Below are 56,039 nucleotides of genomic sequence, written 5' to 3'. Positions count from 1 at the left end.
GGGCGTCAGGTCTATGTGTTCAGTCAGGATTTTACGGTCATGGGCGGGTCGGTCAGTGAAACCCACGCGCAAAAAATCTGCAAAATCATGGATATGGCCATCCAGAACGGCGCGCCTGTCATTGGCCTGAATGATTCCGGTGGCGCGCGCATTCAAGAAGGTGTGGCCAGCCTTGCCGCTTACGGTGAAGTGTTCCAGCGCAATATCATGGCGTCAGGCGTGGTGCCACAGATCAGCGTCATCATGGGGCCATGTGCGGGCGGCGCGGTCTACAGCCCCGCGATGACTGATTTCATCTTCATGGTGAAAGACACCAGTTATATGTTCGTAACGGGTCCTGATGTCGTCAAGACAGTGACCAATGAAATTGTCACAGCCGAAGAACTGGGCGGGGCCAGCACGCATACGCGCAAGTCATCCGTGGCGGATGGTGCGTTTGAAAATGACGTGGAAGCATTGATCGAAGTGCGCCGCCTTGTGGATTTTCTGCCCAAGAACAACCTTGAAAAACCACCCGTGCGCCCGTTCTTTGACGACCCCGCACGTCTGGAACACAGTCTGGACACGCTGATTCCCGACAATGCCAACACGCCCTATGACATGAAGGAATTGATCCGCAAAGTTGCCGATGAAGGGGATTTCTTCGAAATTCAGGCGGATTTCGCAAAAAACATCCTGACCGGGTTCATTCGCCTTGAAGGGCGCAGCGTGGGCGTGGTGGCCAACCAGCCCATGGTTCTGGCCGGCTGTCTGGATATTGATTCCAGCCGCAAGGCCGCGCGCTTCGTGCGGTTTTGCGATGCGTTTGAAATTCCCATTCTGACCTTCGTGGATGTGCCCGGTTTTCTGCCCGGCACCGGGCAGGAATATGGCGGTATCATCAAACACGGGGCGAAATTGCTGTTCGCCTATGGCGAAGCCACAGTGCCGAAGGTGACCGTGATTACCCGCAAGGCCTATGGCGGGGCCTATGATGTGATGTCGTCCAAGCACCTGCGGGGGGATTTCAATTATGCCTGGCCCACGGCGGAAATTGCCGTGATGGGGGCAAAAGGGGCAGTGGAAATCCTGTATCGGTCCGAATTGGGCAATGCCGACAAAATTGCCGAACGCACCAAGGATTATGAAACGCGCTTTGCCAACCCGTTTGTTGCTGCTGAAAAAGGGTTCATCGACGAAGTGATCATGCCCCATTCAACGCGCAAGCGCGTGGCCCGCGCATTTGCCGCCCTGCGCAACAAGAAAGTCAAGAACCCGTGGAAAAAACACGATAATATTCCACTATAGGGGGCAGGGCAGGTGGGGGCACGCATAATCGCTTTGTGCACAGCCTTGGGGGGCGCGCTTGCGCAATACGCCAGTGCGCAGGGTGACAACCCGCTTGTCATGCCCTCGGGCGAGGTGGCCTATCCGCTGGATGAGATTTGGGACGAGGATCTGGCAGTGATTCGCCTGCGCTATATTGTGCCCAAACTGGCCGAACCGCCAAGCCTGTATGCCGGGGATGCGCTGCGCGTTTTTGACGACATGCTATGGCTGTGCAGCACCCAGTTGCGCAAATTGGCCGATCTGGGTGAATTCCCGCAAGATCAGGGTTGGAACGGGGCGGTGATTACCATGCTGGAGCGTGACCTGCCATTTGGAACGCGCGATGCGGATGTGGTGCAGTTTTTCGAAGGGTTCCAGTTCGGAATGGATGGATGCGAGTTGGAAGATGATCTCTATCATGACTGAAACCTGCACATTTTACGGGTATGGTGCACAACCGCCACAGCGCCACAACGGCGTTGAATTTCAGTGGTCAGGATTCCGCAGGCGGGATATTATGCACGGGCATGTCTGGTGGCATGCGACCACAACCCCGCCGGTGCGAAAAAACAAAATAACGCAACCGGGTTTCATGAGCAGGAGAAATTCATGTCCAAAGTCGCCCTTCTTGCCGCAGTGTCGGCCGTTCTCGTGCTGGGTGCATGTGAAAAGCACAAGCGCCCCGCCCCGATGGAGCCGATCGCAGCCCCCATCTATGTTGAGCCGGTTTCGAGCAAGTCCAAATACTAAGCCTTGCCGGGAACAGGGGCGCAACCCTGTTCCCGCTGGCCCGGTGCGGGCCAGAATGTCAGGGCGCAGGCTGGAAATATCCGTTTTCCGCCTGCATCGCCTGCCAGAAAACCTGTGGTCAAGTTCCTGCGCATGCGCTAGTATTTGGTGCAAGCGCAAGGCGTTGTCTTGCGTTGCCGGTATGGTTGGGGTCACAACCCCTGCGCATATCTTCACGAACAGTGACAACAGGAGATACGCATGTCCAAGTTCACCCTTCTCGCAGTTTTCGGCGCAACCCTTGCATTGGGGGCCTGTGCAAAGCACCATGCCGCACCAGAACCGGTTCCCGCGCCGATCATGGTTGAACCCGTTTCGCCCAAGGGCCGCTAACCTACCAGCCGGGCAGGCGCTGCCCGCGCCTGCCCGTGCCCCATGCTTTGGCGCGGGTCGTCACCTTTTTGGAGGACAGCCATGCTAAAGCATCGCGGCTTTCCTGGGCGTTTGCCCAGCACTGATTTTCAATTCACCATCAGACGCGGCAACCCCAAAGGGGTGACACCGCTGATCGCGCGCAAGCGTTTCGCGGACCGGCGCGCAGCCGACCGGCGCGCGGATGAGGCGTTTCTTGGCGCATTGATCGCGCATTTTGGCGAAGACCCTTTTGAACGCGGCAATCTGGACGCAGGGCGCCTTTCCTGGCTGTTCGGGCGCGAAGTGGTCGCGGCAGATGCCGATTTTGATCCTGCCAGCTATGACGCGCTGCTGCGTGTCGACATGCGCGCAGCACAGGCCAGTTTCCCGCAATTATTCGACGGGTCGTCCGAATTCGCCTTCGACACATGGGAAGAGTGATGCCGCAGCGCCACGCTTTCATTTACCTGATCCGCGCCGCCAAGGCGCTTGTTTTCAAGGAGTCCGCATGTTCCGCAAGATCCTGATTGCCAATCGTGGTGAAATTGCCTGCCGCGTCATCAAGACTGCCCGCAAGATGGGTATTGCGACAGTGGCCGTGTATTCCGATGCGGACCGCAATGCGCTGCATGTGCGCATGGCCGATGAAGCCATCCATATTGGCCCGGCCCCTGCGAACCAGTCCTATATCGTGATTGACAAGATCATGGACGCCATCCGCCAAAGCGGCGCGGAAGCGGTGCATCCGGGCTATGGCTTCTTGTCAGAAAACATGAAATTCGCGGAAGCGCTGGCTGCAGAAGGCGTTGCCTTCATTGGCCCACCTGCAAACGCGATTGAAGCGATGGGCGACAAGATCACGTCCAAAAAACTGGCGCAGGAAGCGGGCGTCAGCACAGTTCCCGGCTATATGGGCCTGATCAGCGATGCCGAGGATGCTGTGAAAATCAGCAATCAGGTCGGCTATCCCGTGATGATCAAGGCCAGCGCGGGCGGCGGTGGAAAGGGCATGCGCATCGCCTGGAATGATGACGAGGCGCGCGAGGGGTTCCAGTCCTCCAAGAATGAAGCGGCGTCCAGTTTCGGCGATGACCGTATCTTCATTGAAAAATTCGTCACCCAGCCGCGCCATATCGAAATTCAGGTTCTGGCCGACAGCCACGGGAACACTGTGTATCTGCATGAACGCGAATGTTCAATCCAGCGCCGCAACCAGAAAGTGATTGAAGAAGCGCCATCCCCGTTTCTGGACGAAGCGACCCGCCGCGCCATGGGCGAACAGGCCTGCGCGCTGGCGGCGGCGGTGGGCTATACTTCTGCGGGCACGGTGGAATTCATTGTCGATGGGGACAGGAATTTCTATTTCCTTGAAATGAATACCCGCCTTCAGGTGGAACACCCGGTCACCGAATTGATTACAGGCGTGGATCTGGTGGAACAGATGATCCGTGTTGCGGCGGGTGAAAAGCTGCCGTTTGCGCAATCTGACCTGAAGATCAACGGCTGGGCGATTGAATCGCGCCTGTATGCCGAAGACCCGTATCGGAATTTCCTGCCGTCCATCGGGCGCTTGACGCGCTACCGCCCCCCCACCGAACTGGTTGAGCCGTCGCGCGCGGTGCGTAATGACACGGGCGTGTTTGAAGGGGGGGAAATCAGCATGTATTATGACCCCATGATTGCGAAGCTCTGCACATGGGCGCCCACACGCGGGCAGGCGATTGATGAAATGCGGCTGGCGCTGGATGAGTTTGAGCTGGAAGGCATTGGCCATAACCTGCCGTTCCTGTCGGCGGTGATGGACCACCCGCGGTTCGTTTCCGGTGACATTACAACGGCGTTTATTGCCGAAGAATACCCCGACGGGTTCGAGGGGGCCACCCTTGCGCCTGATCTGCTGCGCCGCGTGGCCGCCAGTGCCTGCGCCATGAACCGCGTGGCCGAGATTCGCCGCGCGCGCATTTCCGGACGCATGGATAACCATGAACGGGTGGTGGGCAGCGATTGGGTTGTCACTATCCAAGGCGAACGCCTGCAGGCCAGTATTGATGCAGACCGCGACGGGGCCACGGTTACACTGGACGGGCAGGCGTATCGCATCGCATCTGACTGGTTGCCCGGCCAACCGCTGGCGCGGTTGACTGTGAATGGCACGCCGTTGGTTATGAAGATCGACAAGATTCCCGGCGGCTTTCGCGCACGTTTGCGCGGCGCGGACCTGAAGGTGCATGTCTTCTCGCCCCGACAGGCCGCACTGGCGGAGCTGATGCCCGAAAAACTGCCGCCCGACACATCCAAGCTGCTGCTATGCCCCATGCCCGGCATGGTCGTATCCATCGCTGTGGAAGAAGGACAGGAAGTTTACGAAGGTCAGGCGCTGGCCACGGTCGAAGCCATGAAAATGGAAAACATCCTGCGCGCCGAACGCAAGGGCACTGTGTCACGCATCAGCGTTCAGGCGGGCGCATCGCTGGCGGTTGATGATATTATAATGGAGTTTGAATGATGCTGCAAAAGCGCACGCCACTGCGTCTTTTTCTGTGTTATTTCATATCCTTCATCGCGGCACTTGCGCTGGGATGGTTGATCCTGACGCGCATTTCCGAAGGCGTGCGCGAGGGGTATTATTTCCTTCTGTTGATGCCCCCATTAGGCGGTATGGCGGTGTTTCACGGGCTTTTCCCGTTGCTTAGCCGTATTCGCCTTGGGTTGGAATTCATCGCTGTCGGGGGCGGGCTGGTCTATGGGACGGGCGCGGTGGTGGCGGTGCTGTTGTGGCTGGGCATGCTGGACCCCGGCAGTGCCGTCGTGCTGTGGCTGGTCGGTGTTTTCGGGCCGGGATGGTGGCTTCTGTCCCAGCGCGCCGAAAAAATTGGCTACTATACATGATGGCGCTGCCCCCATATGCCGTGTGCAACGCGGTGGGCGCGTATGCCTGTCCGCCTGAACACGGGCCTGTGGGGGGTCACCGCCCGGATGGCAAGCGTTCCAGCATTTCCTGCCGGCGCGACGGGAACCTGTCGATAATGGCCATGAATTCGCGCCCTGTGCGCACTGCGGGGCGGCGGGCCTTCACCTCTCCGTCCTTGTCAATAATCGCGGTCATGAACCCGCTTGGTCGCAGCACCTGCCGCAAGGGGCTGCGGTCGCGCGGATGGGCGTCAAAAATCACCACCGCATCGCGGGCCACGAATTCATCGGCCCGTTCGCGCAATTCGTCCAACTGGCGTTCAAATTGCGGGTCGTTGGGTGTGTCTGCCATGACGACGATCATACGGTTCACCCAAATGAAATCGCGCGCGTCAATCTGGCGGGCGTCCAGAAATTGCAGCGTTTGCGCTGCGTCATTCCCTGCCACAGTGTCAGCGGCCAGGCTGGGTATGTCCTGCCCGGTATCGGGCGTGTCGGGACCATTCGTAGCAAATGCCGCAAGCGGGAAATGCAACGCAAAAACAAGCGTGAAGATCGGTTTCATAATGCCTCCTGCATGCACTGCATATAGTCGTAATTGTCAGGAAAACACCATAGCGCATGCGTTTTTCCCCGCGCATGACGACAGAAAGGACCAGCCATGAGCACGCCAAAGGACCGTTGGGCCGAAATCGCCGGAAAGGAATTGAAAAACCGCCCCGTCGAAAGCCTGACATGGAACACATTGGAAGGCATCCCGGTTCAGCCGCTGTATACGGCGGAAGATCTGGAAGGGCTGGCGCATCTGGGCACCATCCCCGGCGAGGCCCCCTATACCCGCGGGGTGCGGGCCACCATGTATACCGGCCGCCCCTGGACAATTCGCCAATATGCCGGTTTTTCAACCGCCGAGGAGTCGAACGCCTTTTACCGCAAGGCACTGGCGGCAGGCCAGCAAGGCGTTTCCGTGGCCTTTGATCTGGCCACCCATCGCGGCTATGACAGCGACCATCCGCGCGTGATGGGCGATGTCGGCAAGGCTGGTGTGGCCATTGATTCCGTTGAGGATATGAAAATCCTGTTCAGCGGGATACCTTTGGAAAAAGTCAGCGTTTCCATGACGATGAACGGCGCCGTTATTCCCATTCTGGCCAATTTCATTGTCACCGGCGAAGAACAGGGTGTGGACCGCAAGCTGTTGTCAGGCACAATTCAGAATGACATTCTGAAGGAATTCATGGTGCGCAACACCTATGTTTACCCGCCCGAACCCAGCATGCGCATTATTGCCGACATCATCGAATATACCAGCGCGGAAATGCCCAAATTCAACAGCATTTCGATTTCGGGCTATCACATGCAGGAAGCAGGCGCCAATCTGGTGCAGGAGCTGGGCTTCACCCTTGCGGATGGGCGCGAATATGTGCGCGCAGCTATTCACCGTGGCATGGATGTGGACCATTTCGCAGGGCGGTTGTCGTTCTTCTTTGCCATAGGCACAAATTTCTTCATGGAAATCGCCAAATTGCGCGCCGCACGGCTGCTGTGGTCGCGCGTGATGGAAGAATTCAACCCCAAAGACCCGAAATCCAGTATGTTGCGCACGCATTGCCAGACATCGGGCGTGTCCTTGCAGGAACAAGACCCGTATAACAATGTCATCCGCACCGCCTATGAAGCCATGAGTGCGGTTCTGGGTGGCACGCAATCACTGCACACCAACGCGCTGGACGAAGCGATTGCCCTGCCTACCGAATTCAGTGCACGCATTGCGCGCAATACCCAGTTGGTTTTGCAAGAAGAAACCGGTGTTACCAAAGTGGTCGATCCTTTGGCGGGCAGCTATTACATTGAAAAACTGACCCATGATCTGGCCGAAGCCGCGTGGGGCCTGATGCAGGAAGTCGAGGAAATGGGCGGCATGACCAAGGCCGTGGCGTCCGGCATGCCCAAACTGCGGATCGAGGAAACCGCCGCGCGCAGGCAGGCCATGATCGATCGTGGCGAGGAAGTGATCGTGGGCGTCAACAAATACCGCAAGGATGTTGAAGACCCCATTGATATTCTGGACATCGACAATGTGAAAGTGCGCGACAGCCAGATTGCCCGTCTGGAACAGATACGCGCCACCCGCGATCAGGCCGCATGCGATGCGGCGCTGGATGAACTGACCCGCCGCGCCAGCGACGGGGGCAACCTTCTGGAAGCGGCCGTGGACGCGGCGCGCGCGCGCGCGACTGTGGGGGAAATCAGCATGGCAATGGAAAAGATATTTGGCCGCCACCGCGCCGAGGTAAAAACCCTCGCGGGGGTGTATGGCGCGGCCTATGAAGGGGATGACGGGTTCGCCGCCATACAGGCCGATGTGGAAGCGTTCGCCGAGGCCGAGGGGCGCCGCCCGCGCATGCTGGTCGTCAAGATGGGGCAAGATGGCCATGATCGTGGCGCGAAAGTCATTGCCACGGCCTTTGCCGATATCGGGTTTGACGTGGATGTGGGGCCATTGTTCCAGACCCCGGACGAAGCCGCGCAGGATGCCATCGACAATGACGTGCATATCATTGGCATTTCAAGTCAGGCGGCTGGTCATAAAACACTGGCCCCGCAACTGATCAAGGCGCTGCGCGACGCGGGCGCGGAGGATATTCTTGTCATTTGCGGCGGGGTCATCCCCCAACAGGATTATGATTTTCTGTATAACGCGGGTGTGAAGGCAATTTTTGGCCCCGGAACCAATATTCCCGATGCCGCGAAGAAAATCCTTGATCTGGTGCGCCGCGCGCGCGGGTTGTCATAAGTTAACAAAACTGCAGGGCAGGGGGAACCATGCCCTGCAGTTCCGGCGCATCAGCTTGCAGGTGCCGCTTCGCGGTTTTCCAGACGCGCATCAACTGACAGGCTGCCAGCACCAGTGACCGAAAGCGCCAGATAACCGCCTGCAAGCGCCAGGTTTTTCAGCAATTGTGTCATTTGCATCTGATCGCCCAGATCAAAATGATACAGCAGCCCCGATACCACGCAAAACGCGGCCAGCGCATATGCCGTAACCCGTGTCATGACGCCCAGCATCAGCGCGGCGCCAGCGATAATTTCAAACAAAACCGCCGGCCATGCCAATGCAGCGGGAATGCCGCCCATGGCCATATATTGCCCGAAACCCGAAACATCGCCCAGTTTGCCGAAACCGGACACCAGAAACAGCGCCCCCAACAGAATGCGCGCGATAAGAAGAAGTGTGGAATGTGTCATTGTGACCCTATGATGTGACTGTGCTACTGGCCCCCATATAGCGGGTTCCGCACTGCGCAGAATTCACTGATACCCCACATGCGCTGTGCGAAATTACACAAGCACATCTGTCGGGCGGCCAAGATTTGCGCCATGTCATGGCAAGGCCATCTTGGCAGCCTATGATATTCGGGAAAGAACCGGTGCAACACTTTCCCATGGCAGCCTTGCCGCCATGGCCCGAGCAACAAGGAATACAGCATGCGCATTCTGGTTTTCAACGCGGGCAGTTCATCCCTGAAATTCGGGGTTTTTGACATGAATGCACATGAAACGCTGGATCAGGCGAAACACATCTTCAAGGGCAGTTTCGACAGGTTCAGCCCGACAGGATGTGACTATCGTCACGGCACAGCGAAGCCTGTCCTTGTCGCTGCCCCGTATGGCAATCTGGATGACGCCACACGCGCGGTTCCCGGCCTGTTGGAACAGGCGGGCATTGGCGCGCTGGATGCAATTGGCCACCGCATTGCGCATGGCGGGGACCGTTTCAGCACAGCAACACAGCTGACAGACACAACGCTGGGCGCGATTGAAGCGCTGACCCCGCTGGCGCCGCTGCATAACCCCGCCAACCTTGCGGCGGTGCATGTCGCGCGGCAGGTCTGGCCTGATTTGCCGCAATGGGCCGTGTTTGACACGGCGTTTCACCTGACCAACCCTGCGCGCGCCAGCACTTATGCGGTGCCCAAAGACTGGCGCGCGCGCGGGCTGCGCCGCTACGGGTTTCACGGCACGTCGCATAAATATGTGGCCCATCGCGCCGCCGAAGTGTTGGGGCAGCGCTTGCGGGACATGCGGCTGATCAGCTTGCATCTGGGCAATGGGGCAAGCGCCTGTGCCATTGCGGGCGGCATCAGCATTGACAGTTCAATGGGCATGACGCCTATGGAAGGGCTGGTCATGGGCACCCGTTCGGGCGATGTGGACCCGGGCCTGTTTGGCTATGTTCAGCGCGAACTGGGGCTGGATGTCGCGCAGATTGAAGATGCGCTGAACCGCCATAGCGGCTTGCTAGGATTGACCGGATCGCCGGATATGCGCGATGTCGAGGAACGCGCCGCACAGGGGGATGCGGACGCGCAGCTTGCCATCCATATCTACGCCTACCGCGCGCGGAAATATATCGGGGCCTATGCCGCGGCCATGGGCGGGCTGGATGCGCTGGTGTTTACAGGGGGCATTGGCGAGAATTCCGCGTCCATGCGCAGGCGCATCTGTGATGGGTTGGGGTTCATGGGTCTTATGCTGGACCATGACCGCAACATGAATGTGGACCTGACCGCGCGCGCCGCCCCGCAAATTCAGGCCTATGGCGCGCGGGTCAATGTGCTGGTTACGGAAACCGCAGAACAGTTGATGATCGCGCGCGACGTGGTCAGTGCCGTCGCGCGCCCGAAGGGGCAGGGGGTGCGCATTCCAGTTGCGGTATCTGCGCGGCATGTGCATTTGTGCCGCAAGGCCGTGGATGCCCTGTTTGGCACAGGGTATGAATTGACGCCGGGAAAACCCTTGCGCCAACACGGCCACTGGGCGGCGGTTGAACGTGTGGCGCTGCATGGTCCCAAGGGCAGCATTCACAATGTGGCAATCCTTGGTCCGTTGCGCGACCGCACCCAGATCGAAGTGTCCCGCACGGACAGTTTTGCCTTGGGCATTGATGCGCCGGTGCGCCAAAGCGGCAAGTTGGACGAAACCCCCCAAATCCGGCTGTCCGGACCGGCGGGCAGCTTGGACAGTGACGGGCTGATTATCGCCTCACGCCATATTCACATGGCCTCGCAGGACGCAGGCCAGATGGGCGTTCAGGATGGGGATATGGTCAATGTCACGCTGGAGGCGACAGGGCGCGACCTGACATTCACGCGTGTGCTGGTGCGCGTATCCGAGAACGCATTTACGGAAATGCATATTGACACGGACGAGGCTAACGCCGCAGGAATTCAGGGGGAAGGCGCGGGGCAAATTTCCGCCGCCGCAACAGTGCGGGCCGACACGACATTGCGTGCCAATTAGAGCGTGTCGCGTTCATTCGCATTCACGCCACACACTCTAACTTATTGATTTCGCAGGTTCGAGAAGCGCAAAACCGGTTCCCACTTTTGCTCAACCTGCCCTAGCGTAGCGTTTATTCAGATTCACGCCAAAGCTGCACCGACCCGACGATGCCCCCCAGCACAGGTCACGCTGGCCGGACGCGGTTTATCTTGAACATTGGGTATGTGACGTTTCTAATCCTCTTCCTCGGTAGATTTAAGGGTCAGTGTTCCCGAATCAATCATGATACGCACAGCCGCCATGACACGCGCCATAATTTCATCTTTCTGTTTGGGCGTCGGAACGGGCAGGGCCATGGCATCTTCGCGCATGGTATCGGCCACACGTTTTGACATGTTCGAGAGCAGAAATTCCAATGTTGGTTGGTCATCTTCGGCATTTGCCGCGATGATGAACATCATATCCTCTGACGGGATTTCGCGCATAAGTGTCGGCACATCGCGTTCTTCGATCCGGGCAGGAATATCCTGAAAGGTGAAAATTGATTTGCGCACACCAGTAGCAAAGCCCTGATCCACACTTTCCAATCCTGCCAGAAGCCGGTCGCGCAACGCCGACGGGGAGGAGTTCAGTATTTCGCCCACACGCTTGGTCGAGGGTTTGATAAAGGCGCGCAGCGGTTTGTCCGTCACTTGCTGGGCAAGGGACGCCCCGATCCTGGCAACAGTGTCAGGATCTATTTCTTCGGTTTTGCCCACTGACAGCGCCAGGGCCTGCGCCAGATCGGGCGGCATCTGCGCAAGCAAGCCCGCAGCTTTGTCAATGCTTAGTTTCGACAGCACGACAGCACCCACTACAGTGCTTTCAGCTTCCAGCAGGGGCAGCAGGTCGGAATCGGGCGCGCGTTCCAGATCGGCCCAATGGTCACGCCCGTTCGCACCGCGCGCCAGACTGCGCAGATGTTCCGCTGCCGTCGCGTCAAGCCGCCCGTCCAGCAAGCTCAGCGCGCCATCCAGCCCTTCCGGAAAGGACAGCCCGACCTGTTCCAGCATATCCACATATTCCGCCACGACCGCGTTCATGGTGGTGCGGTCAACCAGCCGCATTTCGCCCATGGTGCGGGTAAGATTTGCCTGCATTGTTGCCGAAAGCGATGAAAGCTGCATATCCACGCCTTCAGCAATCAGGATGCGCACAATGATTGCAGCTTTCTGAAGTCCGCTAAGGTGGTCGGTGCCCGAAAAACTGCGCGATTCAGCGGGCGCCACAAGGCCATCATCAGCGTCAAAGCCTGACATATCCATGCCCCCGATCCCGGCATTGAAAGGCATCATGGCTGCGTCGGTCATAGGATGTTTCCCTGCGCAGAGATGATCTGTTCTAACGACATGTGATCCCCAGCCATTGCGATTTGTGTCTGCCGCGAGCTTCGCAAAAAAACGTCAACAAACCATTGACGCAGCGTATCGTTTTACGCGCTGCCATAGAAAAAGCCCCCGCCACATGGGGCGGGGGCTTTTCATTAAAAGGACGCCAGATCAGCTTGTTGCGGGGTCGACACAGCTTGCGCTGTCATTGTCCCAAACCTGCCCGGCCATGCAGCTGGACGCGGTTGTTTCATAGGACATTCCAGAACACATGGCCGATGCCAATGCAGGCGTCAGGGAAAGAACAATTGCCGAAAGTGCCAGTCTGAGTTTCATTGTGTTACCTCCGTCATGGTGCCTTAAAGCTAGCACGATTCCTGCCAAAACAAGACGGTTTTTGAAACTAAACGCCAAAAACCCGCGAAAATATCGTTTCCACATGCTTGGTATGGTATTCAAGATCAAATTTTGCGCGGATTTCTTCTTCGGACAGCGCGGCGCGCACATCCTTGTCGGCCAGCAATTCTTCAAGAAAGTCGCACCCTTTTTCCCACACTTTCATCGCGTTTCGCTGCACAAGGGTATAGGCATCCTCGCGGCTGACGCCCGCCTGCGTCAGCGCCAGAAGCACGCGTTGCGAATGGATCAGGCCGCGAAACTTGTTCATATTGGTGATCATATTGTCAGGATAGACCACCAGCTTGTCGATGACACCCGTCAGACGGGCAAGCGCGAAATCCAGTGTGACGGTGGCATCAGGGCCGATCATGCGTTCCACCGATGAATGCGAAATGTCGCGTTCATGCCAAAGCGCCACGTTTTCCATCGCGGGCACAACTGCCATGCGCACCAGCCGCGCCAGTCCCGTCAGGTTTTCGGTCAGGACAGGGTTGCGCTTGTGCGGCATCGCGCTGGACCCTTTCTGGCCCTTGCTGAAGAATTCCTCGGCTTCCAGCACCTCGGTGCGTTGCATGTGGCGGATCTCAACTGCCACGTTTTCAATACTGCTGGCAATGACGCCCAATGTCGCAAAGAACATTGCATGCCGGTCGCGCGGAATAACCTGCGTGCTGATGGGTTCGGGCGTCAGGCCCAGTTGCGCGCAGACATGTTCTTCCACGCTGGGGTCGATATTGGCGAAGGTTCCGACAGCGCCTGAAATAGCACCTGTAGCAATTTCGCTGCGCGCCAGCGCCAGCCGGTCACGGTTGCGTTTCATTTCCGCGTAAAACCGCGCAAGGGTCAGGCCCATGGTCGTGGGTTCTGCATGAATGCCGTGGCTGCGGCCCATGCGGATGGTGAATTTATGTTCCATCGCGCGCCGCTTCAGCGCATCCAGCAGGGCATCCATATCGGCCAGCAACAGATCGCTGGCGCGCACCAGCTGCACATTGAAGGTGGTATCAAGCACGTCAGAACTGGTCATGCCCTGATGCACGAAGCGCGCTTCGTCATTGCCGATGATTTCCGCCAGATGCGTCAGGAACGCGATGACATCATGTTTGGTGACGGCCTCAATTTCGTCAATGCGGGCGACGTCGAATTCCACATCCTTGGCTTTCCAGACCGCAGCGGCGCTTGCTGCCGGAATCACGCCCAGTTTCGCCTGAGCATCGCAGGCATGGGCCTCGATTTCATACCAGATGCGGAATTTCGTTTCCGGTGACCAGATGGCAACCATTTCAGGGCGGGAATAACGCGGGATCATGCACAGGCCTCTTGCGGGTTCGCTTTCATGCGTCATACCGACAGGGGCGCATGATCGCAAGTTGCCGTTGCGGTTTGATCTGTAATTAACATAATACTGATTATGGGTTTAATTTACAACGCCTGCTATACGGAAATTTAGTGATTTCCCGACATAGGTATCCTGACCACAATGTTCGATTCGAGGATACGACATATGCGTTTCTGGCGACCAACCTCATTCAAGCCTGCTTCGGACTACGGTTTTCTTGAGCAGATTTCCAAACCAAGCGTGTTGGTCAACGATCAGGGCGTCGTGATTTACGCGAATTCCGAATTCGCCGAGATGGCAGGCAAATGGGGCGTTGACCTGCATGGCATCACATTCGAGGACTTGCTGAGCTCCCTCTCCAAGCAGGACACCAAGCCCGCCTCCATGCTCAAGCGCAGCACCTATGACCTGAAACTGGGTGATAGCACTGTGCAGCTTGTGTGTCTGGACGTGGCGAAAGATCAGCAGAACGACGCGATCCTTGAACAGGCCATCGATGCGGTCGTTTCCATTGACCCTGAAAACAACGTGGTGTTTTTCAACAAGGCTGCGGAGAGCCTGTGGCAATTGCCGCGCGAACAGGTGTTGGGGCGCAATGTCAAACACCTTGTGCCCCAAGTGATGCGGCACAATCACGATGAAATGGTCCACCGCAACCGGCGCACCGGCGAAAACCGCATTGTCGGCACAATGCGTGAAGTTCAGATTGAACGCGCTGACGGCACGCAAGTGACCGTTGGCCTGACCTTGTCGAAGGTCAATACCAGCGCGGGCATATGCTATACTGCGTTTCTGAAAGATATATCGGGCATCAAAGCGGCGGAACGTCGTCTGCGCGAAACGCTGGAACAAGCCCTTGATGCAGTGGTCGAAATTGACGCTGACAACAATGTCGTTTTCTTCAACCCTGCGGCAGAACGGCTGTGGGGATATGACCGCGAAGACGTGATTGGCAGAAATGTCGATATGCTTGTCCCCATCACCCACCGGGCAAATCATGACAATCTGGTCAATCGCAACCGCACCACGGGGGTGAACCGCATTGTCGGCACTTCAAGGGAGGTGGAACTTGTTCGCAAGGATGGCGAGCAGCGCTGGGTCAATCTGTCATTGTCCAAGGTCCCACGCGAAGATGGCTCAATAACCTACACGGCCTTCTTGCGCGATGTGACCGAAGAAGTGAAACGGCGCGAGCATATTCGCCTGTTGTCGCTGGTGGCCGATGAAACGGATAATGCGGTCCTTATTACAGATGCAAGCCGCAAGCTGATTTATGTGAATTCGGGCTTCACCCGTCTGACCGGCTATTCCGCGCAAGAAGTGATGGGACGCAGGCCGGGTGATTTTCTGCAAGGCCCTGAAACCGACCCTGAAACTGTTAAGCGCATCTCGAAAGCGCTGGCAAGCGGCACCCCTTTTTATGAGGAGATCTTGAACTACAACCGCGCGGGCAAACCCTACTGGATTTCACTGGCGATCAACCCGGTTTTTGACAAGGCTGGAAAGATCGAAAAATTCATTTCTGTTCAGGCGAATATCTCGTCAATCAAGCTGACATCGCTGGAATTCACCCGCCAATTGGAAGCCATTTCCAAGACTGCGGCCATGGCGGAATGGAACGCTGAGGGGCGCAGCATCAAGGCCAATGACTACCTGACCGGGCATCTGGACGGCCAGCCCCTGCCCGGCCTGCTGGAACTGCTGGAACCTGACAAAATTTCCAGATTGAGGGAAGCTGGCGAATACCGTCAGGACATCGTCTTTTCGCGTGTGGATGGAACGGACTCCATTTTTGACGCCTATTTCCTGACCTTGACTGATATTGCAGGCGATGTGCAGAAATTCCTGATGTATGGGCCGGACATCACATCGCGCGCGCAGGCGGTGAAGGACACGAATGAAGCGGTGCGCGATGTGACGGCCTCCAGTCAGGAAATTTCGGCGGTGGTTGAAACGATTGACAGCATTGCGATGCAAACCAACCTGCTCGCGCTCAATGCCTCGGTGGAAGCCGCGCGCGCGGGCGATGCAGGGCGCGGATTCGCGGTCGTGGCGGGGGAAGTGCGCGCCCTGGCCGTGCGCGCGCGCGAAGCCGCCGAACAGGTCAACGCCAAGATTGCCGCCACACGCGACCGCGTGGGACGGCTTGCTGAAACCATCAACCGCTTGAAGGATTGACACCCGCCTGACCGGCGCTGGAACCGGGGCCTGCGGTGCAGAACTGCACATATGTTCTGCACCTCATGCGCGACCGTCAAGGAACGTGAGGCGTGCTGCAAGGCGTGTGTTTTTGGCAAGACACGGAACAAGGGGGTATCAGGTTTTCACAGCGGTTTTAATATTCAAATCTTGTAATATGTTTTGACTGTCCGTATATGAAGGCTTCGCTGGTCCGGCCCCCGTGTCGGGCCAGCCCCCCGACTGACAGGCTTTGGCATATGCTTACACGATTTCTGCCCTTTCTGGCATGGGCCAGACATTACACGCGCGCGGATCTGAGCAATGACGTGATTGCGGCCATGGTGGTGACGATCATGCTTATCCCGCAAGGCATGGCCTATGCCATGCTGGCGGGGTTGCCGCCGCAAGCAGGGCTATATGGGGCCATAGTTCCGCTGGTGTTGTATGCGGCATTCGGCACATCGCGGGCCTTGGCGGTGGGGCCGGTGGCGGTGGTTGCCTTGATGACGGCCGCCGCGGCCGGGGCGGTCGCGCAATCTGGAACCGAATACTACCATCTCGCAGCAGTATGGATCGCACTGCTATCTGGTGCCATGATGCTGGCCCTTGGCCTGTTCAGGCTGGGGTTCATTGCCAGTTTTCTAAGCCATCCGGTGATTTCGGGGTTCATAACCGCTGCCGGATTGCTGATCGCGGCCAGCCAGCTGCGCCACATTCTGGGGGCGGACATCACCGGGAAAACACTGCCGCAAGTTGTGCCGTCACTGGTGGCGAATATCAGCCAGATATCTTGGGTGACGGTCACGCTGGCCGGTGCAATTCTTGCGTTTCTGATCTGGGCGCGCACCGGGTTGGCGCAGGTGTTGCAACGCATGGGCCTGTCGGCGCCGGTGGCAAAACTGCTTGGCAAAACTGCGCTGCTGATTGCGGTTGTGGCGTCCACCGCAGTGGTGCTTGCCTTCGGGCTGCAAGACCGGGGCGTGGCTATCCTTGGCGATGTGCCGCGCGGTTTGCCGGAATTTGGCATGCCTTCGGTTGATATCGGACTTATCCAGTTGCTGCTTGCACCGGCTGCGATGATTGCCATTGTGGGCTATGTCGAAAGCATTTCGATCGCGCAGACCCTTGCTGCGAAGAAGCGTCAATCTGTTGATCCGAACCGCGAACTTGTTGCCCTTGGGTTGGCGAATCTGGGCGCGGGGGTCAGTAACGCAATGCCGGTCACGGGCGGGTTGTCGCGGTCAATTGTCAATTACGACGCCGGCGCGGCAACGCCTGCGGCGGGGGCAATTACGGCTGTGCTGATTGCTGTCGCGCTTCTGGTGCTGACCCCGCTTATGTATTCGCTGCCGCGCGTGACGCTGGCTGCAATCATCATTGTGGCTGTCGTGTCGCTGCTGGATTTTCGCGCGCTGCCGCGCACTTGGGCTTATTCGCGCGCGGATGGCGCGGCGATGGCTGCGACCATGGTTTTCACCCTGTTCGTAGGGGTTGAACAGGGGCTCATCGCGGGGGTTGGGCTGTCCTTGGTGCTGTTTCTATACCGGACATCGCGCCCGCATATGGCTGTCGTGGGGCAGGTTCCAGGCACCGAGCATTTTCGGAACGTGGCGCGTCATGATGTGGTGACTGATGATCAGGTGTTTTCGATACGAGTTGATGAATCGCTGTATTTTCCCAATGCCCGCGCATTGGAGGACCGCATTGTGCAAACCCTGTCGGACCGCCCTGCCCTGCGCCATGTGGTGTTGCAATGCACGGCGGTCAACTACATCGACGCCTCGGCCCTCGAAAGTCTGGAAGCCATCAACGACCGCTTGAAAACCGCTGATGTCCAGTTCCACCTGTCCGAGGTGAAAGGCCCGGTCATGGACCAACTGGCGCGCAGCCATTTCCTGAATGACCTGACGGGTGCTATTTACCTGACGCAGTTTGACGCCATGATGGCGCTGTCGCCATCCGTGACGCGCGCGTGCCAGCAACGCGACCGCTGTGAAACGCTGCGCAGCCCGACACAGGCATCATGACGCGGCGCTGTGCTATAAAAAAAATACTGCAGGACATTCGGCGTTGCTTCAGGTCCCCCCCTGCCGGGGGCAAATAAAAAACGGCGCCTGTGACAGCGCCGTTTTTCACAACAGATCATCGCAAGGATTTATCCTTGAAGTTTTGCAACTTCCGCGGCGAAATCTTCTTCTTTTTTCTCAATGCCTTCGCCGACTTCCATACGGATGAAAGCCACCACTTCGACGCCCGCATCGCTGGCAACTTCGGCCACCGTCTTGTCGGGGTCCATGACGAATTTCTGTCCAAGAAGGGTTACTTCTTCAAAGAATTTCTTCATGCGGCCTTCGATCATCTTTTCGATGACGGCTTCGGGTTTGCCGGACTCGCGCGCTTGTTCGGTCAGAACGGATTTCTCGCGTTCGATCAGCGCGGGGTCAAGGTCTGCTTGGGACAGGGACGCAGGGTTTGTGGCCGCGATATGCATCGCAATCTGTTTCCCAATGCCGCTGTCAGCGCCCTTCAGCGCAACCAGAACACCAATCTTGCCCATGCCGTCGGTGGCCGCATTGTGCACATAGGCGGCGACGGAGTCACCCTCGACAGTGGCCATGCGACGCAGCGTCATGTTTTCGCCGATTTTGGCGATTGCATCGGTCAGGATTGTCGAAACGGGCGTCCCGTTCGACTGCGCGGCGTTCAGCGCGTCCACATCAGACACGGTCAGCGCGATATTGGTGATATTGGCGACCATGGCCTGAAATTCGGCGTTCTTGGCGACAAAATCGGTTTCCGAGTTGATCTCGACGGCCACACCCTTGGTGCCATCGACCGCAACGCCAACCAGCCCTTCAGCGGCCACACGGCCGGATTTCTTCGCGGCTTTGGCCAGACCTTTGGTGCGCAGCCAGTCCTGTGCCGCTTCCATGTCGCCGTTGTTTTCGGTCAGCGCTTTTTTCGCGTCCATCATGCCTGCGCCCGTTGTCTCGCGCAGTTCTTTCACCATTGCAGCGGTGATGGTCATTGCTCTTACTCCTGCAAATGAAGGAAACAGAGGCGTTCAAACACGCCCCTGTCACAATTTCATGTCAAAACCGGGCGCTTATGCGTCAGACGCTTCGATGCCCGCTTCGGCCAGCACCTCTTCGACAGGGGCTTCTTCCAGCGCACCAAGGTCGATACCCGCAGCGCCCATCTGCGCGCTCATCCCGTCAAGGGCCGCGCGGGCGATCAGGTCGCAATACAGCGAAATGGCGCGCGCCGCGTCATCATTGCCGGGGATGATGTAATCCACACCATCGGGCGAGCAGTTGGTGTCAACCACAGCAACAACAGGAATGCCCAGCTTGCGTGCTTCGGCAATGGCCAGATCTTCCTTGTTGACGTCGATCACGAACAACAGGTTCGGAAGGCCGCCCATATCGCGGATACCGCCAAGGCTGGCTTGCAGTTTTGCCTGCTCGCGTTCCATGCCCAGACGCTCTTTCTTGGTCAGGCCTTCGGCGCCACCGTCAAGTTGTTCGTCAATGGATTTCAGGCGCTGGATCGACTGGGACACAGTTTTCCAGTTGGTCAGCGTGCCACCCAGCCAGCGGTGGTTCATATAGTATTGCGCAGAGCGTTCGGCCGCATCGGCAATCGGGCCTTGGGCCTGACGTTTGGTGCCGACAAACAGCACACGCCCGCCTTTTGCAACTGTTTCGCGCACCACATTCAGCGCAGCGTCCAGCATGGGGACAGTTTGCGTCAGGTCCATGATGTGGATCCCGTTGCGATCGCCATAAATATATGGCCCCATGCGCGGGTTCCAGCGTTGGGTCTGGTGGCCGAAGTGAACGCCAGCTTCCAAAAGCTGACGCAGTGTGAATTCAGGAAGCGCCATATCGTTTTCCTTTCCGGTTTGCGCCTGGGTAGGGGATTTGAAGGCCAGTGCCTCAACCGGTGGACCTTGGGGGATGTCTGTCCCTTGGCCCTGCCCCTACCTGTGAAGTGGCGCTGCAGTAGCGGCTTTGCGGGCGCGGCGCAAGGGGATTAAAGCTGCAAGACGCGAATACTGCGCGCAGGCTTGACCGCATATGTTTCGCGCGCCACTGTAGGTTCCACAGTAGCTGAAAAGTGGAATGCGTATGGACCCGTTCAATGTTGCCGGCGCCTTGGCCCGGGTTTCGGAAGCCGCACAGTTTTATGACCTGCGCGGGCGCGAGGGGCGCAAACTGTCCGCACGGCAGTTGCGGCAGCTGTTCTACGGGCTGCAACGCGCGCTACAGCCGGCCCATTTTGTGGAAGCCGGCGCCCATAACGCCGCGACATCGTTGAAAATACGCGAAGTGTCGCCGCAAACATCGGTCACAGCATTTGAAGCGAACCCCTATAATTTCAAGAAATTTGCAAGCCAGACAAATTTTGCGGCCGCGGGCGTCGACTACCGGCTGAACGCGCTGACCGATCACGAAGGCCCTGTCACCTTCAACGTGTTGATCGAAGAAGGCGGCGTCGCGCGCCAGCCCGCATCGGGGCGCAGTTCGTTGCTGACACGCACAGACGCCACCGCCCGCCACGAAGAAGTCACTGTCACCGGCACAACGCTGGACGCCTGTTTCAGCGACCAGACCGGCACATTGGCACTTTGGGTTGATGTGGAGGGGGCGGCGGGCAAGCTGTTGGCGGGGGCCGCGCGCACCCTGCCCCGCATCCAGTCCTTGATGATCGAGGTGGAAACGCGCGCCTTCTGGTCCGGGCAGTGGCTGCATACCGATATTTGCGCCCATCTGATGGGGGCTGGCCTGATTCCCGTCGCGCGGGATTTCGAGTTTCGCCACCAGTTCAACATATTGTTTCTGCACCCTGATGCGCTGGCACACGCCCACGCCCTGCTTGCGCTGGAGCAGTTCTACAGCGCCCGCGCGCGCCCCTGAACCGGCACGCCCCCGTCAGGCGAAAGCCGCGCGCAGCGCCAGTTCGAACATCTGGCCCAAACCCTGTTCGCGGTCCATGGATGACAGGTGTTCATCGCGCAGCAGATGGTCAGACACGGTCATGACAGCCAGCGCGCGTGCGCCAAACCGCGCGGCAACACTGTATAATTCCGCCGCTTCCATTTCGACCGCCAGAACCCCGTGGCGTGTCATGACAGCATTCAGGTCGGGGCGTTCATCATAGAACACATCGGAACTGTAGACATTGCCCACATGCACCGGCACCCCTTGGGCGCAAGCCGCATCATGGGCAGCGCGCAACAGGCCAAAATCCGCGCAGGGGGCAAACTGCACCTCCCTGAACAGCGGGTGCGAGGGGGAGGAAATGGTCGTGCAGGCCTGCGCCAGCACAATATCGCGCAAATTCACATGATCTTGCATCGCACCGGTGGACCCTACGCGAATTACAGTGCGCGCGCCAAAATCGCGGATCAGTTCATGGGCGTAAATCGACATTGACGCCATCCCCATGCCAGAGCCATGAATGCTGACGCGGTGGCCCTGCCATGTGCCGGTATAGCCCAGCATGCCGCGCACCTGAGTGACGCATCGCGCATCCCTCAGGAACCGCTCGGCCGCCCATTTGGCGCGCAACGGATCGCCCGGCATCAGGACTGTTTGCGCAATTTCCCCGGGCTTTGCCCCGATATGAAGTGCCATCTGTGCCCCTTTTCAGCTGTTGGCGCCAGATTGCCCCCTTCCCCCGCCCCGCGCAAGCGCCTATACCACCCACGCATGCCAGACAGACACAATGAAGGAGTGCCCATGCGCAAGGCGTTGATCACCCGCAAGACCGCCGAAACCGATATTTCGGCCAGCGTCAATCTGGACGGAAGCGGCGCGTATGATATTGAGACCGGCGTGGGCTTCTTCGATCACATGCTGGACCAGCTTGCGCGCCATTCGCTGATTGACATCGCGCTGAAGGCATCGGGCGATCTGCATATTGACGACCACCACACCGTCGAAGATTGCGGCATCGCGCTGGGTCAGGCCATTGCGCAGGCCCTGGGCGACAAGCGCGGCATAAGGCGCTATGGTGAATGCCATCTGCCCATGGATGATGCGCAGATCCGCTGCGCACTGGACCTGTCGGCGCGGCCCTTTCTGGTGTGGAATGTCACCTTTCCGACTGCGAAAATAGGCGCATTCGACACCGAACTGGTGCGCGAGTTCTTTCAGGCGCTGGCCACACATGGCGGGATCACGCTGCATATCGACCAGATCCACGGCTTCAACAGCCACCACATTGCGGAAGCCACGTTCAAGGCCGTGGCGCGCGCGCTGCGCATGGCCGTGGAAACAGACCCGCGCAAGGGGGATGCGATCCCGTCAACCAAGGGGGCATTATAGGCGCATATGCTGACAGTTCTGGTTGATTACGAAAGCGGCAATCTGCATTCCGCGCAAAAAGCATTTCAGCGCATGGCGCTTGAAACCGACGCGGGCGAGGTGCTGGTCAGTGCGCGCGCCGAAGATGTGGCGCGGGCTACGCGAATTGTGCTGCCCGGCGATGGGGCATTCCCTGCCTGCCGCCGCGCCCTTGGGGCTGTGGATGGCCTGACAGAGGCATTGGAAGACGCGGTTTTGCGCCGCGCGGTGCCGTTTATGGGCATTTGCGTGGGCATGCAGATGTTGGCCAGCATGGGGCGCGAATATGAAGATGTGGCCGGTCTGGACTGGATCGGGGGCGAGGTGGTGCGCATTGCGCCCGGTGACCCCGCGCTGAAAGTGCCACATATGGGCTGGAATGATCTGGTGATTGACCGCGCCCATCCGGTGCTGGATGGGGTGCGCAGCGGCGATCATGCCTATTTCGTGCACAGCTACCAGTTTCAGGTGGCAGACCCCGCCCATTTGCTGGCGCATGTGGAGTATGACGGCCCGGTGACGGCGATTGTCGCGCGCGACAACATCGTGGGCACCCAGTTCCACCCTGAAAAATCGCAGGCCACAGGCTTGCGGATGATTGCCAATTTCCTGCGTTGGACCCCCTGAGGGGTATAGGGTCGCGCGCCCCTTTTGGGTTTTGGCCAGTTCAGCCCTGAGTATTTTTAGCAAGATGAAACCCAAGGAGGGGCCCATGTCCGAGGACGGATCACGAATTGCCAAGGTTCTGGCGCGCGCGGGTGTGGCGTCGCGCCGCGAGGCCGAGGTGATGATCATCTCCGGGCGGGTCAGTGTGAATGGCAAGCGCATTGACAGCCCCGCGCTGAATGTCACGGCGCGCGACCGTATCAGTGTGGACGGCAAGCCGCTGGCGGCTGCGGAACCTGCGCGGTTGTGGATGTATCACAAACCGCTGGGGCTGGTGAGCACCACACGCGATGAGCAGGGCCGCCCGACAGTGTTTGACGCCCTGCCCGAAGATATGCCGCGCGTCATGTCAGTGGGGCGGCTGGACCTGAATTCCGAAGGGTTGTTGTTGCTGACCAATGATGGCGATCTGAAGCGCCGGCTGGAACTGCCCAGCACAGGCTGGCTGCGCAAATACCGCGTGCGCGTCAACGGCACCCCGAGTGACGACATGCTGGCCCCGCTGCGTGATGGTATTGTGATTGAGGGCGAGCGGTTTCAGCCCATGATCGTCAGCATTGACCGCCAGCAAGGGGCGAATGCCTGGCTGACCATTGGCATACGCGAGGGCAAGAACCGCGAAATACGCCGGGCGATGGCGCATGTGGGGTTAAGTGTGAACCGTTTGATCCGCGTCAGCTATGGCCCTTTTCAGTTGGGACAACTGGCCAAGGGCGCGGTCAGCGAAGTGAAATCGCGGGTGCTGCGCGAGCAATTGGGCGAAGTGGTGCCGCCGGGCAGCCCGGAGGCCCCGGCCCGCCAGAATAGGGGCACAGGCCCAAAGGCCAAACGCCCTGCCCGCCCGGACAGCAAACCCGCGCGCCCGCCACGTCCGGGTGGCCCTGCGCGCCCCGCTACGGGCAATGCGACCAAACCCGCGCGCCCCCCCAAGCGCCCCACGCGGTAGCAGCTGACCTGTGCGCCGCCCGGCGATTGGGCGTTCGATGCTTTTAATCTGGCCTTTTAATCTGGTCGTTCCGCTTTTATATCTACCACATATTCGGTTTATGTATCGGGGTTAACATGTCCACGGGATTGCAGAAAACGTCCTTCGCGCTGCTTGTGGCCCTGACCTTTTATGTTGCCATTACAGGGGGCTAGTCATGAGCCAGCGTTTCGGCGGGCGTTTCAGCCCTGACGGGAACCGCACCAGCCCTGCATCCGTGCCGGCACGTCCCCATCCGGTGGGGGCGCGCGTCAATTTGTTGTTTATGCTGCCCTTCGCCTTTGCGATTGGTGCCTTTTTCAAGGACCCTGTGGGGCTGGCGCTGAACCTTGGGGCGTTTGGTGTGCTGATGTTGGCGGCATGGCTGACACGCGAGGGGGTTGTGGCGCAGGCCGCCTATGAGGCGCGCAAGGTCGCGCGCCGTCCTGCTATTCCGCGCAAGATGTTCGCGTCGGTCCTGATGGGGGCCGGGTTGGCGCTGGCCGGGGTGGCGGACGGGGTTATGGCCGCCTCCATCTTCGCGGTGGCAGGTGGGGCGCTGCATTTTGGTGCATTTGGTGCGGACCCACTGACCGACAAGGGCATGGACGGGGTGGACACGTTCCAGACCGACCGCGCCGCGCGCGCCGTCGAGGAGGCAGAGATGCATCTGGCCGCCATGCAAGACGCCATAAAGCGCAGTGGGGACCGCGCACTTGCCCGCCGTGTTGACAGTTTTGCAGGCACGCTGCGCCAGTTGTTTCACGCAGTGGAAAATGACCCCAGACGGCTGGGCGCTGCGCGGCGCTATTTGGGCGTTTATCTGGTGGGGGCGCGGGATGCGACGGTGAAGTTTGCCGATCTTTACGCACGCAACCGCGACGAGCAGGCGCGCGTTGACTATCAGGCGCTTCTGGATGATCTTGAAACCCGCTTCGCATTGCGCCGCGAGGTGTTGCTGGAAGATGATCGCACGGATCTGGAAATTGAAATCGAAGTTTTGCGCGAACGGCTGGAACGTGAAGGGCTGCGCGCGCAGGAACCACTGTAGCGTAATTGTTTTCATTATCGAAAGTATGAGAGGGGCATTGCAATGTCAGACACCATCCGCCTGCAGGCTGCAGGGCTTAGCGAAGAAATCAATGCTGTCGTGACAATGCCCTTGGCCGAGCCATCGGCAGATATGGTCACGCTGGATCACGCGCCCGCATCTGATGCTGATGCCATTCGCGCGCGTATGGACGAAATCGACATGGGGTCGACCGGCACCATTATCGGCTTCGGGTCACGCGCGCAGATGGATTTGCAACAGATCAGCCAAGCCATGCTTGCCGATGTCAAGAACAAGGACCTTGGGCCTGCGGGCGATGGATTGCGCGACATGGTGGCCACGTTGCGCGGGTTTTCCATCAGTGAGTTGGACACCCGCCGCAAGCGCAGCTGGTGGGAACGCCTGACCGGCAAGGCCGCGCCCATCATCAAGTTTCAGGAACGCTATAACACAGTTCAGTCCCAGATCGACCGCATCACGGGCAACCTGCTGACCCATGAAACCACGCTGCTGAAAGATATCAAGGCGCTGGACAAACTGTATGAAAAAACGCTGGAGTTCTATCATGAACTGGCGATTTACATTGCGGCAGGCGAAGCGAAGCTGAAGGAGCTGGACATAACTGACATTCCGGCGAAGGAAGCCCAGCTTGCCGCTGCCGAAGAAAACGAAAAGGTGCTTATTGCGCAGGAATTGCGCGACATACGCGCGGCGCGTGACGATCTGGAACGCCGGGTCCATGACCTGAAACTGACCCGTCAGGTGACCATGCAGTCCCTGCCCTCTATCCGGTTGGTGCAGGAAAATGACAAAAGCCTTGTCACCAAGATCAATTCCACACTGGTCAACACTGTACCGCTTTGGGAAACGCAGCTTGCGCAAGCGCTGACCATCCAGCGGTCCCGAGAGGCGGCGCAGGCAGTGCGCGCGGCCAATGACCTGACCAATGACCTGTTGACCGCGAATGCCGAAAACCTGCGCGAGGCCAACCGCGAAGTCCGAGAGGAGATCGAGCGCGGCGTGTTCGATATTGAAGCCGTCAAGAAGGCCAATGAAACGCTGATTGCCACCATTGAGGACAGCTTGCAAATAGCCGATGCAGGCCGTGCCAAACGCGCTGCCGCCGAAGAGGACCTGACGCGCATGGAAGCTGATTTGCGCAATTCCCTGTCATCTGCGCGTGCGCGCGATGGCGCTGGACCGCAGACAGACAAGGGATAGGACAATGCAGGCGGGGCGCGACACATTCCCAGCGCGCTGGGGTCGCATAAGGCGCGGCCCTGCCTGTGCTGTCGCGCTAAGTGTCGCGCTGGGGGCTTGTGTGCCCTTTACCACCACGCAATCCCCGCCGGTTGCACCCACGACCCCCAGCGCCCCGGCCCCCGAACCCGCCGCCCCCGCCACGGAAATTGAAACCCGCGCGCCCCGCTCCGGGGCCATTGCGGCCCATTTCCAGCGTATCGAAGACCAGCGTCTGGCCGACGGCTTGCTGCGCACTGACCCGCGGCCTGCCGATCTGCCCTTCGCGGCCCGCGATCTGGAGGAGGTGTTTGTGCGCGTTGCCTTGCATGATGAATACACCTTCATGAATAATCGGTTGCGCGAACGCGAAACCCCGTCCCCGTTGCGGCGCTGGCAGCGGCCTGTCACCCTTCGGCTGGAATTCGGGGACTCGGTTCCTGCCGTCATGCGCCGCGCGGACACGCGCCTTGTCAACGGGTTTGCGGCCCGTTTGGCGGGGCTGACAGACCACCCCGTGCGCGTCACTGCCACGAACGGGAATTTCCACGTTCTGGTTCTGGACGAGGCAGAGCGGCGCGCCATTGGACCCCGCTTGCGCGACATCGTGCCCGGCATAGACGAAGTGACTGAAAGCATTGTCACCGATCTGCCGCTGGGCGTATCTTGTCTGGTGCTGGCGTTTTCGCGCAGTGGCACCGATATTTATACCGACGCAGTTGCCATCATCCGCGCGGAACTGCCGGATTTGTCGCGCATGGCATGTTATCATGAAGAACTCGCCCAAGGGATGGGTCTGCCAAATGACAGCCCGCGTGCGCGCCCGTCCTTGTTCAATGACGCCGCCGAATTCGCCGTCCTGACCGGGATGGATGAATACCTGCTGCGCATCCTGTATGACCCGCGCCTGCGTCCCGGCATGCGCGAACGCGAGGCCCGCCCGATTATCCGTCAGATCGCCCAGGAGGTGATGGGCGGCGAGAGTTAGACAACCTGCCTTCATACCCGTTTTCCTAAACCAGAGGGACCACCATGGTGTTCAGTTTCCTTAAAGGTCAGTTTATCGACGTTATCGAATGGACCGATGACACCCGAAATACGATGGTCTATCGTTTTGAACGCTACGGCAATTCCATCATGTATGGGGCCAAGCTGACCGTGCGCGAAGGGCAATTGGCCGTGTTTGTTCACGAAGGCCAGTTGGCAGATGTGTTCGATCCGGGCATGTATATGTTGGAAACCAACAATATGCCGCTGATGACCGCATTGCAGCATTGGGACCACGGGTTCAATTCACCCTTCAAGTCCGAAATCTATTTCATCAACACACGCCGGTTTGCCGGTCTGAAATGGGGCACGCAAAACCCTGTCATGCTGCGCGACCCCGAATTCGGGCCGTTGCGGCTGCGCGCCTTCGGGTCCTATGCCATTCGCGTGGCCGATCCGGTGCCGTTCCTGCGCGAAATCGTGGGAACTGACGGTGATTTCACGCAAGAGAAGATCTCCGGCCAGATCCGCAATATTGTCGTGCAAAAGGTCAGCCGTGTTCTGGCCGCAAGCGGCATTCCCGCGCTGGACATGGCCGCCAATACCAAGGACCTGTCCGATATGGTGGGCACGGCCATCGCCCCCACACTGGCGGAATACGGGCTGGAAATGCCCGAATTGTATATTGAGAATATCTCGTTGCCGCCGGAAGTGGAAAAGGTGCTGGATCAGCGCACAAGCATGGGCATTGTGGGCGATCTGAACAAATTCACCCAGTTCTCGGCAGCGCAAGCCATGCAAAACGCGGCTGGTGGCAGTGACGGGGGCATGGGCGCGGGGCTTGGGGCGGGCCTGGGTATGGGCATGGGCATGGGGATGGCGCAGGCCATGGGGCAAGCGATGTCCGGCCAGCCGGTTGCCCCGACACCGACACCGCCGCCGCCCCCCCCACCGGCATCAGAACCGTTGTGGCACATCGCCGAAAACGGCCAGACCCGCGGTCCATTCGCCCAGTCACAACTGGCAGGGCAGATCACGCGCGACACGCTGGTGTGGACCGAAGGTCAGGCCGGGTGGGCAAAGGCAGGTGATGTGCCCGCGCTTGCCAGCCTGTTTGGCGCACCCCCGCCACCGCCCCCCCCCACGGCCTGATCCGACAGGGCGCGCTGCAGGGCTGCGGTGTATTTGAGTATTTTTGGCAAGATGAAGATGCGGGGGTGCGGAAGAACGCGCCCGGTGGTGGAAAGAAAACATGCCCATATCCCAGACCGAACACCGTTTTCCCTGTGCGCAATGTGGCGCTTCGCTGCGATTCGTCCCGGGTCAGGCGCGGTTGAACTGCGCCTATTGCGGGCATGAACAGCCGATCCCGCAAATTGATGATGACACGCGCCTGACGGCGCTGCAGTCGCTGGATTATCATGAAGCTGTGGCCGATACCCTGCCCCCTTCGGAGTTGGAGGAAACGCGCGTCGTGCATTGCGACACATGCGGGGCGGATGTCCAGTTTGAGGCGAATGTGCATTCCGCAGATTGCCCGTTCTGCGCCAGTCCGGTGGTGACCGATACCGGTATAAACCGTCATATCAAGCCACAGGCGATTGTGCCCTTCAAGCTGAGTGAAGCGCAGGCGAAACACAAGATGAAAGACTGGTTGCGCGGGTTGTGGTTCGCGCCGTCCGCGCTGTCAAAATATGCGCGCAGCACGGGGCATTTGAACGGGTTATATGTGCCCTATTGGGCATTCGATGTTGCAACCGACAGCCAGTATACCGGCCAGCGCGGCACATATTATTATGTCACAGTAAAAGGGTCAGACGGCAAGACGCGCCGCGAGCGGCGCACACGCTGGAGCGCGGCATCGGGCAAGGTGTCGCGCCAGTTTCTGGATGTGCTGGTTATGGCGTCCAATGCGCTGCCGCGCGCAAATATCCGCAAGCTGGAACCCTGGACGCTGGCGGATCTTCAGCTGTATAGCGCCGATTACCTGTCGGGATTTCGCGCCGAGGCGTATAGCGTGGAGTTGCCTGAGGGGTTTGACATTGCCAAACAGCGGATGGCAGAGCAAATCGAGGCTGATATTCGCCGCGATATCGGGGGGGATGAACAGCGCGTTTCCTCGGTCAGCACCGAGTATGACGATGAACGCTTCAAGCATTTGTTGTTGCCCATCTGGATGGCGGCCTATCGGTATCGGGGCAAAAGCTACCGGTTTATCGTGAATGGCCAGACCGGGCGCGTTCAGGGGGAGCGGCCATGGTCCTGGCCCAAGATTGCGGGCGCGGTGCTTGCAGGGCTGGTCATTCTGGCGCTGGCCTTTTACATCGCGGAGATGGGCGGATTTTGAAGTTGGGGGAAAGATCATGATCCTGTGTTGCGGTGAAGCGCTGATTGACATGTTGCCGCGCCAGACGGCCGGTCATGAAGCAGCATTTGCGCCCTATGCGGGCGGCGCAGTGTTCAACACGGCCATCGCGCTGGGGCGGCTGGGGGCGGCATCGGGGTTCTTTTGCCCGTTATCGGATGATCTGTTCGGGGCGCAGTTGCGCGCGGCGCTGGATGCGTCAGGTGTGGATCACAGCCTGTCCCCGGCTGTGGACCGGCCCTGCACACTGGCCTTTGTCACCTTGACCGATGGGCAGGCGCGCTACGCGTTCTACGACCGGGGCACTGCGCTACGCGAAATGACAATCGCGGAACTGCCGGAGCTGACGGACCGGGTTGAGGCCCTGTTTTTCGGCGGCATCTCGCTTGTCGGGGACCCTTGCGGGGCAAGTTATGAAGCGCTTTGCGCGCGCGCCGGGGACCGGGTGGTGATGCTGGACCCCAATATCCGCCCCGGTTTCATCCGCGATGAAAGCGCTTATCGCGCGCGGCTGGACCGGATGTTTGCGCGGGCCGATATTGTCAAACTGTCAGATGAGGACCTGCATTGGTTGATGGGGGATGGCGCTGTTGAGGCCCTGGCGCGGGCGCTGTGCGCGCGCGGGCCAAAGGTCGTGGTAATTACCGAAGGGGCGAAGGGGGCCCGCGCCGTCATGCGGGGCGCTGTTGCACAGGCCCCCGCGCAGCGGGTTGAGGTGGTCGACACTGTGGGCGCGGGCGATACGTTCAATGCGGGTTTTCTGGCCGCGTTGCGGCAGGGGGGCGCGTTGACGAAGGCGGGTCTTGCATCAGTGGACGCGGCGCAGCTGACGGCGGCGCTGACGCTGGGCGCAAAAGCTGCCGCCGTTACAGTGTCGCGCGCGGGGGCCAACCCGCCTTGGGCGCATGAAATCTGATGCGCGCGCTTGTTCAGCGGGTTGCCCAGGCGCGGGTTGACGTGGATGGCCAGACAATTGGCCAATGCGGGGCGGGGCTGTTGGTGCTGGTCTGTGCGATGCAGGGCGACACCCCCGCGCAGGCCGAGATGCTGGCCGCCAAGATACACAAGCTGCGCATATTCCGCGATGGGGCGGGCAAAATGAACCTTGCGCTGAAAGATACGGGCGGGGATGCGCTGGTCGTCAGCCAGTTCACACTGGCCGCAGATACGGCCAGTGGCAACCGCCCCGGATTTTCATCTGCGGCGCGGCCCGAAGACGGGGAAAGGCTGTATCTGCATTTTGCCGCCGCCTTGCGCAAACTGGGTGTGGCGGTTGAAACCGGCGCCTTCGGGGCGGATATGGCGGTTCATCTGGTTAATGACGGGCCGGTGACCATCTGGCTGGATACTGCGGGGTAAGGGGCGCGCGCGCTGAACCCCTAGCCCAGGTCGAGCACATCCGGCAGATGCCCGATATGGGGCATGATGATGTCGGCAAAAGGCGCAAGGTCATCTTCGCGCGCAACCCCGGTCAGAACACCTATGGTCGCCATGCCCGCCGCGCGGCCTGCAACCAGATCATGGGTGCTGTCGCCCACCATCACCACGGATTCGGGGGCAACCCCCGCCAAGTCGGCATAGCCGCGCAGCATGGCGGGGTCCGGTTTGGGGGTGAAGCCGCTGTCATAGCCCAGCACATGACCGAACAGATGCAACACACCCGCCCGCGCCAGATGCGCGCGCGCCGGGCGTTCGCCGTCATTGGTGGCCACCCCCAGCGCAAGCCCGCCTTGCAACAAGGTGTGCAGCAGCGGCAACAATGCAACCGGGGGCACCATAGCGATATCTGCCGATGTTTCGTTCAGATAGGCCACAATGGCCCCATGGCCCATATGTGGAAGATGCGGCGCCAGCAGGCAGGCGGCCACGTCAACTGTGCCCGCAATCACTGGCGATCCGGGCATGAACTGCCGCGCCTGGTGATCAAACTGCAATGACGCGGCCATGGCATGGGCGCGGCTTTCGTCACCTTGGGACAGATCATTCAGAATACCGGTTGTGTAGTCTGACCAGCTGGCGCTGAAGTCGAACAAGGTGCCGTCTTTGTCAAACAACACCGCAGATACACCTGCCAGTTTCATGGTCCGCGCCGCCCTTTGGTAAGAAATTCGCTGCCGCTATGGCGGGTGCGCATGACACAGGCATGACACCCGCGCCGCATATCAAAACGGCATTGGGAACGCCTTGTATACCTTGTCGATGGCCGCGCAAACCTGCGGGTCCAAGGTCACATCAACACCGTTCAGCAAATGCTCCAGTTGTGCGGCGTTGCGTGCGCCGACAATGGGAATGCACTGAAACGGGCGCGTGCGCGTCCATTGATAGGCCATATGCACTGGATCAAGCCCTGTTTCATTGGCAATGGCCAGATAGCCGGAAACCGCCTCGAAGACGCGGGGCGTGATGCGCCCGCCAAGGTCCGGGGCGCGTTCGCGGCGTGTGTTTTCGGGGGTCACGTTGCCCGCGTATTTGCCCGTCAACAACCCCGCGCCCAGTGCCGAATAGGCCAGAAGCGGGATGTCTTCATTCACCGACATTTCGGCCATATCAAGATCGAACAACCGGCACAGCATGGAATATTCGTTCTGCACTGTGGCCACACGCGGCAGGCCCGCTTCTTCGGCCAGACGCACCCATGTTGTCGTGCCCCATGCGGTTTCATTTGACAGGGCAAAATGCCTGATCTTGCCTTCGTCAATCAAACGCTGCGCCATGTGCAGAATTTCGGTCATATGGGCAACCGTTTCCGCGCGGTTCTGGTGGGACGGATCAAACCCCCAGGTTTTGCGAAAGTGATAGGACCCGCGATTTGGCCAGTGCAGCTGGAATATGTCGATGCAGTCCGACTGCAGGCGGCGCAACGATGCCTCGACCACCGCGCGCAGGCGCGCGCCGCTGATGGCTGCGCCATCGGGCACCGCAGCCGACCCCGCGCCGGTGATTTTAGTGGCGATCACCGCATCGGCGGGGCGGCGGCTGGCCAGCCAGCGCCCGACGATTTCTTCGGTCAGTCCGGCGGTTTCAAAGGTCACCGGATTGACAGGATACATTTCTGCCGCATCCAGAAAATTCATGCCACGCTCCCATGCCATATCAAGCTGGCGATGGGCGTCGCCCTCGTCGGTTTCGTTCCCGAAGGTCATTGTGCCCAGACAATAGACCGAAACATTCAGGCCGCTGCGCCCAAGCTGTTCTTTTTGCATCATTCCTGCCTTGCTGTTCGTTTCGGGCGGACCATAAACCATATTTCACGGATTGGCAGGGTGAAATCCCGCCCCTGCGGGCCACGGGCGGGAAAGTTGCGTATCAGGCGGGTGGCCGCACCGTTTACCCGCAAAAAATACGCGTGATGACCATATCCGCGTCATGTTCGACATTCAGACGGTCAGGCCGGTAATCCATAGTCACAGCCATGCCCGGCGCAATGATTCGGGTCGCTTGCGCAGTCGGGTGGCCTTGAAACTGCGCCAGCGGCTGGCCTTGCAAGGGTTGCAGATCAGCCGCGCCGCAGCTGGCTGACATATCGGGGGCGGGGTCGGGCGTTTCGGTCTGGCACGCAGCCAGCAGCACAAGTCCAAGCAGGGGGGCAACAAGACGCATATTCGGGCCTTTCGGGAATTACTGTTGTTGCAAATGCTAGGGCAGTTTTTCCCAACATGCACCCTGCCCGCCTGCGCATCGGAAAAAACCCGCCGAAGGGACTGCATGCGCGCTGTCATATAAGGGCTTTCCGCATGGCGCGGCACAGGCTATATGCCGCGCCATGAGTGATCGCACAAACCTGAACCCGCCCGACCTGCGCCCTGACCTTGCCCCGCATGCGCGGCTGGCACAGCATGCCCCTGCGCGCGCGGGCCAACCCACGATTGGCATGGTCAGCCTTGGGTGTCCCAAGGCGCTGGTGGACAGTGAGCGCATTTTGACGCGCCTTCGCGCCGAAGGCTATGCCATCAGCCCCGATTATGCGGGCGCGGATGCTGTCATCGTCAATACATGCGGGTTTCTGGATTCGGCGCGCGCCGAAAGCCTTGATGCCATTGGCGAGGCGCTGTCGGAAAATGGCCGCGTCATTGTGACGGGCTGTCTGGGGGCAGAACCCGAATATATAACCGGCACGCACCCGCGCGTTATGGCCGTAACCGGCCCGCACCAATATGAACAGGTGCTGGACGCGGTGCACCGCGCTGTGCCGCCAGCGCCGGACCCGTTTATCGACCTGCTGCCCGCATCGGGCGTCAGCCTGACACCGCGCCATTACAGCTATCTGAAAATATCCGAAGGCTGCAATCACAAGTGCAAATTCTGCATCATTCCCGATATGCGCGGCCGTCTGGTCAGCCGCCCCGCCCATGCCATTTTGCGCGAAGCTGAAAAGCTGGTCACCGCAGGCGTGCGCGAATTGCTGGTCATTTCACAAGATACATCCGCGTACGGGGTGGACATAAAACACGCCAGTGACCGCGGCCACCGCGCCCATATTACCGACCTTGCACGCGATCTGGGGTCGCTGGGGGCATGGGTGCGGCTGCATTATGTCTATCCCTACCCGCATGTGCGCGAAATTATCCCGCTTATGGCCGACGGGCTGGTGCTGCCTTATCTGGATATTCCGTTCCAGCATGCGCACCCCGACACACTCAAACGTATGGCGCGGCCCGCCCATGCCGAACGCACGCTGGACCGCATTGCCGAATGGCGCGGGATTTGCCCTGATATTACCCTGCGATCAACCTTCATCGTGGGCTATCCCGGCGAGACAGAGGAAGAATTCCAGACCTTGCTGGACTGGCTGGATGAGGCGCAACTGGACCGTGTTGGGTGTTTTCAATATGAAAACGTCAAAGGCGCGCGGTCAAATGACCTGCCCGACCATGTCCCCGACGATGTGAAGGCCGACCGCTGGGACCGCTTCATGGAAAAAGCGCAGGCCATTTCAGCCGCAAAGCTGGCCGTCAAGGTGGGCCAGCGGCTGGATGTTATCGTCGACGATATAGACAGTGACGGTATCGCCACATGCCGCACCAAAGCGGACGCGCCCGAAATTGACGGAAACCTGTTCATCGATGAGGGAACCGCCACGCTGTCGGTCGGCGATATTGTGACTGTTCAGGTGGATGAAGCCAGCGAATATGACCTGTGGGGGCAGATAATCGCTTAAGCCTTTTCCTTGTCATTCGGGCATGCTATGGCGCGCCGGAACCGGACGGCACCCGCCGTTCTGACGATTTTCTGAAACGGAGACTACACATGGCCCTGGAACGCACGTTTTCCATCATCAAACCCGATGCAACCACCCGCAACCTGACCGGCAAGATCAATGCCAAGTTCGAAGAAGCCGGTCTGCGCATCGTTGCGCAAAAACGCATCCACATGACCAAGGCGCAGGCAGGCAAATTCTACGAAGTGCATGCCGAACGCCCCTTCTATGAAGAATTGTGCGACTTCATGGCATCGGCCCCTGTCGTTGTTCAGGTTCTGGAAGGCGAAGGCGCCATTGCCAAGAACCGCGAAGTCATGGGGGCCACCAACCCCGCCGATGCAGCACCCGGCACCATCCGCGCCGAATTCGCGCAATCGGTTGGCGAAAACTCGGTCCACGGATCGGATGCGCCGGAAACAGCCGCGGTTGAAATCGCGTATTTCTTTTCCGGTCTTGAACTGGTCGGCTGATACGCCAGTCCATCTGCCCTTCGGACAGAATGCCGCATGCCATGGCCCCGGACTGTTTCCGGGGCCTTTTGCTGTGTGAACAGCATTTACCGCAGACCGCTTTCCTGACAGATTATCTTCATGTTCCAAACGGTTGAACTGCCATTCTGGGCGTTGATTCTTATTCTTGCCTTCGCCGCGGTCACTTTCGCGTCGCATTTTCTGTTTCCGTCCGTGCGCTGGTTTTTCCGCAGGCGCATGGAACGCGCAGTGGCCAAGCTGAACACCCGCCTTGCCCGCCCTATTGAACCGTTTCGCATTATGCGCAGGCAAGATCAGGTCACCCGCCTGATTTATGACCCCAAGGTTATGGAAGCTGTGCGCGACTATGCGCAAAAGATGGGCGTTCCGCCGAATGTGGCCTTTGAACGCGCGCGGTCCTATGCACGCGAAATTGTGCCGGGGTTTTCGACCGCAACCTATTTCGGCTTTGCCATCAAGTTGGCCCAACGCCTGAGTCAGGGACTATATAACGTGCGTTTGGGCGGCGGAGAGGCGAAGGCGCTGGAACAGATTGACCGCAAGGCCGCCGTGGTTTTTGTGATGAACCACCGCTCCAATATGGATTATGTGCTGATTACCTGGCTGGCCTCCAGCCATTCTGCGCTAAGCTATGCTGTGGGGGAATGGGCGCGCGTTTGGCCGCTGAAGGCGCTGATCCGGGCCATGGGGGCGTATTTTATTCGCAGGCGGTATTCAAACCCGCTGTATCGTGCGATCCTTGCGCGCTATGTGCAGATGTCGATCCAGCAAGGCACCACACAAGCCATTTTCCCAGAAGGTGGGCTAAGTTTGAATGGCAGTGTCGGAAAGGCCCAGAAGGGGTTGTTGCATTACATTGTGCGCGGGTTCGACATTCACGATTCTGCCGATGTGGTGTTTGTGCCGGTGGCGCTGAATTATGACAGGGTGCTGGAAGACCGCGTATTGATCACGGCGGGCATGCAGGGCATTCGCCGCTTTCCAGTGCGGGTGAAGGTGGTTTTGGGGTCTGTTCTGCGGGTTCTGTGGCAAAAGGCGCGCGGGCAGTTCAAACCCTTTGGCTACGCGGCGGTGTGTTACGGTGAACCCCTGTCGCTGCGTGAGTTTCTGACCCAAAGCCCGGACCCCAGCACCCGAACCCTGTCCCAAGCCCTGATGCAGCGGATCCGCGCAGCCGTGCCTGTCCTGCCGGTGCCCTTGGTTGCTGCGGCGCTGGTGCAAAACAGGGGGGGATGCAGCAAAGCCACGCTTGCACAAACCTGTCAGGGGATCATCGACACGCTGTCGCATCAAGACGCCTGGATGCACCTGCCTGACGGCCAGCTTGCACACGCCATGGATGCTGGCTTGTCGGTTCTGGCCATGCGCGGTGTCATCCGCACTGACGGGGAAATGGTTACACTGACCCCCGCTGATGCGGACCTGCTTGGCTATTACGCAGCATCTGTTTTGCAACGCCTTGATGCGCCCGTAGGAATTGCGCCGCATGGCAGTACACAGCTTGACCTGCCTGAGCGCCGCAAAAGGCGAAAGTCATAAAATTACAAAATACACCACATTAGGGTTGCATTGTTGCGCAGCAGATTCTATGCATGCTGCAAGTGCCGCATAAATTCTGCGGCGCGGCATTACCTGCGGCTGCCCGCGTTATTTTTCACAAGGAGGCACATATGGCTCTGGATCAGAACATCGGAATCGCGCATTACGACGCCCCGGAAAAAGACCTGTATGAAATCGGGGAAATGCCCCCCCTGGGCTATGTTCCCAAGCAAATGTATGCGTGGACCATCCGGCGCGACCGCCACGGTGACCCGGAAACCGCGATGCAGATTGAAATTGTTGATATTCCTGTTCTGGACAGCCACGAAGTGCTGGTTCTGGTCATGGCTGCGGGCGTGAATTACAATGGCATCTGGGCCGGTCTGGGCCAGCCCATTTCCCCCTTTGATGTGCACAAGGCCCCGTTTCACATTGCCGGGTCGGATGCATCGGGCATTGTGTGGGCAGTGGGGTCCGCAGTCAAACGCTGGAAAGTCGGCGATGAGGTGGTGATTCACTGCAATCAGGACGATGGCGATGACGAGCATTGCAACGGCGGCGACCCCATGTTCAGCCCCACGCAGCGTATCTGGGGATATGAAACGCCGGACGGGTCCTTCGCGCAATTCACCAATGTTCAGGCCCAGCAGCTTATGCCACGCCCCAAACACCTGACATGGGAAGAATCGGCTTGCTACACGCTGACGCTGGCAACCGCCTATCGCATGCTGTTTGGCCATGAACCCCATGACCTGAAGCCTGGCCAGAATGTGCTGGTCTGGGGGGCATCGGGGGGCCTTGGGTCTTATGCCATCCAGTTGGCCAACACGGCGGGCGCGAATGCCATTGGCGTCATCTCCGATGAAAGCAAGCGCCAGTTCGTTCTGGATCAGGGCGCAAAGGGCGTGATCAACCGCAAGGATTTCAACTGTTGGGGGCAATTGCCCACTGTCAACACGCCCGAGTATAACGATTGGCTGAAGGAAGCGCGCAAATTCGGCAAGGCCATCTGGGACATTACCGGCAAAGGCGTGAATGTCGACATGGTGTTTGAACACCCCGGCGAGGCGACCTTTCCAGTATCAACGCTTGTGGTCAAAAAGGGCGGCATGGTTGTCATTTGCGCCGGCACCAGCGGGTTTAACTGCACCTTCGACGTGCGCTATATGTGGATGCACCAAAAGCGCCTGCAGGGGTCGCATTTCGCCCATCTGAAACAGGCATCGGCGGCCAACCAGCTGATGATTGAACGCCGCCTTGATCCGTGCATGTCCGAAGTGTTCCCTTGGGCGGAAATTCCGCAGGCGCATACGAAAATGTATCGCAACGAACATAAGCCGGGGAATATGGCAGTTCTGGTTCAGGCCCCGCGCACCGGCCTGCGCACATTCGAGGATGCGCTGGCCGCCGGACCTAAAACCTGACGTCAGATTCCATGCCTCTGGCGACATATCGCCGCCCTTTCGGGGGCGGCGTTTTTGATGGGCCGTGTCAACGCTTTCGTAAGCTTGCCCCCCTTATCCTGCCCCAAAGACCGGATCAGGGGGCTGCCCCTGCGGCATAACTAAGGGGTTCAGGATGCGCCATGACTGGCTGGTCGCGCAGTTGGATGCGATGAAACACTATGCGCAACAAAACAACCTGCCAGAACTGGCCGAGGCATTGCAGACAGCAAAACTTCTTGCCCTGACCGAAATCGCCTCAGTTGAGGGGGAAGCGCCCCCCCCGACATGCCCGAATGCACCGCGACATTCCGAATAATCCGCGCGTCACACGGGGCGCTGTGGTATTTTTTTCACCCGCCCTTGTGAAAGTGGTTCCCATTTCTGGCCGGGCATGCTGTAGACAGGCATCATGTCCGTTCCCGCACTTCAATTCTCCGACGATCAGGCTGAAGCCTGGGATCAGATCGCCAAGGCACTGCAACAGGCTGGTGTCGATCTGGTCAATGCCACCTGCCTGCCTGCGCCTGACAGCGAAAATACCGTTATGGCAATCACCGGCAAGGCAGGGTCCGGGAAAACCATGCTTCTGGCCAATCTGACAACCGCCTTGATGGCTGCGGGCGTTGACATCGTGTCGGGCGATTACGAAAGCCGCAGGCGCGCAGACCGCCGCAGCCTTGCAGTGCTGGCGCCCACCAACAAGGCCGCATCCGTCTTGCGCAGCCGTGGTGTGCCGGCCACGACAATTCACCGCATCCTGTATACCCCCGTCTATGACCCTGAATATGAAAAGATCGCCGAATGGCTGGCTGGCAACCTGCCGCGCCCCAATATCGAGGGGCTGACTGAAACCGCCCTTGACCGCGCGCAGGCCTTTTTTGAACAGGTGAAATCCATTCCTGGTGCCTTGGCCGCAGCAGGCCTGCGCGGGTCAGATTTCATCACCGGATGGAAACGGCGCGATGATCCCCTCGATATCGGCTTTGTCGACGAAAGCTCCATGCTCGATTCCCGCCAGCTTGATGACCTCAAGGAACTCTTTTCAACGCTCATCCTGTTCGGGGACCCCGCGCAGCTGGCCCCTGTGGGGCAATCGGGGGAAATGGTCTTTGACCGCCTGCCCGCCCCGGCGCGGCTGCACCTGTCGCGCATTCACCGTCAGGCACAGGACAACCCGATTCTGGACCTCGCCCATGCCTTGGCCGACCCTGATCTGGGGTTCGAGGCCTTTGAACGCCGCGTGGAATCTGCGGCGCAACAAGACAGCCGCGTGCACCTTGCAGAACGCGTGGACAGTGACCTGATGGCACGTTCGCCGGTGCTGGTGTGGCGCAATGCCACCCGCTTGCGCCTGATCAATGCCTTCCGCCGCGCCCATGACGCGCCCGAAACCGAATTGCGACCGGGCGAGCCGCTGATGTGCGACGGGCTGGAACTGCCGCTGAAACACCGCAAGAAACGCATTGATCTGGAAGCGCGCGGCCTGATCAAGGGCGCGCAAGTCGTCTATCTTGGTCCCGGCCGCAAACCCGGCTTTTCACGCGTGCATATTTTCGGCGCAGAAGAACCTCAGATCTCCGTCGCCTCAATCATCAAAATCGAAACCGAAATTGATGAAGAACCCTTTATCCCCTTCGCCGCCACCATGGGTGCGGCCTTCGTACATGGCGCGGCCGTCACCATCCATAAGGCGCAAGGCTCGCAATGGCGTGATGTGCAGGTGTTCGCACCAGATCTTTTTGCCGCCGCGCGCGCAGGGCGCATGGAAGCGGGCCTGCCACTGTGGAAACGTCTGGCCTATGTCGCCATCACGCGTGCGGAACACCGGCTGCACTGGGTCATTCGCAACCGCCTTGCACGGCCCGTTACCCCCCTGACGACCGATGATCTGGCAAGCGCACCTGCCCCCCTTGAACTGGCGTCTGACAGTTAGAACATGTCCGAGAATCTTAAAGCCAGCACCCGCTTTTAAGCAACATGCACTAAGATACCAACACAGGCGCTCGAATACCCCCTTCCAACTTCATCTTGCCCCAAATACTCTGGGGTGAATGGGCGCTTGCGCCCAGAGGGGCAACGCCCCTGATCCTGACCCCGACCTGAAGGAATGCCCATGCGCTGCGTTTTTGTCCAGTTTCGCTGCCAACCCGGAAAAACCTATGAAGTGGCCGATGCGATTTATGATCGTGAAATCGCCTCTGAACTCTACTCGACATCCGGCGAGTATGATTTGATTGCGAAAATATACATCCCCGATACCGAAGATGTGGGCCATTTCCTCAATGAGCGCCTGTTTGACATTGCAGGCATCAACCGAACCATGACCACAATGACCTTCAAGGCATTCTGACAGCGTGACGTCACGCACCGTCTTGCGCAAACGCCCGTGTGTTCAACTGCGCACGAAGCGGAACAACGCGGACGCCCCCCAGCCGAAAAACACTGCCAGCCCCAGTGCCATGACGCCATACAGGGCTGGGCGGTCATAGGCCATGTTATACAACCAACGTTCCAGAACCGCTTTCTGGACATCTATGAAGGTTTCGGCCTCGTCCAGCACGTCGCCATTGCGCAGCAGGAATATGCGGGCGGTATAGGTTCCCTCGACAATGTTCTTGGGCAGGGTCACGCGGGTGTTGAACAGCGTGTCGCGCTGCAGCGCGACAGTGCTGTCAAGTTCCTGATACAGCTGTTCCCCTTGCCGGATGCGGATCAGGGCTTCGGTAAAGGCGGCCGCATCGCGCGGGTCCGTGCCGCGGGCTTCGAATATGGCCAGGCGGGTTGAAATACGGTGCGTCAGGTCCGCTTCGACAGACAGGATATCCGACAGCGGCGCGGTTCCGGCGACAGCGTAAAAACTGGGGGCGGCGCGCACTTCCTGGCTTTCGGCATTCACCCATATTCCCAGACGCCGCGCTTTGCGCCAGATCACAGCAGGCATGGGCGGCCCTTCTATGGTGACAACAATATCAAGCGCGCTGTCATCGGGCAGCGGGGCTTCACGCCGCACAGCACCAAAAATCAGGATTTCCGACCCTTCATAATTCACCGTCAGCGACACCCTGTTCTGGCTCAGGCCGACGATGACTTCCTCGCCTCGCGCGGGCAGCAGGGCCAGCACACTCAGCATCATGAAAAGGATTATCCCGCGTCGCATCAGAACCGCCCCGGAATGGATATGGAATACAGTTCTGACGGGGTCAGCAACAAATCCAGCGCGATTTTCGCACAGACCGCCAACACCAGCAGCGCAAGAAGAATACGCAATTGTTCCGCCTTCAGCCGCAGCCCGATGCGCGTTCCAATCTGCGCACCGATCACCCCGCCAAGAATAAGAAAAACAGCCAGCATAACATCGACGGAATAATTCGTCAGCGCGTGCATCATCGTGGTGAAGGCCGCCACGAACGTGACCTGAAACAAGGATGTGCCGATCACCACCTTGGTGGGCATGCCCAGCAAGTAAATCATGGCAGGCACCAGAATGAACCCGCCCCCCACCCCCATGATGGCGGCCAGAATGCCCACGCCTACCCCCACCAGCAGCGGCGGAAAGATCGAGATATACAACCCCGATGCCCGGAATTTCATCTTCCACGGCAGGTTGTGCACCCAGTTATGGGTATGTAGCTTCCGGCGCGGTGCGTGGGGGTTTTTGGACCGCCGCAAGGCGCGCACGCTTTCTTGCAGCATCAGCGCGCCGATTATCCCAAGGAACAGGACGTAGGACAGCTGCACAATCAGGTCAAGCTGCCCCAATTTCTGCATCAGGTTGAAAAACCATATCCCGATGATGGACCCGATCAACCCGCCGATCAACAGCACAGTGCCCATACGCAGATCGACTGTCTTGCGTTTCAGATGGGCCAGCACCCCCGAAATGGACGATGCGACAACCTGATTCACCCCTGTCGCCACAGCCACCGCAGGCGGAACCCCGATGAAGAACAATAACGGCGTAATCAAGAACCCGCCGCCCACACCGAACATTCCCGAAAGCACGCCCACCCCGCCCCCAACCCCCAGCAAGGTGAAGGCGTTGACGGATGTTTCGGCGATGGGCAGATAAATCTGCATTTGGCCCCTGATCCTGAAAGCGGCAGAAAATCCAGCGTTTTCGTGCCGGTTGTGCAAGCATGACAATCACGACGTTTCAGGGCAAGGGGGGCTGCAATGTTTTGTGGTGTTGTGTGAAATTGGCACCCTGCCTGCATCTTTCGGGCCACATGTGCAGGGATGCCCCGTTCAGGCGCCGCCCAGATCGATGCGCAAGACAAGCGCATCCAGCGCGTTGCCGCCTGTGGCCGGGGTATAATATCCTTTGCGCAATCCAGTCTGCACAAAACCGGCGCGGTCATATAAACTGCGCGCTGCATGGTTGGTGCTGGCGACTTCCAGAAAACAAGTTTGCGCGCGCCGCGCTTGCAGTTGGCGCATCCCCTTGCGCAAAAGCGCGCTTGCAATGCCCCTTCGCTGCATTTTCGGCAAGACAGCCAGCGTCAGCACTTCCGCTTCATCCGCGACCAGCCGGAACAGCGCAAACCCCGCAATTTTGCCATCTGGCGTGCCTGTCCATTCCAGAAAACAGGTTCGGTCCTGCAAGAAACCCGCGAAATCCTGCGTTGACCAAGGCGCGGGCAAGCTGAAGGCCTGCGCGTGAACATCCGCCAAGGCCTGCGCATCAGGTGTCAGGTCAGGGGCGGTCATGGCAAAATGGCGACGGGGGGCTGTGACGAGGGGGCGGCGTCAGCGGGCCTGATATACAGGGGTGCTGGTCGGGGATGAGGGTGTCCCAGCCGTTTCATGGCGACACGCGCAATCGCTTCGGCCAGACCAAAACACGGGTCCAGAACGCGCGCGCCGCTCAGCCCCGCCATCAGGGATGCGCCGCTGCCTGTCACGGCCGTGTCGTCCATCATCGTGGCAGCAAGTGATACGGGCAACAGCTGCGGGCTATCGGCGTCATGCCCGAAATGCTGGACATACACTTCGTCGCGGCGCGCATCCTCAATGACGCAAAGCGGGCGGGGCAAGCCTTCGGCGCGCGCCTCAAACACGGAAACGCCGATTGCCGGAATATCCAGTCCCAGCGAAAGCCCCCGCGCCGTGGCCACGGCAATGCGAATGCCGGTAAAATTTCCCGGCCCCACGCCCACGGCCAAAGCGTCCAGATCAGCCCAACCCACACCGCCCTTGGCCAGAACACGGTCCAGCAAGGGCAGCAAATGTTCCGCCTGACCGCGCGCCATATCATCATGGCAGGCCGCAAGGCAGCGCTCACCCTGCACCAAAGCGGCCGCGCAATGCGCGGCCGATGTGTCAAACCCCAGAACCAGCGCGTCAGACAGCAACCGGGCGCACCTCGGTGACTTCGGGGATGTAATGACGCAACAGGTTCTCAATCCCCATTTTCAGCGTCAGGGTTGATGACGGGCAGCCCGCGCAGGCCCCCTTCATGTGCAGATAGACGACACCGCGTTCAAACCCGTGAAAGGTAATATCGCCGCCGTCCTGCGCGACAGCGGGGCGCACGCGGGTGTCCAGCAATTCCTTGATCTGGTTCACAATTTCACCATCAGGCCCGTCATGGGCCACATGGCCTGTGCCCGCATCCCCGTCCATGACCACAGCGCCGGATTGGAAATGCTCCATGATCGCGCCCAGAATTTCGGGCTTGATATGCTGCCAATCGACATCATCGGCTTTGGTGACCGTCACAAAATCCGACCCCAGAAAAACCCCTGTCACACCGCTGACACCAAACAGGCGGCTGGCAAGGGGGGACGTGCCCGCGGTTTCCACTGAAGGAAAGTCAGCTGTTCCCATGCCCAGCACGTCCTGACCGGGCAGAAATTTCAGCGTAGCGGGGTTTGGGGTGGATTCAGTCTGAATAAACATTGCGCATCACTCCTGTATTTCAAGGGATATGCGCCCTGCCCTGTCCCCTGTCAAGGCGCGCTTGACATGGCCGTGATGGCACGACAGTTTCAGGGCATGTTCTTTGCTTCTGACAATACATCGGGTGTGCCCCGGCAGGTTCTTGACGGGTTGGCGCGCGCAAATGACGGGTTTGCGCCGGGCTATGGCAATGACCCCCTTACCCTTGCGCTGCGCGACCGCATCCGCGCTGTTTTTGACGCCCCCAAGGCCGAGGTGTTTCTGGTCACCACCGGGTCCGCCGCCAATGCGCTGGCCATTGCCAGCCACACCCCGCCATGGGGCGCGGTCTATTGCCACGAGCTGGCCCATATCAATGTTGATGAATGCGGCGCGCCTGAGTTTTTCACCAATGGTGCGAAGCTGGTGCCATTGCACGGGGCGCATGCGAAACTTACGGCGCATACACTGGAACACGCCCTTGGCGGCGCGGGCAAAGGGGGGGTGCATCAGGTGCAGCCCGCCATGCTAAGCCTGACCAACCTGACAGAATGCGGCACCCGCTACACTATGGCCGAATTGCGCACATTGTGTGATATTGCGCGGCTCCATGCCCTGCCGGTGCATCTGGATGGCGCGCGTTTTGCCAATGCTCTGGTGGCCGAGGGGGGCAGCCCGGCCGAATACAGCTGGCAGGCCGGTGTTGATGTCCTGTCGCTGGGTGGCACCAAAAACGGGTTGTTGGGCGTCGAGGCGGTGGTGATGTTCGACCCCGCGCAAGCATGGGAATTCCAGCTGCGTCGCAAGCGTGGCGGTCATCTGCTGTCCAAGAACCGCTATCTGGCCGCGCAGATGCTGGCATGGTTGCAAGATGACCTTTGGCTGAAACTTGCCGCAGATGCAAACGCCATGGCGGCAAGGCTGGAAGACGGGCTGGCGCGTCACCCTGACGCACAGCTACTGTTCGACCGAGGCGGCAATATGCTGTTTGTGAACCTGCCGCGTGCCATTCATACGCGGTTGCAGGCGGCGGGCGCGCACTATTATCTTTGGCCGGACAGCGCGGTTCTGGACGGCCCGCCCGATGCGCCGGTCGCAGGGCGGCTGGTTGCGTCATGGTCCACGACGAAAGAACAGGTGGATAGCTTCCTTGCGGCGCTTCAAACGGTGTAATTTCAACTAAAACAAAGCGTTGCGCGTCGTGCTTAATTTCTTACGTTAAGGTAGTCTTGCAACATGCTGATACTGAATAAAAATCAGGGCCACAGGTTCCCGCTGCGGCCCTGATGGGGCATTCACGCCAATGACGCCTTCAGTTCCAGCCTGCGCGCATGCAGCACCGGTTCCGTATAGCCGGACGGTTGCGCGCGCCCTTTGAACACCAGATCGCACGCCGCCATGAAGGCGATACCGTCAAATGCGGGGGCCATGGGCCGGTAGGCAGGGTCAGCGGCGTTCTGGCGGTCCACCACTTCGGCCATGCGCTTCATGGCGTCCATCACATCGTTATCGGACACCACGCCATGATGCAGCCAGTTGGCCACATGCTGGCTGGAAATACGACAGGTGGCGCGATCCTCCATCAGGCCCACATCGTTGATATCGGGCACTTTTGAACAGCCGACCCCCTGATCGATCCAACGCACGACATAGCCCAGAATACCTTGCGCGTTGTTTTCAACCTCTCGGATGATCTGATCGCGCGTCCATTTGCGGAAACTGGCCAGCGGTATGTCCAAAAGCGCCTCGACATGCGCGCGCCGTCCGCCCTTGGCCAGTTTTTCCTGAACCGCGCGCACATTGACCTGATGATAATGCAGCGCGTGCAAGGTGGCGGCGGTGGGCGACGGCACCCATGCAGTATTCGCCCCGGATTTGGGGTGTTCGATCTTGGCCTCCAGCATGGCGGCCATCTGGTCGGGCATGGCCCACATGCCCTTGCCGATTTGCGCGCGCCCCATCAGCCCGCATTCAAGGCCAATATCCACATTGCGGTCCTCATAAGCCTTGATCCAGCCCTTGCGCTTGATGAAATCCTTGCGCGAAAACGGTCCCGCTTCCATGCTGGTGTGAATTTCATCGCCGGTGCGGTCCAGAAACCCCGTGTTGATAAATGCGATACGGTGGCGCGCGGCATGGATGCATTGCTGCAAATTTACGGATGTGCGGCGTTCTTCATCCATAACACCCATCTTGATGGTGTTGGGCGCAAGCCCCAGCACCTTTTCGACGCGCGCAAAAATTTCATCTGCGAAACCCACTTCTTCGGGGCCGTGCATTTTGGGTTTGACGATATAGACCGACCCGGTGGCAGAATTGCGCGGACCATCGGTTTTGCGCAGGTCATGCAGCGCGCAAAGCGTGGTGATCATGGCATCCATCAGCCCCTCGAACACCTCATCGCCGTGCTTGTCCACAATGGCGGGGTTGGTCATCAGGTGGCCCACATTGCGCACCCACAAGACAGCGCGCCCCTTCAGGTGTTTGGTGCTGCCATCAGGGGCGCTGATGGTCAGGTCGGGGTTCAGGCGGCGGGTGAGGGTGCGCCCGCCTTTTTCCAGATCGGCGCTAAGGTCGCCTTTCATCAGGCCCAGCCAATTGCCATAGGCCGCCACCTTGTCGGCGGCGTCCACACAGGCCACGGAATCTTCGCAATCCATGATCGCGGTCAACGCGGATTCAATGCGAATATCGGCCAGACACGCCTGATCGCGCCCGCCAATGGGGTGCGCGCGGTTGAACAGCAATTCCACATGCAACCCGTTATTGACCAGATACACTGCGTCTGGCGCGCGCGGATCGCCAAGGTAGCCCGCGAATTTTTCGGGGCTTTCCAGCGGCTTGCCATCCACCAGCAAGGCGCCTTGCTTGACATGATACAGCCGTGCATCGGCATGGCTGTGGCCCGCCAGGGGAAACGCGGCATCCAGAAACACCCGCGCACGCGCAATGACGCGCGCGCCATGCCCTTGCTCATACCCGCCAGCGGGGGGCGTTTTCCCCATGGCATCGGTGCCATACAGCGCGTCATACAGGCTGCCCCAGCGCGCATTGGCGGCATTCAGCGCGTAGCGCGCATTGGTCACGGGGACCACAAGCTGTGCACCGGCAGTCGTGGCGATTTCAGGGTCGACATTTTCAGTGGTCACCTGAAACGGCGCAACTTCTGGCAGTAAATACCCGATTTGTTTCAAGAATTCCTTATAGCTTGCAAGATCATGCACCTGACCACGTTTCTGCACATGCCAGTCATCAATCTGCGCCTGCAAAGCGGCGCGTTTGTCCAGCAATTCGCGGTTGCGCGGCGTCAGGTCATGCACCAGATCCGCGAACCCCTGCCAGAAGGTTTCAGGGTCAATGCCGCTTCCCGGCAGGGCCATGTCTTCTACAAAAGCCGCGAGTTCCGCGTCAACCTGCAGCCCGCTTCGCGCAACGCTTTGTGCCATATGGTCTGGTATCCCTTACTTTTATCCGCACCGCCCTGCGGCGTGTCATCTCTGCGCAGGCACCTTAATGGCTGGGCCCTGTCAGGCAAGGCTAAAATAGACAGCGATCTTGCGGGTTTTCCATCAGGTTCTGTTTGGCTTTATTGATAAAACTGCGCCCGGATCGCTCGCTGATGCGCGGCGCAGGGCGGTGCAATTGCCGCATGGGCGCAATGACAGCTTGAAGGTTGCGCGCTTCTGCGGCACAACATGGACCATGTTTGTAATCCTTGCATTGCTTGTGGCGCTTGCCGTTATTCTTTTGCTTCGGCCATGGGAAACGCGCGGCTGCCGCTGGCGCAGGGATACGCGGCAACTGGCCGATGGGCGGGTGATGTTCATCTGTGTGGCCTGCGGTGCGCAAACCGCCTTGCCGAAGGGACGTGAACCCAAGGAATGTCTGGCAGGAGAACAGTGATGAAAGCCCCTAAAGATGCTGATGCCCGCCGCAAACTCGCGCCGGTAATCTGTTATCCCAATGACACATTGCGCAAGCCCCCGCTGGACACCTATCGGGCGGCACGCGCAAAGGCCACCGAGACAAACCGCATCACTATTCCCCCGCGCGAGGCGCGCTGTTTTTATGTGACTGCGGGCAGCTTCTTTCGCATTTCCTGCCTTGAGGGCGCGCAAGTGGGCGATCTGAACCTGTTTGAAGCGCGCAACCTTGAAGAACATTTCTATTCCGGCAAGACCCGCGCCCTGCATGGCAGCCATATCAATGTGGGTGACAGGCTGTGGTCCTGCCTGCCCTATCTGCGCCCCATGGCAACAGTGCTGAGTGACACGCTGGACTGGTACGGCGTTGATGAACACGGGGGCCGCGTGCATGATGTGATTGGCACGCGCTGCGACCCCTACACCCACCACCTGCTGACCGGGCAGGATTACCACCAGACCTGCCATTCCAACCTGACCCGCGCGTTGGCCGAGCATCTGGACAAACCCCTGTCAGAGGCCGAGGCGCTGGTGCATGATGTGCTGAATGTGTTCATGTGCACAGGCTTTACGCAGGACACGGGCCAGTATTTCATGAAGGCAAGCCCTGCGCGCAAGGGCGACTATATCGAATTCTTTGCCGAGATTGACCTGCTTTGCGCCCTGTCCGCCTGTCCCGGTGGGGATTGCGGGTGCGAACACAGTTCTGACACCCCCCAATGCCACCCGCTGGAGGTCAGTGTGCATGCCCCCCCCGCCGGCGCGCTGGACGGCTGGTATAGCCCGTCCCACAACCGGTATTCGCGCCGCCACAGTCACGACTGAAATACTATGCGCCACACGCGCGCGGGATATTGACCAGCGCGCGTTTCCCCTACATATCGTCACCTATGACAGAGCTTTCGCACATCCGCAATTTCTCCATCGTGGCGCATATTGACCACGGTAAATCCACGCTTGCCGACCGGTTGATCCAGTCAACCGGCACAGTGTCCGACCGCGACATGAAAGAGCAATTGCTCGACGCGATGGATATTGAACGCGAACGCGGGATCACCATCAAGGCCAACACTGTGCGCATTGATTATGTGGCGCAGGACGGGCAGGCCTATGTGCTCAACCTGATTGACACACCCGGCCATGTCGATTTCGCCTATGAGGTCAGCCGCTCCATGCGCGCGGTAGAAGGCTCGCTTCTGGTCGTCGATGCCAGCCAGGGGGTGGAAGCGCAGACATTGGCCAATGTCTACACGGCCCTTGATGCGGGCCATGAAATTGTGCCGGTGCTCAACAAGATCGACCTGCCCGCCGCCGAACCCGAACAGGTCAAGGCGCAGATCGAAGACGTGATCGGGCTGGATGCGTCCGACGCAGTGCTGATTTCCGCGAAATCCGGCCTGGGCATTCCCGATGTGCTGGAAGCGATCGTCAAGCGCCTGCCGGCCCCCAAGGGTGAACGCAACGCCCCCCTGAAGGCCATGCTGGTGGACAGCTGGTATGACGCCTATCTGGGGGTGGTCGTGCTGTTTCGCGTCATGGACGGGGTTATCCGCAAGGGTGACAACATCAAGATGATGCAGACCGGCGCGAAATACGGCATCGACAAACTGGCCGTGCTGAAACCTGCCATGGTCGATGTGCCCGAACTTGGCCCCGGCGACATTGGCGTATTCACTGCCAGCATCAAACAAGTGCGCGACACCAAAGTGGGCGATACCATCACCCATGAAAAGAAAGGCTGCGAAACGCCCCTGCCCGGCTTCAAACCCTCGGTTCCGGTGGTGTTTTGCGGGTTGTTCCCTGTCGATTCGGCGGAATTCGACGACCTGCGCAACGCGGTTGAAAAACTGGCGTTGAATGACGCGTCCTTCAGCTATGAAATGGAAAGTTCGGCCGCGCTGGGCTTCGGGTTCCGCTGCGGGTTTCTGGGGCTGTTGCATCTGGAAGTCATCCGCGACCGGCTGGAACGTGAATATGACATCGACCTGATCACCACCGCGCCTTCTGTGGTCTACCATGTTCATATGCGCGACGGGTCGGTGACGGAGTTGCACAACCCTGCCGACATGCCCGACCTGACGCATGTGGACCATATTGAAGAACCGCGCATCAAGGCCACAGTGCTGGTGCCCGATGACTATCTGGGCGATGTGCTGAAACTGTGCCAGGACCGCCGCGGCATCCAGCAGGAACTGACCTATGCGGGCAGCCGCGCCATGGTGGTTTATGACCTGCCCCTGAACGAGGTGGTGTTCGATTTCTATGACCGCCTGAAATCCATTTCCAAGGGCTATGCGTCATTCGACTATGAAATCACCGGCTACCGGCAGGATAATCTGGTCAAGATGCAGGTGCTGGTCAATGACGAACCCGTGGACGCGCTGTCGATGATGGTGCACCGCGACCGCGCCGAAATGCGCGGCCGCGCGATGTGCGAGAAGCTGAAAGAGCTGATCCCCCGCCACATGTTCAAAATCCCCATTCAGGCAGCCATTGGCGGCAAGGTCATCGCGCGCGAAACACTGGCCGCCCTACGCAAGGACGTGACGGCGAAATGCTATGGCGGGGACGTGACGCGGAAAAAGAAGCTTCTGGAAAAGCAGAAAGCCGGTAAGAAGAAGATGCGCCAGTTCGGGAAGGTGGAAATTCCGCAACAGGCGTTTATTTCGGCACTGAAGATGGATGGCTAAGGAGCTGCCCTTGGCCAAGGCAAAGGATGAAATGCCTATTTGGCGCGCCTCTAGGCCCGAAACCACACGATGGGACTTTTTGGTGTAAGGTCGGTGTCTTATATCGTGCTTTCAAATCGCATGACTACAGACGTAAGCTTCGCTTTATGCGATGACATATCTGATGGGGTTTCATTGCATAGCCCGTATACAGACACGGCCGCCGCCCTAAAAAACACCATCCCAGTGACTTGCGCGGTTTCACAGCCCCCAAATGCAGCCGTGCATTCCAAAAATCTCTTGCCAAAATCCCCCACTTTCCCCTTGCGGCCCCTCCCCCACACCATTAAACCGATCAACGGAGATGTGGCCGAGTGGTCGAAGGCGCTCCCCTGCTAAGGGAGTAGGCCCGGAAGGGTCTCGTGGGTTCGAATCCCATCGTCTCCGCCATTCATCCGCATTGAGACTCTGAAATTAAAACATTTAGGAAACGACCTTTCCCCTATACTTCCCGCATAGGATGGCGACTAACCCCGAATTTTAGCGCATATCGGATTTATAGTTTTTTAACAGTCAGCATTAGACAGCGGCCATTCGGCCCAGTCATAGGTCAGCGCTATACCAGTTTCGCCCCCACTGGCCTTGATGATGCAACCGCCCCCCGGCGGCATCTGTGTGACAAGGTGGGTCTGTGAGGATCCACAAAGGGGAGCGGTCATGTCAGAGGATATCACGGTCTGACTGGATCTGGCGAAGAATGTGTTTCAGGTCCACGGTGCGGACGGTGCGGGTCGGGGGGCGGTTGCATCATCAAGGCCAGTGGGGGGCAAAAGCTTCCGAATGAAATCGGACAAGGGTTTAATGCCCCCAAGCGGAACGATTCTCAAAGGCCTTTAGCCGTTCTTCTGGTAGTTAATCGCCTGAGGAACAACTTTTTTCACGGGCAGAAAGCCCAATATGGCTATCAAGAGCAGCAAGAGAACTTCCGACACGCGAACAAAGTGCTGATGGAGGTTTCGTGCTTTGGAATCCCTAGCCAGCGCGCGCGAGGCCAACAAGGAGCTGCAGCATGCATAGGCCCGCCAAGCGTTTTTTCTTTGTGGGGCTTTATGTGGAGAAAGGTGATTTTGGGCCGATTTTTATCAATTATATTAATGATAAGTGGCGGAGGGGATGACTCTAGTTCCTAACCCTCTCCCGTGCCAGTGTCCGCCCCGGCGTGATGGTTGCGAAACCATGCGCAATTCTGACGGACTTTGAAAAACCAGCTCGTCAGCCCGGACCAAAGTCATCCCGAAAGCGGTCGATTTGGTGCATGCGTTCATGCAGGATGGTCACGATCCCGATGTCGCCATTCGAGAGATGACGCCAGTAGACGAAATGGCGCTCATAGCGAAAGAAAAACCCTTCGACGCCGAACTCGGCCGGGATGGGCCTTGACACGACCCCGTGAGCTGCAATCCTCTCGAAGGCTGCGAACAGTCCGGTGATGTACGTCTCGGCTTTCGCTTCACCCCACCTGTCGCGGGTGTAGCGGTAAATGTCGTCGAGGCGATGGGACGCCCCTTCCTGAATGCGAATGGCGGGCACCGGGTCAGCCCCGGTTCCGCGCGATCACCTCTGCCGCCGTCAGCGGCTTATACGTCTCCTCCGGAGCAGCGAAGGCATGGGTCAACTCGGCCTTCAGCCGGTTGAATGCCTCGGCCTCAACCCGCTCCTTGTCACGCCGGATCAAGTCGCGGATGTACTCGCTGACGTTTTCATAGGACCCCTCATCACCAACATTGGCCGAGACAAAGTCGCTCAAGGCTCCGCCGATGCGGACGGTCATAGTGGTCGTTCGGGCCATGGCGCTGTGTCTCTCATCTCGTGTGTGTTCAATATAACCAAAAAAGCACACAAAACAAGCTATCATACCCCGTGCGGACACCGCTAGTCGTCTGGCTCTTCGACAACGTGGCGGCCCGCAAGCGCAAGCAACACATACAGAACGGCATCCGAGTGCCGCGTGAGAGCGATCAGATGGTCACCGCTTGGCCCCCGTTCGCCCGAGAACCAGTATTTCACGGTGCGTTCGCTGGCGCCCGTCCAGCGCATCGCCATCTTGATCGCGCGATGTGTTTCGCCCAGTTCCTCGTGCAGAGCCAGCGCTACCGCCGTCCGATAATCGGCTGGTTCTTCGACCAGGTGCACAAATGTGCCCATTTTCGGCACAACTGTGTCCATCTTCACCCGCATATCCACGTCCTTCTCCATTAAATATCTGAAGAACCATGAAAACGGCGAGAGCCGGATTTGTCCGTGACGGGTCATCAGACCGGGTCTGATGAACACGACTGATTTAAGAGGCCCGCGATGAATTGGGATTTGAACACCGGTACGCAGGCGAACGGAAAGACATTGCCCGTTTCGGGAAACGACTTTCCGGGCCTGTTCGCATCAGATGGGAAAACGAAAGCCAACCAGGGCCGGATCGGCTGAAGAGGAAAACGCAATTTGAGTAGCGGTCGAGGCAACAGAACGGACGAAGGTGACGAGGTTGGGCAGGACATCCCGGCCGTCGCCTATGTGCGGATGTCGACCGACCACCAGAAATACTCGACCGAGAACCAGCTGGACGTCATCCGCAGCTACGCCGTTGCCCGCGGACTGCAGATCTTGCGCGTGTTCGAGGATTCAGGGCGTTCCGGGCTGCGGCTGGATGGACGCGAGGCACTGCAGAACCTGATGGCCGAGGTGCAATCCGGCCAGGCCGATTTCAAGGCGATCCTCGTCTATGATGTCAGCCGCTGGGGGCGCTTTCAGGATGCCGACGAGGGTGCCTATCACGAGCATGTCTGTTCCCGCGCCGGGATCCGGGTCCACTACTGCGGCGAGCAGTTCGAGAATGACGGCAGCATCGGCTCGAACCTTCTGAAAACCGTCAAGCGGGTGATGGCGGGCGAATACAGCCGCGAGCTATCGGTCAAGGTATTCGCCGGACAGTGCCGCCTCGTTGAACTCGGCTATCGTCAAGGGGGCGCGGCAGGTTATGGCCTGCGGCGCGTGCTGATCGACGAGCACGGCAAACCAAAGGGCGAGCTGTCTCGCGGCGAACAGAAAAGCCTGCAGACCGACCGCGTAATCCTGCTGCCCGGGCCCAAGGAGGAGCAGCGGGTTGTCCAGCGTATGTACGAAATGTTCGTCAACGAGGGGCGTGCGGAGCGCGAGATCGCGGAAACCTTGAACGCCGAAGGACACCGCACCGATCTCGACCGACCGTGGACGCGGGCCACCGTCCATCAGGTGCTGACAAACGAAAAATACATCGGGAACAATGTTTTCGCGAAGGTATCTTTCAAGCTGAAGCAGCGCCGCGTTGTGAACCCGCGAAAAATGTGGATCCGCGCGGAGGGTGCATATCCCGCCATCGTCGATCAAGCGCTGTTCTTGCGGGCCAGGGAAATCGTGGATGCCCGAAGCCGCCATTTCTCGGATGAGGAGCTGCTCGAGGCCCTGCGCACCATCCTCGATCGCCAAGGCATGCTATCGGGGCTGATCATCGACGAGCAAGAGGATCTGCCGTCCTCCCGTGCCTATCGCAGTCGCTTCGGCAGCCTGCTGCGCGCTTACCGGCTCATCGGATACGAGCCGGACCGGGACTACAGCTACATCGAAGTCAACCGCGCCTTGCGGCAGGCCCATCCGCAGGTGGTGGCCGAGATCATCGCCGGGGTCACGCGGCACGGCGGGTCGGCAGTGCAAAACCCGGAAACCGACATGCTTCGCGTCAATGATGAGTTCACTTTGTCCATCGTGCTGGCCCGCTGCACCGCGACAGCGGCCGGGTCGCTGCGCTGGCGCATCCGCCTCGACACTGGCCTTGTCCCGGACCTCACCATCGCCGTGCGCATGGACGAGATGAACGAGGTGCCGCGCGATTACTACGTGCTGCCCAGCATCGACATGACTTTTGGAAAACTGAAATTCGCCGAGCAGAACGGGCTCGCGCTGGACGCATACCGGTTCGACACGCTCGATTTCTTCTACGCGCTCGCCTCGCGAGCAAGGATCGCGGAGGTGGCTTGATGCCCGACGATTTGGAACTCACCAGCCAGAAGCAAGTGACCCTGATCCCGACCGACCGGATCCGGATCCTCAATCCCCGCGTCCGCAACCGCCGCGCTTTTGCAGAAATGGTCGAGAACATCGCCCGCATCGGCCTGAAGCGCCCGATCACTGTGGCGCCGCGCGCCGGGGCCGATCCGCAGGAATACGACCTCGTTTGCGGACAGGGCCGGCTCGAGGCATTCATCGAACTGAAACAGGACAGCATCCCTGCAATCGTGATCGACGCCGACGAGAGCGACTGTCTTGTCATGAGCCTCGTCGAAAACTGCGCGCGGCGGCAGCACAACCCCATCGACCTGATGCAGGAAATCGGTGCGCTGCGCCAGCGCGGCTATAGCGATCGCCAGATTGGCGAGAAGATCGGTGTGTCCACAGAATACGTGAACATGATCGCCGGGCTGCTCGAGAAGGGCGAAGAGCGCCTGGTATCGGCCGTGGAAACCGGTGTCTTGCCGCTCAACCTCGCCATCCAGATATCCAAGACCGACGCAAAAGGCGCACAGAAAGCGCTCATGGACGCCTACACCCAGAACAAGCTGCGCGGCCGGAAGCTGGCGCTTGTGCGCCGGCTGATCCAGCAGCGCGAACTGCGCGGCCCCCAACTCCAGAACAACCAGCTCGGACGCCGGATTGCGAAGCGGGCGCTGACCAGTGAAGGCCTCGTCCGCGCTTATCAGCAAGAGGCCACGCGCCAGAAGCTGCTGATCAAGAAGGCAGAGCTAACACAGAGCCGTCTGATGTTCGTGCGCGAGGCCTTCCGAACGCTCTGCACGGACGCGCATTTCATGACGCTGCTCAGGGCTGAGGGGCTGGAGACGATGCCTGCCGATCTCGCCCGGTCGGTAACTGAGGGGGCATCAGCATGAAACGCGAGACCCGCGAGCCCCCGCGCAGAGTCAGTCTCGGGTTCGAGGACGACTGCGTCACCCTCCCAATCGAAGCCATCCTGCCGCTGCGCGCCTTCGGCAAGTCCGCGAAGTCCAGCCGAAAGTATCGGCAGATCGTGGCCTCCATAGCCCAGATCGGGATCGTGGAGCCACCCGTCGTCGTCCGGAACCCTGACAAGTCCGCAACCTGGTTGCTGCTCGACGGTCACATGCGCATCGAGGCGTTGAAGGACGCAGGCGCGAGCGAGGTGGAATGCCTGGTCTCCACTGACGACGAGGCTTTCACCTACAATCGGCAGGTCAGCCGTCTCGCGCCGATCCAGGAACACAAAATGATCCGCAA

The 56,039-nt window shown here is 59.3% G+C and carries 55 protein-coding genes and 1 tRNA gene (1 of these 56 running past the window's edge); 37 read left to right on the top strand and 19 right to left on the bottom strand.

The features are described 5' to 3' along the window. The 7 genes from ACTZWY_RS13960 to ACTZWY_RS13930 form a co-directional block, all read left to right on the top strand. A protein-coding gene (locus ACTZWY_RS13960) for an acyl-CoA carboxylase subunit beta (protein WP_444791316.1) crosses the window boundary here: on the top strand, positions 1–1,287 show its 3' portion. 246 nt of this gene lie to the left of the window's left edge; 1,287 of the gene's 1,533 nt are visible here — the last part of the coding sequence; its start codon lies beyond the left edge, outside the window; it ends in the stop codon at positions 1,285–1,287. Positions 1,288–1,299: 12 nt separating this feature from the next. Continuing rightward, the gene (locus tag ACTZWY_RS13955; protein WP_444791315.1) at positions 1,300–1,734 is read left to right on the top strand and encodes a DUF6497 family protein; all 435 of its coding nucleotides are present in this window, start codon (positions 1,300–1,302) and stop codon (positions 1,732–1,734) included. Positions 1,735–1,917: 183 nt separating this feature from the next. Beyond that, complete coding sequence (locus ACTZWY_RS13950; RefSeq protein WP_444791314.1) at positions 1,918–2,058, top strand: hypothetical protein; 141 nt, start codon at positions 1,918–1,920, stop codon at positions 2,056–2,058. A 240-nt stretch (positions 2,059–2,298) separates the two neighbouring features. Continuing rightward, positions 2,299–2,430, top strand: a complete 132-nt coding sequence (locus tag ACTZWY_RS13945) for a hypothetical protein (RefSeq protein WP_444791313.1) — start codon at positions 2,299–2,301, stop codon at positions 2,428–2,430. A gap of 81 nt (positions 2,431–2,511) precedes the next feature. Continuing rightward, on the top strand, positions 2,512–2,892 hold the full coding sequence (locus ACTZWY_RS13940; RefSeq protein ID WP_444791312.1) for a hypothetical protein: 381 nt from the start codon (positions 2,512–2,514) through the stop codon (positions 2,890–2,892). A 67-nt stretch (positions 2,893–2,959) separates the two neighbouring features. Beyond that, entirely contained in the window at positions 2,960–4,957 is a 1,998-nt protein-coding gene (locus tag ACTZWY_RS13935; protein ID WP_444791311.1) for an acetyl-CoA carboxylase biotin carboxylase subunit, read from the top strand. Next, positions 4,954–5,340 carry a hypothetical protein gene (locus tag ACTZWY_RS13930; RefSeq protein ID WP_444791310.1) on the top strand — a complete coding sequence of 129 codons (387 nt, stop codon included), beginning with the start codon at positions 4,954–4,956 and terminating at the stop codon, positions 5,338–5,340. Before ACTZWY_RS13935 ends, ACTZWY_RS13930 begins: the two co-directional genes overlap by 4 nt. Before the next feature lie 76 nt (positions 5,341–5,416). Here ACTZWY_RS13930 and ACTZWY_RS13925 read toward each other — a convergent pair whose 3' ends face one another. Continuing rightward, positions 5,417–5,926, bottom strand: a complete 510-nt coding sequence (locus ACTZWY_RS13925) for a DUF4174 domain-containing protein (RefSeq protein WP_444791309.1) — start codon at positions 5,924–5,926, stop codon at positions 5,417–5,419. Between the two features lie 96 nt (positions 5,927–6,022). Between ACTZWY_RS13925 and scpA the strand changes: the two genes are divergently transcribed. Further along, a complete protein-coding gene (gene scpA / locus ACTZWY_RS13920) occupies positions 6,023–8,158 on the top strand; it encodes a methylmalonyl-CoA mutase (RefSeq protein WP_444791308.1) in 2,136 nt (711 codons plus the stop codon). Positions 8,159–8,208: 50 nt separating this feature from the next. Here the strand turns inward: scpA and ACTZWY_RS13915 are convergent, their stop codons facing one another. Beyond that, positions 8,209–8,610: a DoxX family protein gene (locus tag ACTZWY_RS13915; protein ID WP_444791307.1), complete on the bottom strand. Its 402-nt coding sequence runs from the start codon at positions 8,608–8,610 to the stop codon at positions 8,209–8,211. Between the two features lie 240 nt (positions 8,611–8,850). Between ACTZWY_RS13915 and ACTZWY_RS13910 the strand changes: the two genes are divergently transcribed. Further along, positions 8,851–10,665 (top strand): acetate/propionate family kinase, encoded by a 1,815-nt coding sequence (locus ACTZWY_RS13910; RefSeq protein WP_444791306.1) that lies wholly within the window; start codon positions 8,851–8,853, stop codon positions 10,663–10,665. Positions 10,666–10,880: 215 nt separating this feature from the next. On the opposite strand, the gene ACTZWY_RS13905 is transcribed toward ACTZWY_RS13910, so the two are convergent. Together ACTZWY_RS13905 and purB are read right to left on the bottom strand one after the other, a co-directional pair. Continuing rightward, positions 10,881–11,996: a FliG C-terminal domain-containing protein gene (locus ACTZWY_RS13905; protein WP_444791305.1), complete on the bottom strand. Its 1,116-nt coding sequence runs from the start codon at positions 11,994–11,996 to the stop codon at positions 10,881–10,883. Positions 11,997–12,417: 421 nt separating this feature from the next. Then, the gene (gene purB / locus ACTZWY_RS13900; RefSeq protein WP_444791304.1) at positions 12,418–13,722 is read right to left on the bottom strand and encodes an adenylosuccinate lyase; all 1,305 of its coding nucleotides are present in this window, start codon (positions 13,720–13,722) and stop codon (positions 12,418–12,420) included. 195 nt (positions 13,723–13,917) lie between these two features. Between purB and ACTZWY_RS13895 the strand changes: the two genes are divergently transcribed. Next, positions 13,918–15,930, top strand: coding sequence for a PAS domain S-box protein (locus ACTZWY_RS13895; protein ID WP_444791303.1), 2,013 nt, complete (start codon positions 13,918–13,920; stop codon positions 15,928–15,930). A gap of 260 nt (positions 15,931–16,190) precedes the next feature. Continuing rightward, a complete protein-coding gene (locus ACTZWY_RS13890) occupies positions 16,191–17,960 on the top strand; it encodes a SulP family inorganic anion transporter (RefSeq protein ID WP_444791302.1) in 1,770 nt (589 codons plus the stop codon). Between the two features lie 128 nt (positions 17,961–18,088). Here ACTZWY_RS13890 and tsf read toward each other — a convergent pair whose 3' ends face one another. Beyond that, entirely contained in the window at positions 18,089–18,961 is an 873-nt protein-coding gene (gene tsf / locus ACTZWY_RS13885; RefSeq protein WP_444791301.1) for a translation elongation factor Ts, read from the bottom strand. A 78-nt stretch (positions 18,962–19,039) separates the two neighbouring features. Then, the gene (gene rpsB, locus ACTZWY_RS13880; RefSeq protein ID WP_444791300.1) at positions 19,040–19,819 is read right to left on the bottom strand and encodes a 30S ribosomal protein S2; all 780 of its coding nucleotides are present in this window, start codon (positions 19,817–19,819) and stop codon (positions 19,040–19,042) included. A gap of 238 nt (positions 19,820–20,057) precedes the next feature. On the opposite strand from rpsB, the gene ACTZWY_RS13875 reads away from it, so the two are divergent. Further along, positions 20,058–20,852 carry an FkbM family methyltransferase gene (locus ACTZWY_RS13875; RefSeq protein ID WP_444791299.1) on the top strand — a complete coding sequence of 265 codons (795 nt, stop codon included), beginning with the start codon at positions 20,058–20,060 and terminating at the stop codon, positions 20,850–20,852. Between the two features lie 15 nt (positions 20,853–20,867). Here the strand turns inward: ACTZWY_RS13875 and deoD are convergent, their stop codons facing one another. Beyond that, positions 20,868–21,572, bottom strand: a complete 705-nt coding sequence (gene deoD, locus ACTZWY_RS13870) for a purine-nucleoside phosphorylase (protein WP_444791298.1) — start codon at positions 21,570–21,572, stop codon at positions 20,868–20,870. A gap of 105 nt (positions 21,573–21,677) precedes the next feature. Here deoD and hisB point away from each other — a divergent pair, with 105 nt between their 5' ends. From hisB to dtd, 10 genes are all read left to right on the top strand, one after another. Next, the gene (hisB, locus tag ACTZWY_RS13865) at positions 21,678–22,265 is read left to right on the top strand and encodes an imidazoleglycerol-phosphate dehydratase HisB (protein WP_444791297.1); all 588 of its coding nucleotides are present in this window, start codon (positions 21,678–21,680) and stop codon (positions 22,263–22,265) included. A gap of 6 nt (positions 22,266–22,271) precedes the next feature. Further along, positions 22,272–22,910: an imidazole glycerol phosphate synthase subunit HisH gene (hisH, locus tag ACTZWY_RS13860; protein ID WP_444791296.1), complete on the top strand. Its 639-nt coding sequence runs from the start codon at positions 22,272–22,274 to the stop codon at positions 22,908–22,910. A gap of 85 nt (positions 22,911–22,995) precedes the next feature. Further along, entirely contained in the window at positions 22,996–23,895 is a 900-nt protein-coding gene (locus ACTZWY_RS13855) for a pseudouridine synthase (RefSeq protein WP_444791295.1), read from the top strand. Between the two features lie 196 nt (positions 23,896–24,091). After that, positions 24,092–24,964, top strand: a complete 873-nt coding sequence (locus ACTZWY_RS13850) for a 5-bromo-4-chloroindolyl phosphate hydrolysis family protein (protein WP_444791294.1) — start codon at positions 24,092–24,094, stop codon at positions 24,962–24,964. Positions 24,965–25,006: 42 nt separating this feature from the next. Beyond that, positions 25,007–26,185: a toxic anion resistance protein gene (locus tag ACTZWY_RS13845; RefSeq protein ID WP_444791293.1), complete on the top strand. Its 1,179-nt coding sequence runs from the start codon at positions 25,007–25,009 to the stop codon at positions 26,183–26,185. Between the two features lie 4 nt (positions 26,186–26,189). Next, positions 26,190–27,191, top strand: a complete 1,002-nt coding sequence (locus ACTZWY_RS13840; protein WP_444791292.1) for a DUF2927 domain-containing protein — start codon at positions 26,190–26,192, stop codon at positions 27,189–27,191. Positions 27,192–27,235: 44 nt separating this feature from the next. Further along, the gene (locus ACTZWY_RS13835; RefSeq protein WP_444791291.1) at positions 27,236–28,342 is read left to right on the top strand and encodes an SPFH domain-containing protein; all 1,107 of its coding nucleotides are present in this window, start codon (positions 27,236–27,238) and stop codon (positions 28,340–28,342) included. Positions 28,343–28,442: 100 nt separating this feature from the next. After that, positions 28,443–29,537: a primosomal protein N' (replication factor Y) - superfamily II helicase gene (locus ACTZWY_RS13830; protein ID WP_444791290.1), complete on the top strand. Its 1,095-nt coding sequence runs from the start codon at positions 28,443–28,445 to the stop codon at positions 29,535–29,537. 16 nt (positions 29,538–29,553) lie between these two features. Further along, positions 29,554–30,471, top strand: coding sequence for a carbohydrate kinase family protein (locus ACTZWY_RS13825; protein WP_444791289.1), 918 nt, complete (start codon positions 29,554–29,556; stop codon positions 30,469–30,471). Beyond that, the gene (dtd, locus tag ACTZWY_RS13820; protein WP_444791288.1) at positions 30,471–30,914 is read left to right on the top strand and encodes a D-aminoacyl-tRNA deacylase; all 444 of its coding nucleotides are present in this window, start codon (positions 30,471–30,473) and stop codon (positions 30,912–30,914) included. Before ACTZWY_RS13825 ends, dtd begins: the two co-directional genes overlap by 1 nt. A 20-nt stretch (positions 30,915–30,934) precedes the next feature. On the opposite strand, the gene ACTZWY_RS13815 is transcribed toward dtd, so the two are convergent. The 3 genes from ACTZWY_RS13815 to ACTZWY_RS13805 form a co-directional block, all read right to left on the bottom strand. After that, on the bottom strand, positions 30,935–31,636 hold the full coding sequence (locus tag ACTZWY_RS13815) for an HAD family hydrolase (RefSeq protein WP_444791287.1): 702 nt from the start codon (positions 31,634–31,636) through the stop codon (positions 30,935–30,937). An 81-nt stretch (positions 31,637–31,717) separates the two neighbouring features. Beyond that, positions 31,718–32,761, bottom strand: coding sequence for an aldo/keto reductase (locus ACTZWY_RS13810; RefSeq protein ID WP_444791286.1), 1,044 nt, complete (start codon positions 32,759–32,761; stop codon positions 31,718–31,720). 121 nt (positions 32,762–32,882) lie between these two features. Continuing rightward, positions 32,883–33,155 (bottom strand): I78 family peptidase inhibitor, encoded by a 273-nt coding sequence (locus tag ACTZWY_RS13805; RefSeq protein ID WP_444791285.1) that lies wholly within the window; start codon positions 33,153–33,155, stop codon positions 32,883–32,885. A gap of 163 nt (positions 33,156–33,318) precedes the next feature. On the opposite strand from ACTZWY_RS13805, the gene rimO reads away from it, so the two are divergent. From rimO to ACTZWY_RS13770, 7 genes are all read left to right on the top strand, one after another. After that, on the top strand, positions 33,319–34,713 hold the full coding sequence (gene rimO, locus ACTZWY_RS13800) for a 30S ribosomal protein S12 methylthiotransferase RimO (protein ID WP_444791284.1): 1,395 nt from the start codon (positions 33,319–33,321) through the stop codon (positions 34,711–34,713). 89 nt (positions 34,714–34,802) lie between these two features. Next, positions 34,803–35,225 carry a nucleoside-diphosphate kinase gene (ndk, locus tag ACTZWY_RS13795; protein WP_444791283.1) on the top strand — a complete coding sequence of 141 codons (423 nt, stop codon included), beginning with the start codon at positions 34,803–34,805 and terminating at the stop codon, positions 35,223–35,225. Positions 35,226–35,345: 120 nt separating this feature from the next. Further along, positions 35,346–36,785 carry a 1-acyl-sn-glycerol-3-phosphate acyltransferase gene (locus ACTZWY_RS13790; RefSeq protein ID WP_444791282.1) on the top strand — a complete coding sequence of 480 codons (1,440 nt, stop codon included), beginning with the start codon at positions 35,346–35,348 and terminating at the stop codon, positions 36,783–36,785. A 131-nt stretch (positions 36,786–36,916) separates the two neighbouring features. Then, entirely contained in the window at positions 36,917–38,209 is a 1,293-nt protein-coding gene (gene ccrA / locus ACTZWY_RS13785) for a crotonyl-CoA carboxylase/reductase (protein ID WP_444791281.1), read from the top strand. Between the two features lie 154 nt (positions 38,210–38,363). After that, positions 38,364–38,546 carry a hypothetical protein gene (locus tag ACTZWY_RS13780; protein WP_444791280.1) on the top strand — a complete coding sequence of 61 codons (183 nt, stop codon included), beginning with the start codon at positions 38,364–38,366 and terminating at the stop codon, positions 38,544–38,546. A gap of 93 nt (positions 38,547–38,639) precedes the next feature. After that, entirely contained in the window at positions 38,640–40,163 is a 1,524-nt protein-coding gene (locus tag ACTZWY_RS13775; RefSeq protein ID WP_444791279.1) for an ATP-dependent DNA helicase, read from the top strand. A gap of 180 nt (positions 40,164–40,343) precedes the next feature. Next, a complete protein-coding gene (locus ACTZWY_RS13770) occupies positions 40,344–40,580 on the top strand; it encodes an Lrp/AsnC ligand binding domain-containing protein (protein ID WP_444791278.1) in 237 nt (78 codons plus the stop codon). A 42-nt stretch (positions 40,581–40,622) separates the two neighbouring features. Here ACTZWY_RS13770 and ACTZWY_RS13765 read toward each other — a convergent pair whose 3' ends face one another. The 5 genes from ACTZWY_RS13765 to ACTZWY_RS13745 form a co-directional block, all read right to left on the bottom strand. Continuing rightward, a complete protein-coding gene (locus ACTZWY_RS13765; protein WP_444791277.1) occupies positions 40,623–41,363 on the bottom strand; it encodes a TIGR02186 family protein in 741 nt (246 codons plus the stop codon). A 23-nt stretch (positions 41,364–41,386) separates the two neighbouring features. Beyond that, positions 41,387–42,307, bottom strand: a complete 921-nt coding sequence (locus tag ACTZWY_RS13760) for a sulfite exporter TauE/SafE family protein (protein WP_444791276.1) — start codon at positions 42,305–42,307, stop codon at positions 41,387–41,389. A gap of 168 nt (positions 42,308–42,475) precedes the next feature. Continuing rightward, a complete protein-coding gene (rimI, locus tag ACTZWY_RS13755; protein ID WP_444791275.1) occupies positions 42,476–42,937 on the bottom strand; it encodes a ribosomal protein S18-alanine N-acetyltransferase in 462 nt (153 codons plus the stop codon). Continuing rightward, positions 42,934–43,581: a tRNA (adenosine(37)-N6)-threonylcarbamoyltransferase complex dimerization subunit type 1 TsaB gene (tsaB, locus tag ACTZWY_RS13750; protein WP_444791274.1), complete on the bottom strand. Its 648-nt coding sequence runs from the start codon at positions 43,579–43,581 to the stop codon at positions 42,934–42,936. Before tsaB ends, rimI begins: the two co-directional genes overlap by 4 nt. Next, on the bottom strand, positions 43,571–44,128 hold the full coding sequence (locus ACTZWY_RS13745) for a NifU family protein (RefSeq protein WP_444791273.1): 558 nt from the start codon (positions 44,126–44,128) through the stop codon (positions 43,571–43,573). The genes tsaB and ACTZWY_RS13745 overlap by 11 nt, the downstream gene beginning before the upstream one ends. 96 nt (positions 44,129–44,224) lie before the next feature. Between ACTZWY_RS13745 and ACTZWY_RS13740 the strand changes: the two genes are divergently transcribed. Continuing rightward, the gene (locus ACTZWY_RS13740) at positions 44,225–45,280 is read left to right on the top strand and encodes a threonine aldolase family protein (protein ID WP_444791328.1); all 1,056 of its coding nucleotides are present in this window, start codon (positions 44,225–44,227) and stop codon (positions 45,278–45,280) included. A gap of 122 nt (positions 45,281–45,402) precedes the next feature. Here ACTZWY_RS13740 and ACTZWY_RS13735 read toward each other — a convergent pair whose 3' ends face one another. Further along, entirely contained in the window at positions 45,403–47,553 is a 2,151-nt protein-coding gene (locus tag ACTZWY_RS13735) for a malate synthase G (RefSeq protein WP_444791272.1), read from the bottom strand. Between the two features lie 109 nt (positions 47,554–47,662). Between ACTZWY_RS13735 and ACTZWY_RS13730 the strand changes: the two genes are divergently transcribed. From ACTZWY_RS13730 to ACTZWY_RS13715, 4 genes are all read left to right on the top strand, one after another. After that, positions 47,663–48,010 carry a hypothetical protein gene (locus ACTZWY_RS13730; protein ID WP_444791271.1) on the top strand — a complete coding sequence of 116 codons (348 nt, stop codon included), beginning with the start codon at positions 47,663–47,665 and terminating at the stop codon, positions 48,008–48,010. Beyond that, entirely contained in the window at positions 48,010–48,855 is an 846-nt protein-coding gene (locus ACTZWY_RS13725) for an urea carboxylase-associated family protein (protein ID WP_444791270.1), read from the top strand. The genes ACTZWY_RS13730 and ACTZWY_RS13725 overlap by 1 nt, the downstream gene beginning before the upstream one ends. A gap of 65 nt (positions 48,856–48,920) precedes the next feature. Continuing rightward, on the top strand, positions 48,921–50,720 hold the full coding sequence (lepA, locus tag ACTZWY_RS13720) for a translation elongation factor 4 (RefSeq protein WP_277803875.1): 1,800 nt from the start codon (positions 48,921–48,923) through the stop codon (positions 50,718–50,720). Positions 50,721–51,059: 339 nt separating this feature from the next. Further along, a tRNA-Ser gene (locus ACTZWY_RS13715) sits at positions 51,060–51,149 on the top strand. 822 nt (positions 51,150–51,971) lie between these two features. Here ACTZWY_RS13715 and ACTZWY_RS13710 read toward each other — a convergent pair. The 3 genes from ACTZWY_RS13710 to ACTZWY_RS13700 form a co-directional block, all read right to left on the bottom strand. Beyond that, a complete protein-coding gene (locus ACTZWY_RS13710) occupies positions 51,972–52,289 on the bottom strand; it encodes a type II toxin-antitoxin system RelE/ParE family toxin (RefSeq protein WP_444791269.1) in 318 nt (105 codons plus the stop codon). 4 nt (positions 52,290–52,293) lie between these two features. After that, entirely contained in the window at positions 52,294–52,548 is a 255-nt protein-coding gene (locus ACTZWY_RS13705) for a ribbon-helix-helix domain-containing protein (RefSeq protein ID WP_444791268.1), read from the bottom strand. A gap of 83 nt (positions 52,549–52,631) precedes the next feature. Beyond that, positions 52,632–52,937, bottom strand: a complete 306-nt coding sequence (locus ACTZWY_RS13700) for an XRE family transcriptional regulator (RefSeq protein WP_444791327.1) — start codon at positions 52,935–52,937, stop codon at positions 52,632–52,634. Between the two features lie 258 nt (positions 52,938–53,195). Here ACTZWY_RS13700 and ACTZWY_RS13695 point away from each other — a divergent pair, with 258 nt between their 5' ends. The 3 genes from ACTZWY_RS13695 to ACTZWY_RS13685 all read left to right on the top strand — a co-directional run. After that, positions 53,196–54,767, top strand: a complete 1,572-nt coding sequence (locus ACTZWY_RS13695; protein WP_444791267.1) for a recombinase family protein — start codon at positions 53,196–53,198, stop codon at positions 54,765–54,767. After that, entirely contained in the window at positions 54,767–55,675 is a 909-nt protein-coding gene (locus tag ACTZWY_RS13690; RefSeq protein ID WP_444791266.1) for a plasmid partitioning protein RepB C-terminal domain-containing protein, read from the top strand. Before ACTZWY_RS13695 ends, ACTZWY_RS13690 begins: the two co-directional genes overlap by 1 nt. After that, positions 55,672–56,039: ParB/RepB/Spo0J family partition protein (locus ACTZWY_RS13685; protein WP_444791265.1), on the top strand; the 368-nt coding region annotated here is incomplete at its 3' end. The genes ACTZWY_RS13690 and ACTZWY_RS13685, both read left to right, overlap by 4 nt.

This window comes from Roseinatronobacter sp. NSM, from assembly GCF_052379845.1.
Lineage (GTDB): Bacteria > Pseudomonadota > Alphaproteobacteria > Rhodobacterales > Rhodobacteraceae > Roseinatronobacter.
Note: the sequence above shows the minus strand (reverse complement) of the source record. Positions and strands in the feature narration are given on the sequence as shown.

What these genes read in the sequence shown, in the direction of transcription:
- ACTZWY_RS13905 (WP_444791305.1), bottom strand. Translation starts at nt 11,996, where the DNA reads ATGACCGACGCAGCCATGATGCCTTTCAATGCCGGGATCGGGGGCATG.
- ACTZWY_RS13845 (WP_444791293.1), top strand. Translation starts at nt 25,007, where the DNA reads ATGTCAGACACCATCCGCCTGCAGGCTGCAGGGCTTAGCGAAGAAATC.
- ACTZWY_RS13725 (WP_444791270.1), top strand. Translation starts at nt 48,010, where the DNA reads ATGAAAGCCCCTAAAGATGCTGATGCCCGCCGCAAACTCGCGCCGGTA.
- hisB (WP_444791297.1), top strand. Translation starts at nt 21,678, where the DNA reads ATGCGCAAGGCGTTGATCACCCGCAAGACCGCCGAAACCGATATTTCG.
- ACTZWY_RS13760 (WP_444791276.1), bottom strand. Translation starts at nt 42,307, where the DNA reads ATGCAGATTTATCTGCCCATCGCCGAAACATCCGTCAACGCCTTCACC.
- ACTZWY_RS13935 (WP_444791311.1), top strand. Translation starts at nt 2,960, where the DNA reads ATGTTCCGCAAGATCCTGATTGCCAATCGTGGTGAAATTGCCTGCCGC.
- ACTZWY_RS13705 (WP_444791268.1), bottom strand. Translation starts at nt 52,548, where the DNA reads ATGGCCCGAACGACCACTATGACCGTCCGCATCGGCGGAGCCTTGAGC.
- dtd (WP_444791288.1), top strand. Translation starts at nt 30,471, where the DNA reads ATGCGCGCGCTTGTTCAGCGGGTTGCCCAGGCGCGGGTTGACGTGGAT.
- ACTZWY_RS13925 (WP_444791309.1), bottom strand. Translation starts at nt 5,926, where the DNA reads ATGAAACCGATCTTCACGCTTGTTTTTGCGTTGCATTTCCCGCTTGCG.
- ACTZWY_RS13810 (WP_444791286.1), bottom strand. Translation starts at nt 32,761, where the DNA reads ATGATGCAAAAAGAACAGCTTGGGCGCAGCGGCCTGAATGTTTCGGTC.
- ACTZWY_RS13775 (WP_444791279.1), top strand. Translation starts at nt 38,640, where the DNA reads ATGTCCGTTCCCGCACTTCAATTCTCCGACGATCAGGCTGAAGCCTGG.
- ACTZWY_RS13835 (WP_444791291.1), top strand. Translation starts at nt 27,236, where the DNA reads ATGGTGTTCAGTTTCCTTAAAGGTCAGTTTATCGACGTTATCGAATGG.
- ACTZWY_RS13765 (WP_444791277.1), bottom strand. Translation starts at nt 41,363, where the DNA reads ATGATGCTGAGTGTGCTGGCCCTGCTGCCCGCGCGAGGCGAGGAAGTC.
- ACTZWY_RS13745 (WP_444791273.1), bottom strand. Translation starts at nt 44,128, where the DNA reads ATGTTTATTCAGACTGAATCCACCCCAAACCCCGCTACGCTGAAATTT.
- ACTZWY_RS13780 (WP_444791280.1), top strand. Translation starts at nt 38,364, where the DNA reads ATGCGCCATGACTGGCTGGTCGCGCAGTTGGATGCGATGAAACACTAT.
- ACTZWY_RS13830 (WP_444791290.1), top strand. Translation starts at nt 28,443, where the DNA reads ATGCCCATATCCCAGACCGAACACCGTTTTCCCTGTGCGCAATGTGGC.
- ACTZWY_RS13895 (WP_444791303.1), top strand. Translation starts at nt 13,918, where the DNA reads ATGCGTTTCTGGCGACCAACCTCATTCAAGCCTGCTTCGGACTACGGT.
- tsf (WP_444791301.1), bottom strand. Translation starts at nt 18,961, where the DNA reads ATGACCATCACCGCTGCAATGGTGAAAGAACTGCGCGAGACAACGGGC.
- ACTZWY_RS13790 (WP_444791282.1), top strand. Translation starts at nt 35,346, where the DNA reads ATGTTCCAAACGGTTGAACTGCCATTCTGGGCGTTGATTCTTATTCTT.
- lepA (WP_277803875.1), top strand. Translation starts at nt 48,921, where the DNA reads ATGACAGAGCTTTCGCACATCCGCAATTTCTCCATCGTGGCGCATATT.
- ACTZWY_RS13700 (WP_444791327.1), bottom strand. Translation starts at nt 52,937, where the DNA reads ATGCGGGTGAAGATGGACACAGTTGTGCCGAAAATGGGCACATTTGTG.
- ACTZWY_RS13950 (WP_444791314.1), top strand. Translation starts at nt 1,918, where the DNA reads ATGTCCAAAGTCGCCCTTCTTGCCGCAGTGTCGGCCGTTCTCGTGCTG.
- scpA (WP_444791308.1), top strand. Translation starts at nt 6,023, where the DNA reads ATGAGCACGCCAAAGGACCGTTGGGCCGAAATCGCCGGAAAGGAATTG.
- purB (WP_444791304.1), bottom strand. Translation starts at nt 13,722, where the DNA reads ATGATCCCGCGTTATTCCCGCCCTGAAATGGTTGCCATCTGGTCACCG.
- ACTZWY_RS13840 (WP_444791292.1), top strand. Translation starts at nt 26,190, where the DNA reads ATGCAGGCGGGGCGCGACACATTCCCAGCGCGCTGGGGTCGCATAAGG.
- ccrA (WP_444791281.1), top strand. Translation starts at nt 36,917, where the DNA reads ATGGCTCTGGATCAGAACATCGGAATCGCGCATTACGACGCCCCGGAA.
- ACTZWY_RS13910 (WP_444791306.1), top strand. Translation starts at nt 8,851, where the DNA reads ATGCGCATTCTGGTTTTCAACGCGGGCAGTTCATCCCTGAAATTCGGG.
- ACTZWY_RS13805 (WP_444791285.1), bottom strand. Translation starts at nt 33,155, where the DNA reads ATGCGTCTTGTTGCCCCCCTGCTTGGACTTGTGCTGCTGGCTGCGTGC.
- ACTZWY_RS13930 (WP_444791310.1), top strand. Translation starts at nt 4,954, where the DNA reads ATGATGCTGCAAAAGCGCACGCCACTGCGTCTTTTTCTGTGTTATTTC.
- ndk (WP_444791283.1), top strand. Translation starts at nt 34,803, where the DNA reads ATGGCCCTGGAACGCACGTTTTCCATCATCAAACCCGATGCAACCACC.
- ACTZWY_RS13815 (WP_444791287.1), bottom strand. Translation starts at nt 31,636, where the DNA reads ATGAAACTGGCAGGTGTATCTGCGGTGTTGTTTGACAAAGACGGCACC.
- ACTZWY_RS13690 (WP_444791266.1), top strand. Translation starts at nt 54,767, where the DNA reads ATGCCCGACGATTTGGAACTCACCAGCCAGAAGCAAGTGACCCTGATC.
- ACTZWY_RS13940 (WP_444791312.1), top strand. Translation starts at nt 2,512, where the DNA reads ATGCTAAAGCATCGCGGCTTTCCTGGGCGTTTGCCCAGCACTGATTTT.
- ACTZWY_RS13850 (WP_444791294.1), top strand. Translation starts at nt 24,092, where the DNA reads ATGAGCCAGCGTTTCGGCGGGCGTTTCAGCCCTGACGGGAACCGCACC.
- ACTZWY_RS13890 (WP_444791302.1), top strand. Translation starts at nt 16,191, where the DNA reads ATGCTTACACGATTTCTGCCCTTTCTGGCATGGGCCAGACATTACACG.
- ACTZWY_RS13855 (WP_444791295.1), top strand. Translation starts at nt 22,996, where the DNA reads ATGTCCGAGGACGGATCACGAATTGCCAAGGTTCTGGCGCGCGCGGGT.
- rimI (WP_444791275.1), bottom strand. Translation starts at nt 42,937, where the DNA reads ATGACCGCCCCTGACCTGACACCTGATGCGCAGGCCTTGGCGGATGTT.
- ACTZWY_RS13735 (WP_444791272.1), bottom strand. Translation starts at nt 47,553, where the DNA reads ATGGCACAAAGCGTTGCGCGAAGCGGGCTGCAGGTTGACGCGGAACTC.
- ACTZWY_RS13770 (WP_444791278.1), top strand. Translation starts at nt 40,344, where the DNA reads ATGCGCTGCGTTTTTGTCCAGTTTCGCTGCCAACCCGGAAAAACCTAT.
- ACTZWY_RS13945 (WP_444791313.1), top strand. Translation starts at nt 2,299, where the DNA reads ATGTCCAAGTTCACCCTTCTCGCAGTTTTCGGCGCAACCCTTGCATTG.
- rpsB (WP_444791300.1), bottom strand. Translation starts at nt 19,819, where the DNA reads ATGGCGCTTCCTGAATTCACACTGCGTCAGCTTTTGGAAGCTGGCGTT.
- ACTZWY_RS13915 (WP_444791307.1), bottom strand. Translation starts at nt 8,610, where the DNA reads ATGACACATTCCACACTTCTTCTTATCGCGCGCATTCTGTTGGGGGCG.
- deoD (WP_444791298.1), bottom strand. Translation starts at nt 21,572, where the DNA reads ATGGCACTTCATATCGGGGCAAAGCCCGGGGAAATTGCGCAAACAGTC.
- ACTZWY_RS13825 (WP_444791289.1), top strand. Translation starts at nt 29,554, where the DNA reads ATGATCCTGTGTTGCGGTGAAGCGCTGATTGACATGTTGCCGCGCCAG.
- hisH (WP_444791296.1), top strand. Translation starts at nt 22,272, where the DNA reads ATGCTGACAGTTCTGGTTGATTACGAAAGCGGCAATCTGCATTCCGCG.
- ACTZWY_RS13875 (WP_444791299.1), top strand. Translation starts at nt 20,058, where the DNA reads ATGCGTATGGACCCGTTCAATGTTGCCGGCGCCTTGGCCCGGGTTTCG.
- rimO (WP_444791284.1), top strand. Translation starts at nt 33,319, where the DNA reads ATGAGTGATCGCACAAACCTGAACCCGCCCGACCTGCGCCCTGACCTT.
- ACTZWY_RS13740 (WP_444791328.1), top strand. Translation starts at nt 44,225, where the DNA reads ATGTTCTTTGCTTCTGACAATACATCGGGTGTGCCCCGGCAGGTTCTT.